General features: G+C 60.3%; 47 protein-coding genes and 1 tRNA gene (2 of these 48 running past the window's edge). 28 read left to right on the forward strand and 20 right to left on the reverse strand.

Annotated features, from left to right (window positions below; genetic code table 11):
- Positions 1-1,515, reverse strand: the 5' portion of a protein-coding gene (locus G5221_RS01540) for a glycoside hydrolase family 36 protein (RefSeq protein WP_421262662.1). Its footprint begins 195 nt before the window's first position; 1,515 of the gene's 1,710 nt are visible here — the first part of the coding sequence; its start codon is at positions 1,513-1,515; its stop codon lies beyond the left edge, outside the window.
- A 164-nt stretch (positions 1,516-1,679) separates the two neighbouring features.
- Between G5221_RS01540 and G5221_RS01545 the strand changes: the two genes are divergently transcribed.
- From G5221_RS01545 to cdd, 3 genes are all read left to right on the forward strand, one after another.
- Complete coding sequence (locus tag G5221_RS01545; protein WP_005333279.1) at positions 1,680-2,036, forward strand: CidA/LrgA family protein; 357 nt, start codon at positions 1,680-1,682, stop codon at positions 2,034-2,036.
- Entirely contained in the window at positions 2,033-2,719 is a 687-nt protein-coding gene (locus tag G5221_RS01550; RefSeq protein ID WP_108572843.1) for an LrgB family protein, read from the forward strand. Before G5221_RS01545 ends, G5221_RS01550 begins: the two co-directional genes overlap by 4 nt.
- A 197-nt stretch (positions 2,720-2,916) precedes the next feature.
- Positions 2,917-3,801, forward strand: coding sequence for a cytidine deaminase (gene cdd / locus G5221_RS01555; protein ID WP_005333283.1), 885 nt, complete (start codon positions 2,917-2,919; stop codon positions 3,799-3,801).
- 132 nt (positions 3,802-3,933) lie between these two features.
- On the opposite strand, the gene G5221_RS01560 is transcribed toward cdd, so the two are convergent.
- A complete protein-coding gene (locus G5221_RS01560; protein ID WP_421262663.1) occupies positions 3,934-5,319 on the reverse strand; it encodes a tryptophanase in 1,386 nt (461 codons plus the stop codon).
- A gap of 460 nt (positions 5,320-5,779) precedes the next feature.
- Between G5221_RS01560 and G5221_RS01565 the strand changes: the two genes are divergently transcribed.
- The 4 genes from G5221_RS01565 to asd all read left to right on the forward strand — a co-directional run bounded on the left by G5221_RS01565 (position 5,780) and on the right by asd (position 10,425).
- Entirely contained in the window at positions 5,780-5,941 is a 162-nt protein-coding gene (locus tag G5221_RS01565) for a DUF2256 domain-containing protein (protein ID WP_421262664.1), read from the forward strand.
- Positions 5,941-7,461 carry a cryptochrome/photolyase family protein gene (locus tag G5221_RS01570; RefSeq protein ID WP_106843307.1) on the forward strand — a complete coding sequence of 507 codons (1,521 nt, stop codon included), beginning with the start codon at positions 5,941-5,943 and terminating at the stop codon, positions 7,459-7,461. The genes G5221_RS01565 and G5221_RS01570 overlap by 1 nt, the downstream gene beginning before the upstream one ends.
- A 194-nt stretch (positions 7,462-7,655) precedes the next feature.
- The gene (locus tag G5221_RS01575; protein WP_265324575.1) at positions 7,656-8,951 is read left to right on the forward strand and encodes a D-amino acid dehydrogenase; all 1,296 of its coding nucleotides are present in this window, start codon (positions 7,656-7,658) and stop codon (positions 8,949-8,951) included.
- Positions 8,952-9,312: 361 nt separating this feature from the next.
- Positions 9,313-10,425: an aspartate-semialdehyde dehydrogenase gene (gene asd / locus G5221_RS01580; protein WP_421262665.1), complete on the forward strand. Its 1,113-nt coding sequence runs from the start codon at positions 9,313-9,315 to the stop codon at positions 10,423-10,425.
- Between the two features lie 105 nt (positions 10,426-10,530).
- Here asd and fdhD read toward each other — a convergent pair whose 3' ends face one another.
- The 5 genes from fdhD to G5221_RS01605 form a co-directional block, all read right to left on the reverse strand.
- Positions 10,531-11,397, reverse strand: coding sequence for a formate dehydrogenase accessory sulfurtransferase FdhD (fdhD, locus tag G5221_RS01585; RefSeq protein ID WP_421262666.1), 867 nt, complete (start codon positions 11,395-11,397; stop codon positions 10,531-10,533).
- A complete protein-coding gene (locus G5221_RS01590) occupies positions 11,394-13,526 on the reverse strand; it encodes a sigma 54-interacting transcriptional regulator (protein ID WP_421262667.1) in 2,133 nt (710 codons plus the stop codon). The genes fdhD and G5221_RS01590 overlap by 4 nt, the downstream gene beginning before the upstream one ends.
- Positions 13,527-13,942: 416 nt before the next feature.
- Positions 13,943-14,242: a hypothetical protein gene (locus G5221_RS01595; RefSeq protein ID WP_234928249.1), complete on the reverse strand. Its 300-nt coding sequence runs from the start codon at positions 14,240-14,242 to the stop codon at positions 13,943-13,945.
- A gap of 196 nt (positions 14,243-14,438) precedes the next feature.
- Positions 14,439-16,583, reverse strand: coding sequence for a formate dehydrogenase subunit alpha (gene fdhF / locus G5221_RS01600; RefSeq protein WP_421262668.1), 2,145 nt, complete (start codon positions 16,581-16,583; stop codon positions 14,439-14,441).
- Positions 16,584-16,629: 46 nt separating this feature from the next.
- Complete coding sequence (locus G5221_RS01605; RefSeq protein ID WP_421262669.1) at positions 16,630-17,229, reverse strand: 4Fe-4S binding protein; 600 nt, start codon at positions 17,227-17,229, stop codon at positions 16,630-16,632.
- 682 nt (positions 17,230-17,911) lie between these two features.
- Here G5221_RS01605 and G5221_RS01610 point away from each other — a divergent pair.
- From G5221_RS01610 to hypA, 19 genes are all read left to right on the forward strand, one after another.
- Positions 17,912-18,775, forward strand: coding sequence for a bacteriophage abortive infection AbiH family protein (locus G5221_RS01610; RefSeq protein WP_421262670.1), 864 nt, complete (start codon positions 17,912-17,914; stop codon positions 18,773-18,775).
- 121 nt (positions 18,776-18,896) lie between these two features.
- Positions 18,897-19,319 carry a GNAT family N-acetyltransferase gene (locus G5221_RS01615; protein WP_421191238.1) on the forward strand — a complete coding sequence of 141 codons (423 nt, stop codon included), beginning with the start codon at positions 18,897-18,899 and terminating at the stop codon, positions 19,317-19,319.
- Positions 19,320-19,819: 500 nt separating this feature from the next.
- Positions 19,820-21,688 carry a low affinity potassium transporter Kup gene (gene kup / locus G5221_RS01620; protein ID WP_421262671.1) on the forward strand — a complete coding sequence of 623 codons (1,869 nt, stop codon included), beginning with the start codon at positions 19,820-19,822 and terminating at the stop codon, positions 21,686-21,688.
- A 679-nt stretch (positions 21,689-22,367) separates the two neighbouring features.
- Positions 22,368-23,033, forward strand: coding sequence for a 4Fe-4S dicluster domain-containing protein (locus G5221_RS01625; protein WP_182927841.1), 666 nt, complete (start codon positions 22,368-22,370; stop codon positions 23,031-23,033).
- Entirely contained in the window at positions 23,033-24,904 is a 1,872-nt protein-coding gene (hyfB, locus tag G5221_RS01630) for a hydrogenase 4 subunit B (RefSeq protein ID WP_421262672.1), read from the forward strand. Before G5221_RS01625 ends, hyfB begins: the two co-directional genes overlap by 1 nt.
- Position 24,905: 1 nt before the next feature.
- Positions 24,906-25,859 carry a respiratory chain complex I subunit 1 family protein gene (locus G5221_RS01635; RefSeq protein WP_279461517.1) on the forward strand — a complete coding sequence of 318 codons (954 nt, stop codon included), beginning with the start codon at positions 24,906-24,908 and terminating at the stop codon, positions 25,857-25,859.
- A gap of 80 nt (positions 25,860-25,939) precedes the next feature.
- On the forward strand, positions 25,940-27,658 hold the full coding sequence (locus G5221_RS01640) for an NADH-quinone oxidoreductase subunit C (RefSeq protein WP_017784116.1): 1,719 nt from the start codon (positions 25,940-25,942) through the stop codon (positions 27,656-27,658).
- 9 nt (positions 27,659-27,667) lie between these two features.
- A complete protein-coding gene (locus G5221_RS01645) occupies positions 27,668-28,225 on the forward strand; it encodes a formate hydrogenlyase complex iron-sulfur subunit (protein WP_043168357.1) in 558 nt (185 codons plus the stop codon).
- Complete coding sequence (locus G5221_RS01650; protein ID WP_005333324.1) at positions 28,225-29,040, forward strand: NADH-quinone oxidoreductase subunit B family protein; 816 nt, start codon at positions 28,225-28,227, stop codon at positions 29,038-29,040. Before G5221_RS01645 ends, G5221_RS01650 begins: the two co-directional genes overlap by 1 nt.
- On the forward strand, positions 29,033-29,446 hold the full coding sequence (locus G5221_RS01655) for a formate hydrogenlyase maturation HycH family protein (RefSeq protein ID WP_139733117.1): 414 nt from the start codon (positions 29,033-29,035) through the stop codon (positions 29,444-29,446). The genes G5221_RS01650 and G5221_RS01655 overlap by 8 nt, the downstream gene beginning before the upstream one ends.
- Positions 29,446-29,937 carry a hydrogenase maturation peptidase HycI gene (gene hycI / locus G5221_RS01660; protein WP_421262673.1) on the forward strand — a complete coding sequence of 164 codons (492 nt, stop codon included), beginning with the start codon at positions 29,446-29,448 and terminating at the stop codon, positions 29,935-29,937. Before G5221_RS01655 ends, hycI begins: the two co-directional genes overlap by 1 nt.
- A 213-nt stretch (positions 29,938-30,150) precedes the next feature.
- A tRNA-Sec gene (locus tag G5221_RS01665) sits at positions 30,151-30,242 on the forward strand.
- A 314-nt stretch (positions 30,243-30,556) separates the two neighbouring features.
- Positions 30,557-32,035, forward strand: coding sequence for an L-seryl-tRNA(Sec) selenium transferase (selA, locus tag G5221_RS01670; protein ID WP_421262674.1), 1,479 nt, complete (start codon positions 30,557-30,559; stop codon positions 32,033-32,035).
- A gap of 4 nt (positions 32,036-32,039) precedes the next feature.
- A complete protein-coding gene (gene selB, locus G5221_RS01675) occupies positions 32,040-33,923 on the forward strand; it encodes a selenocysteine-specific translation elongation factor (protein WP_421262675.1) in 1,884 nt (627 codons plus the stop codon).
- Positions 33,920-36,358: a carbamoyltransferase HypF gene (gene hypF / locus G5221_RS01680; RefSeq protein WP_421262676.1), complete on the forward strand. Its 2,439-nt coding sequence runs from the start codon at positions 33,920-33,922 to the stop codon at positions 36,356-36,358. Before selB ends, hypF begins: the two co-directional genes overlap by 4 nt.
- A gap of 5 nt (positions 36,359-36,363) precedes the next feature.
- Positions 36,364-36,615 (forward strand): HypC/HybG/HupF family hydrogenase formation chaperone, encoded by a 252-nt coding sequence (locus G5221_RS01685; RefSeq protein ID WP_257697510.1) that lies wholly within the window; start codon positions 36,364-36,366, stop codon positions 36,613-36,615.
- The gene (gene hypD / locus G5221_RS01690) at positions 36,609-37,721 is read left to right on the forward strand and encodes a hydrogenase formation protein HypD (RefSeq protein WP_421262677.1); all 1,113 of its coding nucleotides are present in this window, start codon (positions 36,609-36,611) and stop codon (positions 37,719-37,721) included. The genes G5221_RS01685 and hypD overlap by 7 nt, the downstream gene beginning before the upstream one ends.
- Positions 37,718-38,722, forward strand: a complete 1,005-nt coding sequence (hypE, locus tag G5221_RS01695) for a hydrogenase expression/formation protein HypE (RefSeq protein WP_421262678.1) — start codon at positions 37,718-37,720, stop codon at positions 38,720-38,722. The genes hypD and hypE overlap by 4 nt, the downstream gene beginning before the upstream one ends.
- Before the next feature lie 69 nt (positions 38,723-38,791).
- On the forward strand, positions 38,792-39,133 hold the full coding sequence (gene hypA / locus G5221_RS01700; protein WP_045526958.1) for a hydrogenase maturation nickel metallochaperone HypA: 342 nt from the start codon (positions 38,792-38,794) through the stop codon (positions 39,131-39,133).
- Here hypA and G5221_RS01705 read toward each other — a convergent pair.
- On the reverse strand, positions 39,111-39,485 hold the full coding sequence (locus G5221_RS01705) for a hypothetical protein (protein ID WP_421262679.1): 375 nt from the start codon (positions 39,483-39,485) through the stop codon (positions 39,111-39,113). The two genes, hypA and G5221_RS01705, sit on opposite strands and share 23 nt — an antisense overlap.
- On the opposite strand from G5221_RS01705, the gene hypB reads away from it, so the two are divergent.
- Entirely contained in the window at positions 39,372-40,244 is an 873-nt protein-coding gene (hypB, locus tag G5221_RS01710; protein ID WP_421262810.1) for a hydrogenase nickel incorporation protein HypB, read from the forward strand. The genes G5221_RS01705 and hypB overlap by 114 nt on opposite strands.
- 366 nt (positions 40,245-40,610) lie before the next feature.
- Here hypB and G5221_RS01715 read toward each other — a convergent pair whose 3' ends face one another.
- From G5221_RS01715 to G5221_RS01770, 12 genes are all read right to left on the reverse strand, one after another.
- A complete protein-coding gene (locus tag G5221_RS01715; RefSeq protein ID WP_421262680.1) occupies positions 40,611-41,252 on the reverse strand; it encodes an ATP-binding cassette domain-containing protein in 642 nt (213 codons plus the stop codon).
- Positions 41,252-42,040 carry an ATP-binding cassette domain-containing protein gene (locus G5221_RS01720; protein ID WP_236396172.1) on the reverse strand — a complete coding sequence of 263 codons (789 nt, stop codon included), beginning with the start codon at positions 42,038-42,040 and terminating at the stop codon, positions 41,252-41,254. The genes G5221_RS01715 and G5221_RS01720 overlap by 1 nt, the downstream gene beginning before the upstream one ends.
- A complete protein-coding gene (locus tag G5221_RS01725; protein ID WP_421262681.1) occupies positions 42,034-42,849 on the reverse strand; it encodes an ABC transporter permease in 816 nt (271 codons plus the stop codon). The genes G5221_RS01720 and G5221_RS01725 overlap by 7 nt, the downstream gene beginning before the upstream one ends.
- Positions 42,839-43,849 (reverse strand): ABC transporter permease, encoded by a 1,011-nt coding sequence (locus G5221_RS01730; protein ID WP_216950705.1) that lies wholly within the window; start codon positions 43,847-43,849, stop codon positions 42,839-42,841. The genes G5221_RS01725 and G5221_RS01730 overlap by 11 nt, the downstream gene beginning before the upstream one ends.
- A complete protein-coding gene (locus tag G5221_RS01735) occupies positions 43,834-45,444 on the reverse strand; it encodes an ABC transporter substrate-binding protein (RefSeq protein WP_421262682.1) in 1,611 nt (536 codons plus the stop codon). Before G5221_RS01735 ends, G5221_RS01730 begins: the two co-directional genes overlap by 16 nt.
- Before the next feature lie 131 nt (positions 45,445-45,575).
- On the reverse strand, positions 45,576-46,091 hold the full coding sequence (gene hybE, locus G5221_RS01740) for a hydrogenase-2 assembly chaperone (protein ID WP_208736284.1): 516 nt from the start codon (positions 46,089-46,091) through the stop codon (positions 45,576-45,578).
- Entirely contained in the window at positions 46,073-46,603 is a 531-nt protein-coding gene (locus tag G5221_RS01745) for a HyaD/HybD family hydrogenase maturation endopeptidase (RefSeq protein ID WP_421262683.1), read from the reverse strand. Before G5221_RS01745 ends, hybE begins: the two co-directional genes overlap by 19 nt.
- Positions 46,603-48,306, reverse strand: coding sequence for a hydrogenase 2 large subunit (gene hybC / locus G5221_RS01750; RefSeq protein WP_421262684.1), 1,704 nt, complete (start codon positions 48,304-48,306; stop codon positions 46,603-46,605). Before hybC ends, G5221_RS01745 begins: the two co-directional genes overlap by 1 nt.
- On the reverse strand, positions 48,303-49,490 hold the full coding sequence (gene hybB / locus G5221_RS01755; protein ID WP_421208417.1) for a Ni/Fe-hydrogenase cytochrome b subunit: 1,188 nt from the start codon (positions 49,488-49,490) through the stop codon (positions 48,303-48,305). The genes hybC and hybB overlap by 4 nt, the downstream gene beginning before the upstream one ends.
- A complete protein-coding gene (hybA, locus tag G5221_RS01760) occupies positions 49,483-50,529 on the reverse strand; it encodes a hydrogenase 2 operon protein HybA (protein ID WP_115522337.1) in 1,047 nt (348 codons plus the stop codon). Before hybA ends, hybB begins: the two co-directional genes overlap by 8 nt.
- A gap of 2 nt (positions 50,530-50,531) precedes the next feature.
- Positions 50,532-51,665, reverse strand: a complete 1,134-nt coding sequence (gene hybO, locus G5221_RS01765; RefSeq protein ID WP_047435203.1) for a hydrogenase 2 small subunit — start codon at positions 51,663-51,665, stop codon at positions 50,532-50,534.
- Positions 51,666-52,621: 956 nt separating this feature from the next.
- Positions 52,622-56,650 (reverse strand): ATP-binding protein, encoded by a 4,029-nt coding sequence (locus G5221_RS01770; protein ID WP_421262685.1) that lies wholly within the window; start codon positions 56,648-56,650, stop codon positions 52,622-52,624.
- Positions 56,651-57,197: 547 nt separating this feature from the next.
- Between G5221_RS01770 and G5221_RS01775 the strand changes: the two genes are divergently transcribed.
- On the forward strand, positions 57,198-57,671 hold the start of the coding sequence (locus tag G5221_RS01775; protein WP_421262686.1) for a response regulator. Its footprint extends 1,143 nt past the window's final position; only the first 474 of its 1,617 coding nucleotides appear in the window; the start codon lies at positions 57,198-57,200; its stop codon lies off the right edge, out of view.

Raw genomic sequence — 57,671 nt, forward strand, 5'->3', positions numbered from 1 at the left:
GCGGGCAGAGGGTGCCCGGGCGGCGCAGAGCGCCAACAGCTTGCGCAGGTGCGCCGCCTGCTCCTCATCGAAATCTTGCAGCCGATCACCGGCCAGCATCATGCCGCCACTTGCCACCAGCGCTGCCAGATGGAAACTGTATTCCGCCTGGCTGGCCTGCTGGGTCGGCAGATCCCGCAGACAGATGCAGTCGGGATCGAGGGCCCAGAGCTTGTCATTTTGCCAGGCGCGGCAGAAGGCCTCGCGGGCGATTTGGCGATAGCGGTGGCCATTGCGCTCCACATCATCACTCACCCGCATGCCGTGCACCAGCCCAAGGCTTGGCCAGATGGGGGCATTGCAACCGAGCAGGAAAGCACCTTCACCTGCACCACGCAGGATGGCCGCCATGCCACGCCGATAAGCTTCAACCCGGGTGGCGGCCGGATCGTGGAAACGACCACCGTGGATAGCGCCCCAGAAGTTGGCATCGAGCTTGAAGTAGTGGATGCCCCACTGCTCACGCAAAGTACGGAACACCTGCTCAAGGTGCGCCTGCACCTCAGGGTGGGTACCATCCAGCACATACCAGGGAGTACAACGCCAACCGCCATAGGTGACCCGCTCGGAGGGGAGCGGCAGGCCGTCATCCCCCTTCACAAACCAGTCGGGGTGATCCTGAAACACCTGTGAACCGGGTTCGGCGATAAAGGGGGCGACCCAGAGAGCGGGCTCACAGCCAGCACCTTTGATCTCTGCAGCCAATGACGCCACGCCCTGCTCGAACTTGGCGGACGGAGTGAGCCAGTCGCCCATTTTGGCTTGATAGCCGTCGTCGATCTGCACATAGCGCAGCGCAGGGAAGCGCTCGGCGCGCACCTGCAGATTCTCGCGAATGTCGGCGGCACTTACCTCGGCGTAGTAGTGATACCAGGAGCACCAGCCGCTCGGGCGCTCACTCACCTGGCCGATCAGCGAGCCGTGCTCGACCTCGATCAGCCGTGCCAGTTCGGCCAGCAGATCCTCGCGCTCCGCCCCTTCAAGGCAGATCAGCGCCTCGCTCTGCCAGTGCTCGCCGGCCGCAAGCTCGCGCCCTTCGCAGTTCAGCAGGATCTGCAGCCGCCCATCCGGGTAGAGGCGAAACTCCCCGCCAAAACGGTGGCAACTGGCAAAAGCGAGCAGCAGCCAGCCCTTGCCATGCTCCACCAGCAGCAGGTTGTGAACGGTGTGATAGCCGTTGTCATCGGTGATGCGATAGACGCTGGCGTCGGGGCAGCGCCCCACCGGCTGCGGGGATTGCCAGCTGCCCATGGTCTGGGCCAGCATCTGGAATCCTTCGCCATAGATGGCACTCTCCACCGGCAGGCCAAGCTTGCCGTCAAACAGCACCCAGCGCTCAACCGGGGTGGCATCAGGGCCAGTGTTGTCGAGTCGCACCCGACACAGGGGCCCTTCCCACTCACGGGTTTGCAGCAGATGGGGTGGCAACGCATTATCGTTCGCCAGCTGGCGAACTCGGGACAAGAGGGATGTCATCACTACTCCTTGTAGTTCGAAAAGGGTTCTATCAGACGATGTTCAACAGATAATCTGCATACAAATCAGCTTCAAACGAACTGATTTCAGTTGTTATTGTTTTAATGCCGCGACCCGGCCTCTCTGGTAAACTGCGATTTTTCTTCCCAGTCGATGAGGTTCACGTGATCGCGCAACGCGCCTTGCTGTACTTTCGTGACTTTATGGTCATCGTCGCCTGCCTGCTGGCAGGCAAATCCGTGGCAGCCATCCTGCCATTTGCCTTTCCCGGCAGCATCATCGGTATGCTGCTGCTGTTTGTGCTGCTCTCTCTGCAACTGATCAAGCTGCACTGGGTCGAGCTGGGCGCAGGCTTGCTGCTGCGCCACATGGGCGTTTTGTTCGTGCCGGTTGCGGTCGGGCTGGTGGCCTGGCTTGAGCCCCTGCGCCAATCCTTCGGCGTCATCATGCTCTGCATCGTGCTCGGGATCGTGCTGATCCTCGCCACCGTCGGTCGGCTCTACCAGAGGATGAACAAATGATCTTCTGGCTAGCGATCCCTCTGACCCTGGCGCTCTATTTCGCCACCCGCGCCCTCTATCGCCGCCTGCCCTGGCCCATCATCAACCCTGTGCTGGTGCCGACCGCGGTGATCATCGGCCTGCTGCTCTGGTTTGATCTGCCCCTTGAGCAGTACGAGCGCGGCAGCAGCCCCATTACCATGCTGCTGGAACCCGCCGTAGTGGCGCTGGCGCTTCCGCTCTATCAGCAGGCGCGCCAGATCCAAGCCAAACTCAAGCCCATCCTAATCTGTACCCTCGCCTCCGTCTTGATCTCGGTGTGCACAACCCTGCTGATCGGTCATTTTATGGGCACAGATCCGGCGCTGCTCGCCTCCCTTGCCACCAAATCCATCACCACCCCGCTCGCCATGAGCGTCAGCCAGTCCATCGGCGGCATTCCCGCCATCGCGGCCGCCGTGGTGGTGGTGGTGGGGATTGTCGGTGCCCTGATCGGCTACCCGCTGCTCAAACTGCTCAAAGTGACCGATCCGGAAGCGCAAGGGCTCGCCATGGGGGCCTGTGCCCACGCCATCGGCACCGCCACCTCCGCCGAGAAGGGGATAACCCAGGGGGCCTTTGCATCGCTCGCCATGGTAGTGTGCGGGATCCTCACCGCTGCCGTCGCCCCGCTGCTGTTTGCCATCTATCACTGGCTGACCTGATCACCCCATTGACCACCTGTTGACCATTCCGGGGGGCCTGCTGGCCTCTCGGGGTGCGACCTGCCGCACAATTTGCACAAGACAAACGTTTCCATTACCATCCCCCTCCGTTTGCCCGTCAGGGCGTGAGCCTGCTCACACATTTACCCGAGCTTGCTCCCTACAATGGCCGCCCAATTGGCCTTTGAGGACACACTATGCATCCCCGTTTTGCCAAGCCATTCGATACCCTCTCTGCCCCGCTCAAAGCAGCCGTGCAGCCCATGCTGGATAGTGCCGACTTCAACGCCCGCTTCACGCCGGAGCAAGTCGCCACCCTGAAAGCCGCCACAGGTCTCGATGATCGCGCCCTGCGCCTCGCCCTGTTGCCGCTGGCCGCCGCCTGCTCGGTGGCGCCCATCTCCAAGTTTTATGTCGGTGCCATCGCCTGCGGCCTGAGCGGCACCTGGTACTTCGGTGCCAACATGGAGTTTGCGGGACAAGGTCTGTTCCACTCGGTCCACGCCGAGCAGTCCGCCATCTCCAACGCCTGGCTGGGTGGCGAGACCGGGATATCTGAAATCACCGTCAACTACACACCTTGCGGCCACTGCCGTCAGTTTATGAACGAGCTGAGCACCGCCAAGATCCTGAAAGTCTCTCTGCCCGATGACCTGAGCGCCCTGCAATCCTTCCTGCCCCACTCGTTTGGTCCGGCGGATCTCGACATCACTGATGCGCTGATGAGCCCGCAGGATCACGCAGAGCTTGAGCTTCAAAGCGAAGACCCGCTGTGGCAGGCCGCGCTGGCCGCCGCCCGTCAAAGCTACGCCCCCTACAGTCAGGGCTATGCCGCGGTGGCGCTGCAGTTTGCCGATGGCCGCATCTTCTCTGGCCGCTACGCCGAGAACGCCGCCTTCAACCCCAGCCTGCCGCCGATGCAGATGGCCTGCGCCCATGCGGTGCTTAACGGTGAAGATCTCGCCACCATCCGCCGCGCCGTGCTGCTGGAGAACAAAAACGGCCAGATCAGCCAGCGTGACTCCGCCCAGTCCACTCTCAAGGCGCTGGGCTCGGTCGAGCTGGAGTATCAGGCGGTCTGACCCGGTTTGCGTCGATAAACGAAAGCCCCCGCACCTTGGTGCGGGGGCTTTTTTACTGGGCCGTTTAACCGGGAGCGACCGGTGATCTGCACAGTTTGGCGCGGTTGATCACCCAGTCTGACCGGTTGCTGATCAGACAGGTTTCAGCCGCGCAGTGAAGTGGCGCAGCAGCGGCGGCTCGTAATCAAAGGTGAGCCCGCGAATGTCGCTGGCCCGCGCTTTCACCGCGATCAGGCAGTCGGCCACATAGTCCATGTGATCCCGGGTGTAGACCCGACGTGGGATGGTGAGACGCAGCAACTCAAAGTCCGCCGCCTCCTGCTTGCCGGTGGCGGGATCGCGCCCCAGCAGCAGGGAGCCAATCTCCACCCCGCGCACGCCCCCTTCCAGATAGAGCTCGCAGGCGAGTGCATGGGCCGGGAACTGCTCGGCCGGAATATGGGGCAGCAGCTTCTTGGCATCCACAAACACCGCATGGCCGCCAGTGGGGGTCTGGATCGGGATGCCCGCCTCGGTCAGCCGCTCGCCGAGATAGGCCACCTGACTGATGCGGTAGGTGAGATACTCCTCATCCATCCCCTCCCGCAGGCCGATGGCAAGCGCCGCCATGTCCCGCCCGGCAAGGCCCCCGTAGGTGACAAACCCCTCCATCGCCACGCAGCGCACCTGCACCGCGCGGAACAGGTCGAGATCCTCTTTAAAGCAGCAGAGCCCGCCGATATTGACCAACCCGTCCTTCTTTGCCGACATGGTGAAGATGTCCCCCAGTGCGAACATCTGGCGCACTATCTCCTTGATGCTGTGCTTGGCATAGGCCGGATCCCGCTCCTTGATAAACCAGGCGTTCTCGGCAAAGCGGGCGGCGTCGATCACCACCGGAATATGGTGGCGACGGGCCAGTTCGGCGACCGCCTCCATATTGGCCATGGAGACCGGCTGGCCACCGGCACTGTTGCAGGTGACCGTGATGATGATGCCGGCCACGTTGTCGGCCCCCAGGGTCTCGATGGTGTCGGTCAGGCGAGGGAGATCAAAATCCCCCTTCCAAGCGTAGGGGGCCGTGGTGTCGAGGGCTTTCGGGGTGAGCAGATTGATGGCCCGCGCGCCGGCCAACTCCACGTGGGCCTTGGTGGTGTCGAAGTGGTAGTTGGAGATAAAGACCGGCGCCTTGCCCTGGCAGCGCTTGACCAGCTCGGGGAAGAGGATCTGCTCCGCCCCGCGCCCCTGGTGGGTGGGCATCACATGCTGGTAGCCAAAAATCTCGCGCACCGTGCGCTCCAGCTCGACGAAGTTGCGGCTGCCCGCATAGGCCTCATCCCCCATCATGATGCCGGCCCACTGGCGGTCGGACATGGCACCGGTGCCACTGTCGGTCAGCAGATCGATATAAACATCTTCGGCCAGCAGCAGGAAGGGGTTCCAGCCAGCGGCCTCGAGGGCGGCACGGCGCTCGGCGCCAGTGGTCTGTTTGATGGGCTCGACCATCTTGATACGAAACGGCTCGGGTATACGACGCATAAAAGACTCCTCACCGGCGCAAGGCCAGTGTGTTTGAAATCGGGATTGGCAAAGAGGCCGGGGCGATCAGGGTCGTCCGGCTGACAAATTCAAACGGCGGGTGCCGCCAATCAGCGATGAGGAAAGTCGAAGGTGAGAATGGGATCCCGGGTATACCAGTGGGCGAGCAGGCAAGCTGCCCGGGGCGTAGCTGTCATGATTGGCATCACTCCCCTCCATATCGGTTGTAGACAGTCGATGGCCAATAAGATCCGTTGATGGATGCTGCCAACGGGCAGCCTCGCCACGTTAACGGCTGGTTAATTTGCAAACAAGGGGTGCACCGACGGGCTGTGCGCCCGCTCACAAAGTGCACATCTGCGCGGCAAACTGGCAGTGAGGTTGATCCGTCCACGTCCCCGGTTCGTTATTCTCTCTAGCCACACGCCACATCCCCCATCAGCCAAGGCCGGAAGCCATCATGCATCGCAAACCCCATCTGCCCGAGAAGATCTGCCACGTCTGCCAGCGCCCCTTCAGCTGGCGGCGCAAATGGGCGCGCAGTTGGGAGGTGGTTCGCTACTGCAGCGAGCGCTGTCGCCACGCTCGTCACAGCAGGCAGCAACCTGAGGAGCGAGTCTGATGGAGCTGCGTCTTGTTCTTGGCGATCAGCTGAACGCCGCTCACAGCTGGTTTCGCACCCCGGATCCGGCAATCTGCTATCTGATGGCAGAGCTCCGCCAGGAGACCGACTACTGCCGCCACCATCGCCAGAAGGTGCTGTCCTTCTTTGCCGCCATGCGCGCCTTTGCAGCGGCACTCACCCAAGCGGGCCACCGCGTCTGTTACCTGACCCTTGATGAGAGCGCCCGCTGGCCCGACTTGCCCAGCCTGCTGGCAGCCCAAATCGCGGCGCATCAGGCCGACAGCTTTGCCTGGCAGAGCCCGGACGAGTGGCGCCTCGCCAACCAGTTGAAAAGCTGGGCGGCTGGCCTTGCCATCCCTGCCTCCGAGGTGGAGAGCGAGCATTTTCTCACTCCCCGCGATGGCTGGCAGCGCTATCCCCATAGCCGGATGGAGTTCTTCTACCGCGCCCTGCGAAAGCAATACCGGGTGCTGCTCGATGAGCGCGGCCAACCCCTTGGCGGGCGCTGGAATTTTGATGACGAGAACCGCGCCAAACTGCCGGCGAGCCAGCCGATCCCTGCCCCCCTCACCTTTGCCAACGAGGTGAGCGAGATTGACGCCATGCTGACCCGCCACGGGGTCAGCACCATCGGCGAGGCGGATGCCAGCAAGCTGCCGTGGCCTATCACAAGGCACCAGAGCCGCGAGCTGCTGGCCCATTTTCTCACCCACTGCCTGCCTCACTTTGGCCGCTATCAGGATGCCCTGAGCGAGCGGGGCTGGAGCCTGTTTCACAGCCGTTTGTCATTTTCACTCAACAGCAAGATGCTTCATCCGCTTGAGGTGATCCGCGCAGCCGAAGCCCACTGGCAGGCCAATCAGGCCACCATCACGTTGGCGCAGGTGGAGGGGTTTATCCGCCAGATCCTCGGCTGGCGCGAGTTTGTCCGTGCCCTCTACTGGGAGAAGATGCCCGACTATCAGCGCACCAATTTTCTCGTGGCCAACCGGCCGCTGCCCGGTTTCTTCTGGAATGGAGAAACCAGGATGGCCTGCGTGCGCCACTCCATCAACCAATCCCTTGAGCACGGTTACGCCCACCATATCCAGCGGCTGATGGTGACCGGCAACTTTGCCCTGCTGGCGGGGATTGACCCCGATGAGGTGGATCAGTGGTATCTCGGTATCTATGTGGATGCCATCGAGTGGGTGGAGCTGCCCAACACCCGCGGTATGAGCCAGTTTGCCGATGGCGGCCTGATGGGCAGCAAGCCCTACGCCAGCAGCGGCGCCTATCTCGAGCGGATGGGCCACTACTGCAAGGGGTGCCACTATCAGGTCAAAGCCCGCCACGGCGACGGGAGCTGCCCCTTCAACAGCCTCTACTGGCACTTTCTTTGGCGCAATCGGGACAAACTGGGCGGCAATCCCCGCCTCGCCCTCCCCTATGCCAACTGGGATAGCCAAGCCGCCGAACAGCAGCAGGCCATTCTGGCGACGGCGGAGCACTATCTGATCCATCTTGAGCAGCTGTAAGCGGACCATGCCTCCTGACACATGCCCCCTGACAACAGCGCAGCGATTTACGCTGGCAATCAGGCGCGTCATCGCACCAAAAACCGCTCCGTGACTGGCAGGCAGACGGAGATCCCAATCCTGCGCAGAGCGGTTGAATATCCTGTGGCGGCTGATTATGGTGGTGGCCACATCAAGGTTTCCATCAACCAAGCATCAGAAAAACGAGTCTAAGGAAAGACGATATGGAGATAGTGGTTCTCGGTGGCGGCGTAATTGGGGTAACCAGCGCCTGGTATCTGGCCAAAGCGGGTCACAAAGTAACCCTGCTGGAGCGACAAGGGGGCGTCGCCCTTGAAACCAGCCATGCCAACGCCGGGCAGATATCCCCGGGCTATGCAGCCCCCTGGGCAGCTCCCGGCATCCCGCTCAAGGCGGCCAAATGGATGCTGCAAAAGCATGCCCCCTTCACCGTGCGCCCCACTGCAGATCCCTTCCAGCTGCGCTGGATGCTGAAGATGCTCGCCAACTGCACCCCGACCGCCTATGCCACCAACAAGGGGCGCATGGTGCGTCTGGCCGAATACAGCCGCGACTGCATGAAGCTGCTGCGCGACGAGCTGAACATTGATTACGAAGGGCGCCAACTCGGCACCCTGCAACTGTTTAGAAGCCAGTCCCAGCTCGATGCCAGTCAGCGCGATATCGAGGTGCTGGAGGAATACGGCGTCCCCTACCAGTCGCTGGATGCCAGCGGCTGCGAAGCGGCAGAGCCTGCGCTGGCGCGGGTGCGGGGCAAAATCGTCGGCGGCTTGCGTCTGCCCGGCGACGAGACCGGCGACTGCTTCCGCTTCACCAAAGCCCTTGCCCTTGAAGCCGAGAAGCTCGGGGTCAAGTTCGTCTTCAACTGCGACATCGACGAGATTGAGCAAGCGCGCGGCCGCGCCGTGGCGGTGCGGGCGGGCGAGCAGCGCTATCGCGCCGATGCCATCGTCTGCGCGCTCGGCAGTTATGCCACCGGTTTTTTGCGGCCGCTGCTGCGCCCGCTCGGACTGGAGCTGCCGGTCTATCCGGTCAAGGGCTACTCCCTCACCCTGCCGATGATCAATGCCGAGGCCGCGCCGCGCAGTACCGTGCTCGATGAGACCTACAAGGTGGCCATCACCCGCTTTGACGAGCGGATCCGGGTCGGCGGCATGGCGGAGCTGTCGGGCTACAACCTCGCTCTCAACCCCAGACGCCACGACACCCTAGCAATGGTGGTGGGGGATCTCTTCCCCGAAGGGGGCGATATCAGCAAGGCCGAGTTCTGGACCGGTCTGCGTCCCATGACGCCGGACGGCACCCCGCTGGTAGGGCCAAGCCCCATTCCCGGTCTCTGGCTCAATACCGGCCACGGCACCTTGGGCTGGACCATGGCGGCCGGTTCGGGTCAGCTGTTGTGCGATCTCATCAGCGGCAGCGAGCCCGCCATCAGCGATGAGGGGTTGACCCTCGCCCGTTACGGCTAAGCGCCCAAGCTGTCGGGCTGTTTCACTCGCCGACTGCGCCCCCAGATAACAGCAGAGGACGTTCCCAACCACTTTATTGACAGGCCACCGCCATAAACGGTGGCCTTTTCGTCTGATGTTGACCTTCTCCCTCCCCGCCTACCTGAGCGGTGCTCTGGCTGCCGGTTAATGCAGCAAACGGCACAGAATATTGCGCAATTCGACTTGCGCAAGCCGTCACAATCCGTAATGTGGATAGACGCATTTTTCGCAGCGCATATTTTTTAAATGGCCTGTAAACCGCTTGTAAACAGGCGTCGCCAGACAAGAGGTTACGGGTGTCATCGCGAGTTTCTTTAGCAGCAATCCAGGGTAGGACATTATGAAAAAAGTAGGTTTGGTCGGTTGGCGTGGCATGGTGGGATCGGTTCTGATGAGCCGGATGCAGGAAGAGCAGGATTTCGCCCATATTCAACCCACATTCTTCACCACCTCCCAGGCCGGTGAGGCCGCTCCCAACTTCGGCGTCGATGCCGGTACTCTGCAGGACGCCTTCGATATCGAGGCGCTGGCCAAGCAGGATATCATCATCACCGCGCAAGGCGGCGACTACACCAAGGATGTCTATCCGCGCCTGAAAGCCGCTGGCTGGCAGGGTTACTGGATTGACGCCGCCTCCTCCCTGCGGATGGAGAAAGACGCCGTCATCATTCTCGATCCGGTCAATGGCGACGTCATCGAGCAGGCTCTGAACGATGGCATCAAGACCTTCGTCGGCGGCAACTGCACCGTTAGCCTGATGCTGCTGGCCCTCGGCGGCCTGTTCAAGGCCGATCTGGTGGAGTGGGTGAGCGTGGCGACCTATCAGGCTGCCTCCGGTGGCGGTGCCCGCCATATGCGCGAGCTGGTTACCCAGATGGGGATGCTGCGTGACGAAGTGGCGGTCGAGCTGGCCGACCCCGCCTCCGCCATCCTCGACATCGAGCGCAAGATCACCGAGAAGACCCGCTCCGGCACCCTGCCGGTGGACAACTTCGGCGTGCCGCTGGCCGGTGGCCTTATCCCCTGGATCGACACCAAGCTCGACAACGGCCAGAGCCGTGAAGAGTGGAAGGGTCAGTCCGAGACCAACAAGATTTTGGGTATCGAGAACGCCGTCATTCCGGTGGATGGTCTGTGCGTGCGGATCGGCGCCCTGCGCTGCCACAGCCAGGCGTTCACCATCAAGCTGAAAAAGGATGTGCCGCTGGCGGAGATCGAAGCGCTGCTGGCTGCCCACAACGACTGGGTGAAAGTGATCCCCAACGATCGCGACATCACAGCCCGCGAGCTGACTCCGGCGGCTGTCACCGGCACCCTCAGCATTCCGGTGGGCCGTCTGCGCAAACTCAATATGGGCCCTGAGTATCTGGCCGCCTTTACCGTGGGTGACCAGTTGCTGTGGGGCGCCGCCGAGCCGCTGCGCCGCATGCTGCGTATCCTGCTGGCGCGCTAAGCCGCCACAGCAGCAGATACAACAAGGGCGGGGAGTCACACTCCCCGCCCTTTTTTATTGCCAGTTTTTATAAGCCCTTTAGCAGGCTCTCACTCTTGCAGTCACTTAAAGCAGAATACGCTGGCAGCCGCTGTAGATCTCGGCCCGCCCGGGGCGGCAAAAGCCCACCAAAGTGAGCCCGGTTTGCTCGGCCCGCTCGACTGCAAGCTCGGTGGCAGCCGAGATGGCGAGCAAGATCTCCACCCCGGCGCTGGCGCACTTTTGCACCATCTCGAAGCTGGCGCGGCTGGTCACCAGAATGGCACCATCGCGCCGCCCCGTGCGGCACAGATGGCCCACCAGCTTGTCCAGCGCAATATGGCGCCCCACATCCTCGCGGATGGCGAGAATATTGCCCGCACCATCCAGATGCACCGCCGCATGGGTGGCGCCGGTGCGCTGGCCCAGCAACTGAAGCGGGCGCAATGCGGTCAATACCTTGTCGATATGCCCTACCGCCAGACGCTGACTGTCGGGCAAGCTTGGCTGGGTGCGGATCACCTGCTCCAGACTCTCGCTGCCACAGATGCCGCAACCGGTGCGCCCCGCCATGGTGCGCCGCTTCTCTTTGAGGCGATGGACGCAGCGATTGGCCAAGGTGATATGCAGCTCAATCCCCTGACAGCCGTCGATCTGCTCGATATCGTGGATATCGAGCAGGCTGTCGATGATCCCCTCGGATAGCGAAAAACCAATGGCGAAATCCTCCAGATCGGAGGCCGAGCACATCATCACGCTGTGAGCGATGCCGTTGTAGACCAGCGCCACCGGCGTCTCGGAGGGGAGCGCCATTTCGCTGTCGCAGGTCAAGGTATCAGCGCGGTAGTGCACCACCTCGCGGTGGATGGCGCAGCGGGCCAGCTCGTTCTGTTCTCTCTGTTTTCTCAGCTCGCTAAGCTCATCACGCGCTTCAAGCTCAATTGCCTCTCTCATGGTGCGACCCCGTCAATGATCTCGGGATCTCTGGCCGAAATACCGAGCCGCTTCATTTTGGAGAGCAAGGTGGTGCGCTTCATGCCGAGGCGGTTGGCCGCCCCCCGCTCGCCAGCCACGATGCCGTTGCAGTCACGCAGGGCGGCGATGATCGCCTCACGCTCATCAATCGGCCCCTCCTCGGCAAAGAGCGGCGTGGCGGGCTCGTCATAGACCAGGGTCTCAATCTTGTGGTAGCCCTTGAGGGGCATCAGCTCATCGGGCGAGAGGTTGAGCACATGACCGCGGGTCATCACCACGGCACGCTCGATGACGTTCTCCAGCTCGCGGATATTGCCGTACCAGGGCAGCGACACCAGCATCTTCATGGCATCGGCGGGGATCGAGGTGATGGTGCGACGCATCCGCTTGGCGATCTTCTTGATAAAGAAATTGACCAAGAGCGGAATATCCTCGCGCCGCTCGCGCAGCGGCGGCAGCTCGATGGGAAAGACATTGAGGCGGTAGTAGAGATCGCTTCTGAAACGCTTGTTCTTGACCATGGAGAGCAAATCGCAGTTGGTGGCGGCCACCAGCCGCACATCCACTACGATGGGGTTGCTGTTGCCCACACGCTCCAGCTCGTGCTCCTGCAATACCCGCAAGAGTTTGGGCTGCAAGTCCAGCGGCATATCCCCCACTTCGTCTAGGAACAGGGTCCCCTTGTGGGCCCGCTCGAAACGGCCGATCCGCTGGGTCAGGGCGCCGGTAAAGGCCCCCTTCTCGTGGCCAAACAGATCGCTCTCGATAAGGCCGGTCGGGATGGCGGCGCAGTTCACCTTCACCATCTCGTGATCGTGGCGGGCACTCAGGGCGTGAATGGCCTGGGCGATCAGCTCCTTGCCGGTGCCGGTCTCGCCGAGGATCAGCACGGTACTGTCGCTCTCGGCCACCAGCCGCACCTTCTCCAGCACGCTCTCCATCACCGCGCTCTGGTAGATGATGTGGGGGAACTCCCCCTGCATCTGCGGCTCGTTGATGCGAATGGTCTTCTCTTTGGCCCCGTTGGTGTTGGAGATCTCCTGCTGCGCCTGCACGTTGTTCATGGCAATGGCCGTGCGCGCCGCCACCTGCTCCAGCAAGGAGATATCGATATCGGCAAAGAAGTCAGCGTTGGGGTGCGAGAGGATCAACACCCCCAGCAGGTTGCCCCGATAGCGCAGCGGCAAAATACAGGAGCTGTCGGCCTCGGGGGGCAAGATCTGGGAGGTAAAGCGGCAGCGATTGCTGCAGCCGTGGCCGTGTTCGCGATAGACAAAAAACGGCTCGCTGTGGCCAAGGGCCCCCTGCAGACACTTCTTTTCAAAACAGGAGTGATCGATGATGCCCGGCTGATCGCTCTGGTGCTGATTGACCAGATAGCTCTTGAAGCTGTCGGAGGTGGCGTTGTACTCCGCCAGACACAAGCTGCTGATGCCGAAGTGGTGATGCAGGATGGTAAACAGGCTCTTGGGCAGCTCGGCGATGCGCACCAGTTTGATTACCGCGTTGGTCACATCCACCAGAATTTTGCAGCTGTCGCGCTCAAGACGCAGGGAGTTGGCCTGCTCCAGGGTGCGCTCCTTGTCGAGCACGTTCTCCAGCGCAATGGCGATAATGGCCGCCAGCTGGGTCAGCTTGGCGAGGGTCTCCATGGTGAAGCTGTCTAGCTGGGTGTTGATAAACTCGACCCCGCCAAGGTGGCTGCGGGCGGTGGTGATGGGGAGCTGGCAGTAGGAGCGCAGCCCCCCGTAGACCCCTTCGCGATCCAGCGCCGGGCAGCGATTCTCAAAGCGGGCGGCAGCGAGAATGATGGCCTGTTCCGGGGTCTCTTTGGCAGGACGGGGGGAGAGGTGCAGCTCTGCCTTGGGGCAGACCAGATGCTTTGGGCCGGAATGTCCCATGAAGTAGAAGATGGCCTCCTCGTCTGTACCCATGTTGAGGATCAGGTTGACCCGGGTCACGCCGCCAAAGCTGGCATCTATCTTGTTGAGTTTGTGGATAAAATCATCGAGCGTCACGGCCGACAGGAGGGATTTGGAGAGCAGGAGGAAACCGTCGTCCCAGATGGGAGAGATCTCGTCCAGGGGGATGGCACTCACATTTAGCATTGCGGCCTCACGTTATATCGATTTAGTCACCAGTCAGGCTGTCCATGCCATCGCATCACGACAAGCACCAGTCACCAAAATAAATAGCCGCAGCCCGTAAAAGCGGCTGCCAATAAGAAAAGCGGTGACGAAAATTGTCGCATGTTGCAATTCCAGAGTTGTTATTAACGAACGACAACAAAAAGTAACATCGTTATCGGGGGATATATTGGAATGGCGACTCATCATAGATGAGCTCAAATTTCATTACAATCCGATTTAATATATCTGACGGCCATATTTAACCGGTTATTTCATCAGTTCTTGATCTCAATTAAGGCGCCCGAAAAGTGGGCCGCCGTCAACTGTCAGATCTGTCTCTCCTCTTCGCTGGCTGCGGGTTTCGAGATGGCGTTTGCTGCCCATCCATCGGCAATTTACGAGGTGATGATCCGGCTGTGGCAGCACTTCAGGCCACCGAAGATAAAGAGGGCCGACAGGCTCTGGAAGGCCATCAGCAGCCAGCTGGCGTTGTCGGCAAGCTCGGCGGTGACGCTCTGGTGCGTAAGGTAGATCAGCAGGGTGATCACCCCCAGCAGCAGGCCGTTGATCAAGGTGGTGGAAATAAACCCGATCAGCCAGGCACTGGAAATACTCAAGGCAGAAAATACGCTGCTCATGGCAAGCCGTGCCGCCATAAAACAGCCGAAAAAACCGAAGCCGAGCAGAAATATCATCTCGTCGCGCCAAATATAGCAACCTATTCCCAGCAATATCGCCGCCAGATAGGTGCCAATATAGAAAATTCCGAATAAGCGACCAATTTCATGTTGCATCATTTATCCCCTGTTTTTGGGTAATAAAAGGGTGCCCGACTCGATAAATCCGAGTCGGGTTCCCTTATTTGTGCAGAACGTCCTTTTTTAGGGCGGGTCAGCCTTTGGCTGCGCTGCGCAATTTCGCCTTGAGCGCGCTGTATTCAGTCTGGACGTACACTTCCGCCTCAGGCTGATTGTCGATACGCTCGATCTTCACCGCGCAGTACTTGTACTCCGGCGTGTGGGAGACGGGATCGACGTGCTCGATGGTGAGCTCGTTGCAAGCCCCGATCCACCACTGGTAGGTCATGTAGACCACCCCGGCGTTGACCCGGTCGTTGTAGTTGGCACGAGTGATCACCTTGCCACGGCGCGACGAGATCCAGACCAGCGCCTGATCCTTCACCCCGAGCTTTTTGGCATCGCTCGGGTGGATCTGCACATAGCCCGGCTCATCGGCCAGGGTCTGCAGCGCCGAGCAGTTGCCGGTCATGGAGCGGCAGGAGTAGTGACCCACCTCGCGCACGGTGGAGAGCACCAGCGGGTACTCGGCACAGGGCTGCTCCAGCGGCGGCCGCCACTCGGAGGCGATCAGCTGACCCTTGCCGCTCGGGGTGGTGAACACGTTCCCCTCGAACAGGGTGCTGGTGCCCGGGTGAGCCTCGGTCGGACAGGGCCACTGCACGCTCTTGAGATCGGCCATCTTGTCGTAGCTGACCCCGGCGTAGAGCGGGCAGAGCGCACGCATCTCGTCCCAGATCTCTTCGGTGTTGTGGTACTCCATGGGATAACCCATGGCGGTCGCCATCAACGAGAAGATGGCCCAGTCCGGCTTCACGTTCTCAGGGGGCGTCACCGCCTTGTAGAAGCGCTGGAAGCCGCGATCCGCCGAGCTGTAGACCCCTTCATGCTCGCCCCAACTGGTGGCGGGCAGAATGACGTCGGCCATCTCGGCGGTCTGGGTCATGAAGATATCCTGCACGATCACCAGCTCCATCCCCGCCAGAGTGCGGCGGAACTGACCCAAGTCAGCCTCGGTCTGGGCCGGATCTTCACCGAAGATGTAGAAGGCCTTGCACTTGCCCTCCTCTACCTTATGGCCAAGCTCCGTCAGGCGATAGCCGGGCTTTTGGGAGAGTGACTCCACGCCCCACGCCTTGGCGAACTTGGCGCTGATGGCGGGATCGGCCACCGACTGATAACCCGGGAACTGGTGGGGCAGCATCCCCATGTCACAGGTGCCCTGCACGTTGTTCTGACCGCGCACCGGCCCGCAACCGGTGCCACGGCGACCGAAGTTGCCGGTCAGCAGCGCCAGACCCGCGAGCCCCTTGACCACGTCCACCGCCTGACCGTACTGGGTCACCCCCATGCCCCACAGGATCATGGACGCAGGCGATTCGGCGTAGGTGCGAATGGCGGCGCGGATATCGGCGGCTTTGAGGCCAGTGATCCCCTCGACATATTCCGGGGTGTACTTGGCCACCGTCGCCTTGAAGGTCTCGAACCCTTCGGTGTAGTTGGCGACAAATGCCTTGTTGTAGAGCCCTTCATTGATCAACACGTTGGCGAAGGCGTTAACCAGCGCCATGTTGGAACCGTTTTTGAGCGGCAGCCACTGATCGGCGATGCGGGCGGTCTCCACCATACGGGGATCACACACAATCACCTTGGCCCCGTTTGCCTTCGCCTTGAGGATATGGCGAGCGACGATGGGGTGAGAGTCAGCAGCGTTGTAACCAAACACCAGCAGGCACTTGGTCTCTTGAATTTCGGGAATGGCGTTGCTCATGGCGCCGTTGCCTACAGTTGTCTCCAGACCGGAGACTGAGGGTGCGTGTCACACCCTCGCGCAGTGGTCGACGTTGTTCGTCCCAATCACCGCACGGGCAAATTTCTGCATCACATAGTTGGCTTCATTGCCGGGGCCACGGGCAGAGCCGGTGGTCATGATGGCGTCCGGGCCATATTTCGCCTTGATGGCAGCCAGACGGCTGCTGGCGAACTCGATCGCCTCATCCCAGGAGACGGCCTCGAACTTGCCACCGCGCTCGCGGCGGATCATCGGGCTCTTGAGACGGGGGGTCAGCAGGTTGGTGTCGTTCAAAAAATCCCAACCGTAATAGCCCTTGAGGCAGAGCTGCCCCTCGTTGGTCCGGCCGTTGGCGCCTTCGGCCCCCACCACCTTGTCGTTTTCAACCAGCAGGTTGATTTTGCAACCGGTGCCGCAATAGGGGCACACGGTAATGACTTTTTTCATGACTCACACTCTTGTTTGTTAACGAAAAACGGCTCGGCAAGCCCGCTCACACCCGCGCCGGCATCGCCAGCAGTGCCTCGGCACTGGCCAGCTGTTTCTGCCGGTTCAGGTTTTCAAGATGCTCCGGCGTGACCAGCCGCAGCGCCTGGGTCGGACACACCTCGACACAGGCCGGGCCCGCCTCGCGGTGACGGCAGAGATCGCACTTGAGCGCCTGCGCCTTGGTCTGCGGACGCTTGAAGAGCGAATCGGCAGCGGGTGCCACCTCTTTGAGCACCACCGCCATGGCGCCGTAAGGACAGGCCACCACGCAGGACTTGCAGCCGATGCAGCGCTCCTGCAACACCTTGACGCAACCATCCTCGCTGACGATGGCATTGTTCGGGCAGGCCATGGCGCACGGCTTGTCTTCACACTGGCGGCAGAGCACCGGCGTGGTCACCTTGCTGCCCACGATCACCTTCAGGCGCGGCTGAAAGTAGCTGTCCTTGGAGACCAGATGTCCATCCTCGATGGCAAGATGCAGGCCGCCCTCCCGCTCAAGGGTCCCGCTGCAAGACCCTGACTGGTGTGAAACGGCGCAGGCCACCTCACAGGTACGACACCCAATACAGAAACTGGGATCTGCAATCACGAAGCTGTTCATAGAGAGGGATCCTAAATGGTTCGTTACACCGGGCCGCCCGCCGACAGGCAAAGAGGCGGCCAGCCCCCCACAAAGCATTTATCAGACCAAAACGGGAGAATGGCGCGATAAAAAATCACAACCAACTGAAAATAAAGAAGTAATTAGAAAGAATAACGTGCTAATTGCCACCCCTTACGAGGGTGACGATGGGGTGGGAAGTGTGATCGACACGACAAAAGTGACGAGCTCGACACCGGCTGACCAACCCCTGCCCCAGTCGTGTGACGGAGACGTTCAAAGGCGTTTGCAGCCAGGAACGGGCGTCCCAAACCGGGCAAGCGGAGGAACGACATCCGGGGAGAAAAGCCATACCAAGGGCCAAAAATGGGCTGTGCAGCACGCCAAAACCGCTTGGGGCGATGGCAAGTTGTTTGGTTTTACTATCGAGCTGGCAGGTCATCATCAAGTCAAACCGAACAAAAACAGGCCACTTATTGACTGATTTATTGAGCCAGAGCCGGTTTTAGGCCCCTGCCTCTTCAGTTTTCTATCCCTCCGGTTAATATGTGCCAGTTGGCAACCAGATCCACAAAGATCGTTTTCGTACAGATTAATTTATTAAAAATGAGCAGTCCTAGGGAATTATTAATAATCAAAAATATATTTCTTAAAAGCCAAGTTAAACTGGAATACTTTCAATATGAAGACACTGTATATAATTGGTAATGGATTTGACTTATGGCATGATCTACCTACAAGGTATAACGATTTTTATGGGTTTGCAAAAGACTTCCTCGATGAAATAGAAGAATACTACTCATTTGATTTACGTGAGCACCAGCCTTGGCATGATTTTGAAAATGCGCTTGGTAAATTTGACGCAGATAACTTCTTTTCGATTCATAATGAGGTCAATGTTAATTCAGAAGATTTTAGACCAAGAGATATTTATGGTTTAGAGGATGAACTTACTGAACAAACCAAAAATCACGTTTCTACTATCGAAGAAACATTTATTGACTGGGTTGATAGTATTGATGTGACTAATGCTGTTCAAAAAATGACTTTCAATACTAATTCAGCATTTATTACCTTTAATTACACATCAACACTTCAATCCATCTACAATATTGAAGATGAACGTGTTTTCCATATTCATGGAAGTGTAAATCGACACAGTGAACTGATTTTTGGCCATGGAGAGAATATTACAGAACCATCAGAGTTTGATGAGGATGGAGAATATAGTGGTCATATATTTTCAGAAGCAGAAAGTATTGCCAGATCTCCTCTATACGCCCTACGAAAACCTGTTGAAGCTGTGCTAGATAAAAATGAGGGGTATTTTTCAAGCCTCAATGATATTAATGAGGTGGTGATTATCGGCCATTCATTAAACAATATTGATTTGCCATACTTTCATCGTATCAAGAATCAGGTTGGAGATGTAATGTGGAAAGTTTATTGCTACCAAGCGTCAGATAAAGAAAAATATATACAAAGCCTCCTTAAGTGTGGTGTTAGCCGGGATAAAATTGAAATCATCACATATGATGAACTCTGATATTCCAGTTCCGTAGGGTGCAATAAGCGCAGCGCATTGCACCTCTTGCTTCTTTCAATATTTGGTGCAATTCACTTCGTTCATTGCACCCTACGATTACATTTTAATGGAGTAAGATTTGATGAATATAAAAATCCATAATGAACATAAAGATGACATCTTCAATGTACTTGTTGATAACCTTAGACAATTTAACTTTGATAAAATGGGTGAGGAACGCTCCCAACCTTTAATTGTTGCCATTCATGATGATAATGACGAAGTTGTCGGTGGCATTGCCGGACGTACTATTTATCATCAACTGTTGATCGAAGTACTTTGGGTACACGATGACAAACGAGGTCAGGGGCTTGGCATTCAATTAATGGAGATTGCTGAACGTGAGGCAAAAAAACGGGGATGTATTGCTGCTCAAGTCGACACCCTCTCATTTCAGGCACCCAAATTTTATGAAAAAATGGGATTTAAAATAGTCGGTAAAGTGAGCGGCGTTAAAAATAGTCCTGACCGCTACTTTTTATTGAAGCACTATCATGGAGAGTAATAATTACCGTAGGGTGCAATAAGCGCAGCGCATTGCACCTCTTGCCTCTTTTAATACTACATTTCCCCCTCCCAAATAAAGACTCTATTGCTACCCACCGCCATCCCCTTTGCCACCCTGAGCGCAATTAATTAGTCACTATTTTATCGTCTGTTTTTCACTCGCCTCGGTAAAAAATAGTGGCCAAACCACTTCCCCAGATAAAACAAACGGTTGCCCGCAGAGCGGGTGAATATTTCAATCAACGGCCAATTAATAACCTTACTCAAAAGGGCGTTTTGATTATTTATACCTGAGCATGAACCCGCAGAGTGTGTGTCATTATAAGCTTAACGACAGATGAACAGACTGTGTCCCATGAAACGCATCTTTATATCCGATTAGCTCCCTTCCCATCGCAATCCTTTGATTTCCCCCGATGTTGTATCCACACATACCTGATGTGTTCGGGGCGATCTGCTGTGGCAAACGTGTAAACATCAAACTGACAAGATGAACTCATGAACTGTGATAAACAACAAGCCACTCCCGGCGTTATGCTGGCGGCGATTGGCGTAGTCTATGGCGATATCGGCACCAGCCCGCTCTATACCTTGCGCGAGTGCCTGTCAGGTCAATTCGGGTTCGGCGTCGAGCCGGGCTCCATTCTCGGCTTTCTCTCGCTGATCTTCTGGCTGCTGATCCTGGTGGTGTCGGTCAAGTACCTCTCCTTTGTGATGCGGGCCGACAACGCTGGCGAGGGTGGCATTCTCACCCTGATGTCGCTGGCGACCCGCAACGCCTCCACCCGCTGGACGCCGCTGCTGATCATCCTCGGCCTGATTGGCGGCAGCTTCTTCTATGGTGAGGTGGTGATCACCCCGGCGATGTCGGTGATGTCGGCCATCGAGGGTCTGAGCATTCTCACCCCCGCCCTCGACCCCTATATCGTCACCCTCTCGGTGCTGGTGCTGACCCTGCTGTTTGCCATCCAGAAACATGGCACCGCCATGGTGGGCAAGCTGTTTGCCCCCATCATGCTGATCTGGTTTATGACGCTGGCGGTGCTGGGGCTGCGCGGCATCATCCACAACCCCGAGGTGCTGGGTGCGCTTAACCCCATCTGGGCGGTGCGCTTCTTTATCCAGTACCAGACCACCTCCTTCTTTGCCCTCGGCGCCGTGGTGCTGGCGATCACAGGGGTGGAGGCGCTCTACGCGGATATGGGCCACTTTGGCAAGAATCCAATTCGCCTCGCCTGGTTTATCGTGGTGCTGCCCTCGCTGGTGCTTAACTACTTCGGTCAGGGTGCGCTGCTGCTAAGCAATCCGGCTGCCATTGCCAACCCCTTCTTCCTGCTCGCGCCGAAATGGGCGCTGGTGCCGCTGCTGCTGCTGGCAACCATGGCGACGGTGATCGCCTCGCAGGCGGTGATCTCCGGGGTCTTTTCGCTGACCCGGCAGGCGGTGCGGCTCGGTTATCTCTCCCCCATTCGCATCGTTCATACCTCCGAGCAGGAGTCCGGCCAGATCTATATTCCGGTCATCAACTGGATGCTCTATATCTCGGTGGTGATCGTCATCATGAGCTTCGAGCACTCCAGCAATCTGGCGGCGGCCTACGGCATCGCGGTGACCGGCACCATGGTGCTCACCTCCATCCTCTCCTGCTCGGTGGCCAAGAACAGCTGGCACTGGAACAAGTATCTGGTGGCCATCCTGTTTGCCGCACTGCTCTGTATCGACGTGCCGCTCTTTGCCGCCAACCTCGCCAAGATCTTCTCCGGCGGCTGGCTGCCGCTCACCCTGGGCGCGGTGATGTTCACCGTGATGACCAGCTGGAAGAGCGAGCGTTTCCAGCTTATTCGTCGCCTGAACGAGCACGGCAACTCCCTTGAGCCGATGATCGCCTCGCTGGAAAAATCCCCGCCGACCCGGGTGGCCGGCACTGCTGTCTATATGTCGCGGGTGGTCAATGTGATCCCCCATGCGCTGCTGCACAACCTCAAGCACAACAAGGTGCTGCACGAGCGGATCATCCTGCTCACCCTGCGGGTGGAAGATGTGCCCTACGTCCACAATGTGCGCCGGGTCTGTATCGAGCAGCTCTCCCCCACCTTCTGGCGGGTGGTGGCAAGCTATGGCTGGCGCGAGACCCCGAACGTGGAGGAGATCTTCCACCGCTGCAACGCCGAGGGGCTCAGCTGCCGGATGATGGAGACCTCGTTCTTTATGGCCCACGAGTCGCTCATCATGAAAGACCGCCCCTGGTATCTCTATCTGCGCGGCAAGCTCTTTATGCTGCTGCAGCGCAACGCCCTGCGGGCCCCGGATCAGTTCGAGATCCCGCCCAACCGGGTCATCGAACTTGGATCCCAGGTGGATATCTGATGGCGGGTTGATGGCCTCTTCATGGCATAAAAAACGTCAGCAAATAGGGAGGGAGGCATTGGCCTCCCTCTTCTTTTCCGTTAACCCCGATTACCGGCCCCTCATCCCCAGCCCTTCTCCCGCGAGGGGAGATGGGGGCAAACCACCACGACCATATGCTGCAAACGGTGCAATTCACTGCGTTCATTGCACCCTACTCCCGGTATGCTGCCGATATATTTGCGTTCTCGTGCGTCCGATTACGCTTCGCTAATCGAACCTACGGTTTCAACACAGACGGGCTCTATGCGAACAGACAGACCGCCGTAGGGTGCAACAAGCGCAGCGCCGTGCACCACGAACATATGGCTGACTTTCCCCCTCATCCCCAGCCCTTCTCCCGCAAGGGGAGAAGGGGGCAAACCACCACAACCATATGTTGCCAACGGTGCCATTCACTTCGTTCTTTGCCCCCTACTCATGCTGCGTTTTCCAAGGTGACGAACCCTCCCGATGGCTTCGTCACAAGTGACGAACGTCACAGTTCGACAGCCACACCAGCCCTTTCACCCAACCACATAAAGATTTTTATTTATTTAAAAACAGCAACTTAAGACTAATTTAGCTGCAAAAACCAATCTGGCCCATATCTTGCCAACCTGCCCCTACTTTCTCCGTTCGCGACACGACAAGGTAGGCTATGAACCGCTTCGTTATCGCTGACCCCAAGCTTTGTATCGGCTGTGGCACCTGTATGGCGGCCTGCAGCGAGGTACACAAGGCGCAAGGTTTGCAGCAAGCCCCCCGTTTAACCGTTATGCGACACGAGCAGGCGACCATGCCGGTTCAGTGCCGTCACTGTGACGATGCCCCCTGCATCAAGGTGTGCCCGGTCGAGGCCATTCGCCAAACCGGCGATTGCGTGCAACTCAACGAGTCGCTCTGCATCGGCTGCAATCTCTGCGCCGTGGCCTGCCCCTTTGGTGCCATCCAGAGCGGCGGCAGCCGTCCGGTGGCCGTGGCCACCAGTTACGACACCTATATCCCCTGCTCCATCCGCTCCAGCAACCCCTCCACCTCCGCCGGCCTGCGCTGCTTTGGCGAGGATCTGCTGAGCTGGGAGCCGGGAGTGCGCAGCATCGCCGTCAAGTGTGACCTGTGCGAGTTTCGCGCCGATGGCCCGGCCTGTGTCGGAGCCTGCCCCTCCCAGGCGCTGAAGCTGGTTAATGACGGCGACACCGAACGCGCCGCCCGTATCCGTCGCCAGCAAGCGGCCGACACCAATCCGCAAGGGGCCTCCGCATTCCCGGCGCCTGCCACGGCGATCCCTGCCTCCGATTTATCTACCACAGAGGGAGTTCGCTGATGTTGTCCCCCCTTGTAATGGCCACGCTCCTGCTCTTTTTGCTGGGCGCTGCCGCCGGTTTGCTCCTGCAAAAGCTGCCCGCACTGGCCAACCGCCTCAACAGCGGCTTTGCCCTGCTGGGCTCGCTCGCGGGTCTGGTCGCCGCCATCCAGATCTTTGCCCAAGGCGCCCCCGTCGACGACCAACTCTGGCTGCTGGGCTCGGTGCACCTCGACATGCTGGCCGCGCTGATGCTCCTGGTGATTAGCACCGTCGGCGTCGCCGTCGCCCTCTACTCATTTGCCTATATCCGCGAATATCAGGGCAAGGGGGATGTGGCCATCGGCGCGCTGATGAACCTCTTCCTCTTTGCCATGGTGGGCATGGTGCTGGCCGACAACGCGCTCGGTTTCTTGCTCTGCTACGAGCTGGTGACCCTCACCACCTACTGGCTGGTCAAGACCAATCCGGATGCTGCCAAACAGAGCCGTCTCTACTTGGTGATGAACCATATCGGCATGGTGCTGGTGCTGATCGCCTTCTGGCTGCTCTGCCGTGAAAGCGGTTCGCTGGAGTTCGCCGCGCTGCGCGAGCACCATCTGGCGGGCGGTTTGGCCTCGCTGGTGTTTCTGCTCAGCTTCTGCGGCTTTGGCCTGCGCGCCGGTTTCGTGCCGCTGCACGGCTGGTTGCCGGTGGCCGAGCCCGTTGCGCCGTCCCATATCTCGGCGCTGATGTCCGGCGTGATGGTGAAGCTGGGTCTGTTTGGCATCTTGCGGGTCAGCATCGATTTTCTCGGCGCCAGCCAGCTCTGGTGGGGCTATGTGGTACTGATCTTCGGCGCCTGCTCGGCAGTGCTCGGGGTGCTGTTTGCGCTGGCCGAGCATGACCTCAAGCGGCTGCTCGCCTACCACACGGTGGAGAACATCGGCATCATCCTGATGGGGATGGGGATCGGCATGATCGGCATCGCCAACCAACAGCCGGCGCTGGTGGTGCTGGGGCTGCTCGGCGCGCTTTATCACCTGCTCAACCACGCCATCTTCAAGAGCCTGCTCTTTATGGGCACCGGCTCGGTGATGTTCCGCCTGCACACCCGCGATATGGACAAGATGGGGGGCCTCGCCAAGCTGATGCCCTGGACCGCGCTGGCGTTCCTCATCGGTGCCATGGCCATCTCGGCGCTGCCGCCGCTCAACGGATTTGTCAGCGAGTGGTTTATCTATCAATCCCTGCTCTCCATGACCAAACTCGGCACCTCTGTCGTCGCGCCGCTCGCGGTAGTGATGCTGGCGGTAACCGGCGCCATGGCGGTGATGTGCTTCGTCAAGGTGTACGGCATCTGCTTCTGCGGCGCACCGCGCAGCGAACACGCGAGCCACGCCCGCGAAGTGCCGGGCGCCATGGTGGCTGGCACCCTGCTGCTGGGCGCCGTCTGTCTGGTGCTGGGTCTGGGCGCCCCCTGGATTGCCCCCCATATTGCCAGCTATGGCCAAGCCTTGGTTGCCAGCCAAATGAGTGTCGCCACCGGCGCCACCCTGCTGCCACTCGACAGCAGCCAGGCGATCCTCTCCCCACCCGTTATCGCCATCACCTTGCTGGGTCTGTTCCTCATCCCGTTGCTGGTACTGGCCATCTTCAAGGGCCCCAAGCTGGGTCGTCGTCACGCTGGCACCCCGTGGGCCTGTGGTTACGCCTATGAGGAGCGCATGAGCCTCACCTCTGGCGGTGTCACCCACACCTTGCGCCAACTCTGCGCGCCACTCTATCGCAAGCAGCCGCAGCTCGATCTGGCCAGCGCCCTGCACGGGGTGAGCGATACCAGCGGGACGACCGGCTGGCTGCTGCATGGTGTTGTGCTGGCGCTCTTTATCCTGATGGCTGTAGGAGTCTGATATGCCTGTTCTTGAAATGCCGAGCTGGGGCATGGTTGCCCTCGCCCTGACCCAGGCCATCGCCATGCTGGCGCTGGCGCCGCTCGCCACCGGTTTCAACCGGGTGCTGCGGGCCAAGATGCACTCCCGTCAGGGGCCGGGCCTGCTGCAGGATTACCGGGATATCGCCAAGCTCCTGCGCCGTCAGGAGGTAACTCCCGAGCCTGCCGGCATCATCTTCAACCTGATGCCTGCGCTGCTCATCGCCGCCCTCTTGCTGGTGGGGATGGCGCTGCCGACCCTGACTCACGAGTCTCCCTTCCCCATCGCCGGGGATCTCATCACCGATATCTATCTGTTCGCCATCTTCCGCTTCTTCTTTTCGCTGGCGGGGCTCGACAGCGGCAGCATGTTTGCAGGGATCGGCGCCCGCCGCGAGCTGACCCTCGGCATTCTGGTGGAGCCCATTCTGGTGCTCGCCTGCTTCATCATGGCGATGATGGTGGGCAGCTCGGATCTGGGCAATATCAGCAGCTATGTGGCGACCCAGCCGCTGGCCGCGCCGGTTGCCACCCTGCTGGCCGGCGCCGCCTGCGCCTTCGCGGTGTTTGTCGAGATGGGCAAGCTGCCCTTTGACTGCGCCGAAGCCGAGCAGGAGTTGCAGGAGGGGCCGCTCACCGAGTATTCCGGTGCGGGCCTGGCCCTGCTCAAGCTCTCCATCGGCCTCAAGCAACTGGTGGTGGTGCAGCTCTTTCTGGTCATTTTCCTCCCCTTCGGCAAGGCGGCCAACTGGAGTCTGCCTGCGCTCATCGGCGCGGCGCTGATCCTCGCCTGCAAGCTGCTGGTGGCATTTTTGCTAGCCGGCATCATCGAAAACGCCATGGCCCGTACCCAGTTCGTGCGCACCCACAAGCTCACCCGCTACGGGTTGGGGCTGGCCCTGCTGGCGCTGCTCGCCTATCTGGTCGGGGTCTGAACCATGCCCGCCAGCACAGCACCTTTTTTCGATTTCATCATTTGTGAATGCTCATTCCCGAACATTAAAGTGAGAACTGCATGACCATCGCCATTTCGGATCGCATCGGCTGCGACTACATCCAGCAGGTGCGAGCACAACTGCCCCACGCCATCGTCGACGAGGAGTGGCAAACCGCCGATCAGGCCACCATTACCGTCAAGCCCACCAGTCTGGTCGAAACCGCCAGCCTGATCTTCCATCAGCTGGGGGGCTGGCTTCCGCTCTCCTTTGCCAATGACGAGCGCAGCCTCAACGGCCACTTCGCCGTCTACCACGTCTTCTCCATGGAGGGCGACACCAAGTGCTGGATCACCGTCAAGGTGCTGGTAGATGCCGATACCCAGGAGTACCCCTCCATCACCCCGACCATTCCGGCGGCGGTGTGGGGCGAGCGGGAAATCCGCGACATGTACGGCCTGCGCGCCATCGGTCTGCCAGACGAACGTCGTCTGGTACTGCCGGATGACTGGCCGGAGGATATCCATCCCCTGCGCAAGGACGCCATGGATTATCGCCAGCGCCCGATGCCCACCACCGACACCGAGACCTACCCCTTCGTCAATGAGCTGGGCAGTGATGCCAACCGCATCGTGCCGGTCGGCCCGCTGCACATCACCTCCGACGAACCGGGGCACTTTCGTCTGTTCGTCGATGGGGAAGACATCATCGATGCCGACTACCGCCTCTTCTATGTCCATCGCGGCATGGAGAAGCTGGCGGAAACCCGCATGGGCTACAACGAAGTGGCGTTTCTGACCGACCGGGTCTGCGGCATCTGCGGCTTTACCCACAGCGTCGCCTACACCACCTCGGTGGAGAACGCCATGGGTATTCCGGTGCCGGAGCGGGCCAAGATGATCCGCGCCGTGCTGCTGGAGGTGGAGCGCCTGCACAGCCATATCCTCAACATCGGCCTGTCGAGCCACTTCACCGGTTTTGACACCGGCTTTATGCAGTTCTTCCGGGTGCGGGAGAAATCCATGACCCTGGCCGAGCTGCTGACCGGCGCGCGCAAGACCTATGGCCTCAACCTGATTGGCGGGGTGCGCCGCGACATCTTCAAGGAAGATCGCATCAAGGGTGCCCAGCTGGTGCGCGAGCTCCGTGATGAGCTCAAACCCCTGGTGGCCATGCTGCTGGATACCGCCAATATCTCCTCCCGCCTCATCGGTATCGGCAAGCTCGATCCGCAGATTGCCCGCGATTTCAGCTGCGTCGGCCCCATGGTGCGGGCGAGCGGCTTCAAGCGCGACGTGCGCCGAGTTCACGACTTTGCCGGTTACCGCGAGCTGCCGATGGAGATCCAGACCAAGGCGGGTTGCGATGTGCAATCCCGGGTGCTGGTGCGCATCCACGAGCTCTACGACTCCCTCGACATGATTGAGTTTGGTCTTGAGCACCTGCCGGAAGGGCCACTGCTCACCGAAGGCTTCACCTACCAGCCGGGCAAGTTTGCGCTGGGCTTTACCGAGGCGCCCCGCGGCGAGAACGTCCACTGGAGCATGACCGGGGACAACCAGAAGCTGTTCCGCTGGCGCTGCCGCGCCGCCACCTACGCCAACTGGCCTGCTCTGCGCTACATGCTGCGCGGCAATACCGTGGCGGATGCACCGCTCATCATCGGCAGTCTGGATCCCTGCTACTCCTGTACCGACCGGGTCACCCTGGTCGACCCCAAGAAGGGCAAATCCACCGTGGTCTCCTACAAGGAGATCGAGCGCTACGGCATCGATCGCAAAAACTCTCCGCTGAAATAAGGGGTCATCATGATCAAGCTGTTCAAGACCATCCTCAAGGCTGGCACCCCGACCGCCAAGTACCCCTTCGCCCCTATTGATGTGAACCGGGATTTTCGCGGCAAACCGAAATATCAGGCGGATCAGTGCATCGCCTGCGCCGCCTGCACCAAGGCTTGCCCGGCCAATGCGCTGGTGATGGAAGTGGATATGGAGACCGGCGAACGGCGCTGGGAGATCTCCATGGCGCGCTGCATCTTCTGCGGCCGCTGCGAGGAGGTCTGCCCGACCCGCGCCATCGCCCTCTCCCCCGAGTTCGAACTGGCGGTGACCAACAAGGCGGATCTTTATGAGGAGGCGCGCTTCGCGCTGGCCCCCTGCACCCTGTGCGGCACCTACTTTGCCCCGAGCAAGCTGGTGGCGCTGGTGGAGGACACCCTCAAGCAGGCGGGCACGCCGCTCGCGACCCCGGAAAGGCTGCACCACTGCCCCGACTGCAAACGAAAACAGAGCATGCTGAGCCAGCCTGACTCGGCCCTGATCGCACCGGTAGCCACACCGATGGCCGCACAACAGGAGTGGATGTGATGAGCAAGATCAAAGGCATAGAACCGGTTGTCGGCCATGCCCATACCCGCGCCGTGCCGCTGGCACAGGATCCCGAGATCACCAAACTCAAGAAGACCCTGCTCAAAGACATTCGCCGCTCGGCCTATGTCTACCGGGTCGATTGCGGCGGCTGCAACGCCTGCGAGATCGAGATCTTCGCCACCATCACCCCGCTGTTCGATGCCGAGCGTTTCGGCATCAAGGTGGTCGCCTCCCCCCGCCACGCCGACATCCTGCTCTTTACCGGCGCTGTGACCCGGGCGATGCGGGTACCGGCCCTGCGCGCCTACGAGGCAGCGCCCGATCCCAAGATCTGCATCGCCTACGGCGCCTGCGGCTGTGACGGTGGCATCTTCCACGACCTCTACTGCGTCTGGGGCGGCACCGACAAGATCGTGCCGGTGGATGTCTATATCCCCGGCTGCCCTCCGACACCGGCGGCTACCATCTACGGCTTTGCGGTGGCGCTCGGTCTGCTTGAGCAGAAACTCAAAGCCACCAGTCACGAGGTGCAACCGGGTGAGCGGGTCGAGCTGCGCCACACCGGCATCCCCAACGAAATTCGGGTGATGATCGAGCGCGAAGCGCGCCGCATGGCCGGTTATCGTCAGGGGCGGATCATCGCCGACGAGTTCATGGCCCTGCTCGAAGGGGCGACCCAGCAGGATGTGGATCTGCGCATCCAGAGCTACCTCGATCAGCACGACGATCCGCGCCTCTCGGAGATCGTCAACAACCTCGCAAATGCCTGCCTCAACCGGGCGGCCGGCAAGGGAGAGGCAGTGCATGGCTGACGAGGTTTTCTTCTATCGACTCTCGCGCAAGTTCGTCGACGAGCAGTTCGACGTGCCGGAAGAGGCCAAAGAGGTGATGTACTACAGCCTCGCCATCGGCCACCACCTCGGCATCGTCGATTGCCTGCGAGCAGACCTGGTCTGCTCGCTGATCGGTTATCGCGACTGGGTGGCCAAGCTGCCAGAGGGGAGCGAAGCGCGCCGCAAGATGGAGGGATTTCTCACCTTTGGCGAGATCACCATCTATCGCGAGCACTGCCATATGCTGGCCTGCGCCTTCGACCGACTGCGCAAAGCCGACAATCTGCTCGATGAGCAGGAGCTGGGCTGGACCAACACCTTTATGGATCAGCTCACCGCCCTCTATAACGACCCCCATATGTACCTGATGGTAAGGAGCCGCTGATGGGCTGCAATCTCGTGTTGACCGTGGGCAATGCCATGATGGGGGACGACGGTGCCGGCCCCTATCTTGCCGACAAACTGCAAGCCGCCCCCCTGTCCGGCTGGATCCATATTGACGGCGGCATCGCGCCGGAAAATGTGGTCTACAAGGTGCGGGAGCTGCAACCGGAGCGGGTGGTGCTGGTGGATGCCGCCGAGATCGGCGAGAAGGCGGGAACCCTGCAGGTGATCCCCCCCGAGACCATCGCCGAGATGTTTATCTTCTCGACCCACAATATGCCGCTCAATTTCCTGATCGACGAGCTAAAGGCCTTTGTCCCAGAGGTGATCTTTGTCGGGGTACAACCGGCCATCGTGGCGTTTTCCTTCCCGATGACCGAGATGGTGAACGAGGCGATGGATTATCTTTATCAGCATCTTGATGCAGCCAAAGATACCGACTTGTTAATAGAGAAACTGGAGCAGTGGAATATTGACAATTCCAAGCGGTGATTATTTAGCGAGTTGTTAACGACCGTTATTGACCGACGGTTCCGGCAATGTGATCGAGGCCCGATGTTAAATTAAAAACATCGGGCTAATTGTGCTGAACTTGATATAAAACAAGGTTCTTTGAATTTTTCAAAAAATCGCTAACTCTCGCTTTTTTATGACAAAAAAAGCGTTGCCAGTCACAGAAATTTGCCACAAAATGGCGACCGTTATGGAAGTTGATGGGGTCTGGTGGCCTCCTCGGTCTTCAAAACCGATGTGAGCCGAGAAGGCTTTGGCAGGTTCGATTCCTGCCTCTTCCGCCAAATTCATCTATTGAACAAATACTCTCTCGCTGAATTTTTCGGTCTGGATGTTATTTCCATTGTTTGTTCAATATGTTTGAAGTAATACCTTAAAAAAGGTGCTTTCCGCTTGCCAATATAATCCGAACTCAGGTTATCTCGCTGGCCAAAAATTAATTTATCAGCATCGATGCAGCATTAATTTATACCCGCTCATTGATGCATCCAGTTTGCACTCATCCGCAAATCGCCAGTAGTGCCATAACCCGTCAGCTCGGCCTCTCTATCGGCAAACCGGTGCGCATCCCGAACCCACGCACTGCACTGGTAATCCCATGCCGAACTCGTCTCACGCGCCAGCCATCCCCCATCGCCAGCCCGCATCAGGTACGGCTGCCGGCGATTCACAGCCAGATTCTCAGCAACAGCCCGGCCAGCAACCAACGCGCCGTCTGCCGCAAGTGGAACAGCTGCTGCAGCAACCCTTTCTCGCCAGTTTTATCGAAGCGCTGAGCCGCCCGCTGGTGACCCAGGCGGTGCGCGACACCCTGAGCGAACTGCGCCAGAGCGAAGATTTTCGCCAGCATGGCGTCGCCCCCGAGCAGATCGAGGCGCTGATTGCCAAACGCTGCCGACAGCAGTTGCGCCAGCGTCAAACCCGGGTGATCAACGCCACCGGCACCCTGGTGCATACCAATTTGGGGCGTTCGCCGTTAAGTGCCGATCTGTGGGACGAGGTGCGTGACCTCAACACCGGCTACAACAATCTGGAGCTGGATCTCGCCACCGGCAAGCGCGGCGGGCGCAAGGGGCTGATCGCCCCCCTGCTCCGTAGCCTCACCCAGGCCGAGGATTCGCTGGTGGTCAACAACAACGCAGCCTCGCTCTTTTTGCTGCTGCAGGAGGTGGCCAAGGGGCGCGAGGTGATCGTCTCGCGTGGCGAGCAGATCCAGATTGGCGGCGGCTTTCGCATTCCCGATATTCTGGCGCTCTCCGGCGCCAAACTGGTGGAAGTGGGCACCACCAATATCACCACCGCCAAAGATTACCTCGATGCCATCACCGATCAGACCGCGCTGGTGCTGATGGTGCACAGATCCAATTTCGCCATTCGCGGCTTTACCGAATCCCCCGATATCGGCGAGGTGGCCCGCGCCCTGCCCGAGCACGTGGTGCTGGCGGTGGATCAGGGCTCCGGCTTGACCACCGAAGAGTTTGCGCCGGACGAAACCTCGGTGCGCCAGTACATCAAGGCGGGGGCGGATCTGGTCTGCTACTCCGGTGACAAACTCTTGGGGGGCCCGCAATCGGGCATCATCAGCGGCCGTAGCGACCTTATCAAGCGGCTGGAAAAACACCCCATGATGCGCACCTTCCGCCCGAGCCGCATCGTCTACTCCCTGCTGGAACGCCTGCTCATCCACAAGCTCAACAAGTCCCCCATCGGCGAGGGCATCGCCCAGCGCACCTTGAGCAACCCGGCCGCCATGCAGAAGAGAGCCTCCCGGCTGATGGCCGCCCTGCCCGGCTGCTTTGTGCCGGTCCCCGCCCAATTGGTGGTGGGTGGTGGCACCCTGCCGGACGAGTTCTACCCGGCCCCTGCGCTGGAGTGCACCGACCCGCGTCCGGCCCAGCAGTTGCTCGACGCCCTGCGCGAACTACCGGTGCCGGTCATCGCCACCGTGCGCCAGCAGAAGGTGCTGCTCAATATGGCCACCCTGCTGCCGACCGAGATGGAACTGCTGATCGCCCAACTCAAGGAATTGCTGCTGCCCGCCCCGTTCAATACAACAAATACGACCGAGGAGCCCTGATCCCATGACCCCCTATCGCGCCGTTATCGGTCTTGCCGGCCACGTTGATCATGGCAAGACCTTGCTTATCAAGGCCCTCACCGGCATCACTACGGCCCGCGCCCATGAGCAGGCCATCGGCATGACCCAGGATCTCGGCTTTGCCCACTTCGACGACGGTCAGGGCAACACCATAGGCGTCATCGACGTCCCCGGCCACGAGCGCTATATCCGCAATATGGTGGCGGGGCTCTGGAGTCTGGATCTGGTGCTGCTGGTGATTGCCGCCGACGAGGGGTGGATGCCAATGACCGGCGATCACCTGCGCCTGCTCAAGGCGATGGGGGTGCCGCGCCTCTTGGTCTGCATCAACAAGTGCGATCTGGTCTCCCCCGACGAGCTGGAGCTCCTTGAAGAGAGTCTGCTGGAGCGGGTGATGGACGAGAGCGGCATGGTGCCCGATATCGTCAGCGTCAGCGCCAAAACCGGCGCCAATATGGCTGCCCTGCACACCGCCATCGTGCGCCAGCTAGCCGATCTGCCAGCCTCACAAGCTGCCCGCGAGCAGGGCGCCCCGCGCCTCTATGTAGACAGGGTCTTTACCGCCAACGGTACCGGCACTGTGCTGACCGGCACCTTGCAGCAGGGCAGCCTCAAGGTGGGAGACAAGCTGCGCCTCTACCCCGCCGATCGGGAGGTGCAGGTGCGCTCCCTGCAGGCCTATCACCAGAGCGTCGACGAGATCGGCGCCGTCTGCCGGGTGGCGGTGGGCCTTAAAAAAGTGCCTCACAAGGAGGTGGCACGCGGTCACTGCCTCACCAGCGCCACTGGCCAGTGCGAGGCGGCAACCCACCTTATCGTGCGACTCAACGCCGAGAGCCTGAGCGGCAAGGCGCTACGCACGCAGGAGATCGAGGTGGCCCTTGGCAGTTGGCATGGCCGGGCCCGTTTTGTCCCCATCAAGGATACCCGGCTGGCGCGACTGATCTTTACCAGCCCCATCCCCTGCTTCTTTGGCCAGCCGCTCGCCATCATTCGCCACGGCAGCAGCGAACTGCTGCACGGCGCCCGCATCGTCTGGTGCGGCGACATCCATCCCGCCAGACGCAAGGCGCTGCACACCCTGCTGGGCGAGCTGCCTGATGACTTGGAGCACTACAACCCGGCCACCCTGCAACTGGGGCTCAATGGCTATGTGCTGGCCAGCCGCTTTGACCAGCAGCCAGAGCAGATCACCCCCCTCGGTGAGTGGCTGCTGGATAACTGCTGGCTGGCCCAAAGCCGCGACCAGCTGCTCGCTACCCTGGCCAGCGAACCGCTTAGCGCCGCCGAGCTGGCAACCCGCTTTGGCATCGCCCTGCCGGTCACTCAGGCCCTGCTCCAGCAGCTCAAAAGCGAGCAGCTTGTTCGCCTGCACCATGACAAGTGGCAGCCGGGCAGCGGCGAGTCGGAAGATGATTTGGGGGAAGAGGCGCAGCTGGTGCTCAAGGTGGTGCGAGATCAAGGCAAGGAGGGGTACGAGCCCGGTAAACTGGGCCCCGGCGGCGTGGAGCTGGACCCCTTTATCACCCGCAAGCTGCCCGCGGCCCTGCAGCAGGGCCTGCTACAAAAAGGCGCGTTGCAAAAGCAGCTGCGCAATCTGGCGCGACTCAAGTATCTGGTGCAGCTCGATGGCCCCATCTACTACGACGCCGAGCTTTACAACCAGATGGTCGCCGCCGTGCTGGCGGGCCAGCAGGTGGGAGATCTGATCGACATGGCATCCCTCAAGGAGATCACCGGCTTGTCGCGCAAATACGCCATTCCGTTCTGCCTGCGCATGGAGATGGATGGCTGGGTGCGGCGCGAGGAGAACGAGCGCCGGGTGCTGCGTCTGCCGCAGACTCAAGATGAGATGGAGCCGGCATGAGCGCCACCATCGCCCCCTCTGTCTCTGCCAATCCTGTGGCCAACCGGCTGCGCCGCGAATTTCATATCGACGGCATAGTTCAGGGGGTCGGCTTTCGCCCCTTCGTCTATGGGCTAGCGCTGCGCCACGGCCTTGCCGGTTATGTGTTGAACGATGCCAACGGCGTCACTATCGGCGCCGAAGGATCGCCTGAGCAGCTCGCCAGCTTTGCCCGCCAACTGCGAGAACTGGCGCCGCCACTGAGCCGAATCGATCATTTCAGCGAGCGGGAACTGCCCCTCGCTCATGATCCCGACTTCGATGGCCAATTTCATGGCCAGTTTCGAATTAAAGCGAGCCAGCAGCAGAGCGCGGCCACGGTCGCCATTTCGCCGGATCAGGGGATGTGCGAGGCATGCGCCACGGACGTGGCCAATCCAAGCGATCGCCACCACCACTACCCCTTTACCAACTGCACCCACTGCGGCCCGCGCTACACCATCATCCGCAGCCTCCCCTACGACAGACCCCATACCGCGATGGCAGGCTTTGCCATGTGCCCGCGCTGCGCTGCGGCCTATGAAAACCCGCTGGACAGACGCTACCACGCCCAGCCGGTGAGCTGCCCCGAGTGCGGGCCCCATCTCAGCTGGCGCAGCGGCCACGGCGATGCGCTGGCCGAGCGCGAGGATGCCCTGCAAGCAGCTGCCCGCGCCCTGCAAGCGGGAGCACTGATCGCAGTCAAGGGGATGGGGGGGTATCACCTGATATGTGATGCCCGCAATGAACAGAGTGTGGCTAGATTGCGAACACTCAAGCGGCGCGCGCGCAAGCCGCTGGCGGTGATGATGGGCTCCCTTGCCGAGGCCAAATTGCATGTCACCGGCAGCGAAGACGAGTGGCAACTGCTCACCTCTCAGGCCAGACCCATCACCTTGCTGCGCAAGCGCAAAAACGATGATCGGTTCTCAGAATCCCTACTTACAACCGCACCGCTGGCCGAGGGGATCGCCCCCGGCATCCCCTACCTTGGGGTCATGCTCCCCTACACCCCGCTCCATCAGCTGCTGCTGGACGCCTGCGCCATGCCGCTGGTGGCCACCAGCGCCAATGGTCGCGGCAGCCCAATCCTTATCGAGTGCGAGGCGGTGGCCAGGGAACTCGGCCGCGAGATTGACGGCATCCTGGATCACAACCGCCCCATCCTGCACCCCTGCGACGACAGTCTGGTGCAGTGGGCAGGCGGGCGACGCCAGACGTTGCGGCTGGCCCGGGGCTATGCCCCCTGCACCCCCAGCCTGCAAGAGGCGGTCAGGGTGCCGCTCTTGGCTGTCGGGGCGCAACAGAAGAACCAGCTGGCACTGGCCTTCGGCCGCCAGCGCATCTACAGCCCCTATATCGGCGATCTGCACAGCCTGCCGATGCAGGAGCACTTCGAGCAAACCCTGGCCACCTTTCGCGATCTCTACGATCTCAAACCCCAGCTGTTGGTCTCGGATCGCCACCCGGGCTACCTCAGCCACCAGTGGGCCAAATGCTATTGCCATGATCAGGGTGCCACCCATCTCGAGGTGCAGCACCATCACGCCCACCTGCTGGGGGTGATGGCCGAGCACAACATCACGGGCTCGGTGCTGGGTGTTGCCTTCGATGGCACCGGCCTTGGGGATGACGGCACCCTCTGGGGCGGCGAGCTGCTGGTCGCAGACGTTCAGGGATTTGAGCGGGTTGCCCACCTTGCCCCCTTCAAGCTTATTGGCGGCGAAGCGGCCATCCGCGAGCCGGTACGTCAGCTGCTGGGGCTGCTGTTTGAATCGCACAGCCCTGAGCAGATCAGTGCCCTCGATATTCCGTTGATCAAGCAACTGCCCCTTAAGCGGATCAGTAACCTGCACCAGCTCTGGCATCTCGGTCGCAACGCCCCCTACACCAGTTCCATCGGTCGGCTGTTCGATGCGGTGGCGGCGCTCTTGGGGGTGATCGATACCCCGGATTACGAGGGCGAAGCGGGACTCTTGCTGGAGGCGGCTGCCTTGCAGCTGACCCCCGATGAACAGCCCTTCCCCCTCGCCTTTGATCTCAGCCAATCAGCAGAGGGGCCACTGCATATCGAGTGGGCCGAGCTCATCAATACCCTTGTCAGCGAGCGGCGCCAAGGCACCGCCACTGCCAGCCTGGCTGCCGGTTTTATCCGCGCCATCAGCAATCTGGTCATCGCCCTTGCCGAGCGCTTACCCGGCTATCCGGTGGCACTGGGGGGGGGCGTCTTTCAAAACCGGGTGCTGATGGACCAGCTGGTGCCCGCTCTCGAAGCCGCCGGCCGGCAGGTATTGACCAGCGAAACCCTGCCGCTCAATGACGGTGGCATCGCCGCCGGTCAGCTCTGGTTTGCCATCCACCATATTGCCACGCACCACCCTGCCACAGCCGGTTGTGCCACCTTGTCGGAGTCCTGAAATCCATGTGTCTATCCATCCCCTCTCAGGTGGTGCAACTGCACCCCGAAGATAACTGCGTCACCGTCGACACCTTGGGGGTGCAGCGGCGCGTCAGCTGCATGCTGCTCGAAGAGCCCCTCCAGGTGGGCGACTATGTGCTGCTCCATATCGGCTTTGTGATGAGCAAGATTGACGACGAGGAGGCGCAGGCCAGCCTCGAGAGCTTCCGCCAGATGGTGGCCCTGATGCCCAAACAGGATATCTTGCCATGCTGACCTTGAATGACCTCTTTCAGGGCTTTCGCCAGCCCGAGGTGATCCGCGCCCTCGCCGCCCAAATTACAGAACTGGCCAAGGATCTGCCCGAGCCGCTGCGGGTGATGGAGGTGTGCGGCGGCCATACCCACACCATCATGAAGTACGGCCTGCACCAGCTGCTGCCCGCCAGTATCGAGTTTGTCCACGGCCCCGGCTGCCCGGTCTGCATCATGCCCAAAGAGCGCATCGATCAGGCCATCGAGCTGGCGAGTCAACCGAATGTCATTCTGGTCACCCTGGGGGACATGATCCGGGTGCCGGGCTCCAAGGGCACGCTGGCCCAGCAGCGGGCCAAGGGGAGCGATATCCGCCCGGTCTATGACCCCCTCGATGCCCTGCGCATCGCCAAAGAGAATCCGGAGACAACCGTGGTCTTCTTCGCCATCGGTTTCGAGACCTCCACCCCCATGACCGCCGCCTTGCTGGCTGCCGCTGAAGAGCAAGAGGTCGATAACCTCCTGTTTCATATCAACCATGTGCTGGTGCCGCCAGCCATTCATGCGGTGATGGCCGACGGGGTGGCCAAGGTGAACGCCTTTATCGGCCCCTCTCACGTCAGCGTCATCACCGGCGCCGATATCTACCTGCCTATCGTCGATCGCTATCAGGTGCCTGTGGTGGTGAGTGGCTTCGAACCGGTGGATGTGATGGAGGCGCTCTTGATGATGGTGCGCCAGAAGGTGGAGGGTCGCTACGCGCTGGAGGTGCAGTACAGCCGCGCCGTCACCGCCAGTGGCAATAAAGCCGCCCAGCGACTGGTCGAGCGCTTTTTCGAGACCCGCGAGCACTTTCGCTGGCGAGGTCTGGGGGATATCAACGCCTCCGCCCTGCGCCTGCGCGATGCCTTCGCCAAGCGCGATGCGGAGCGTCACTTTGCGCTTAATCAGACTCCCATCGATGACCACAAGGCGTGCCAGTGCGCCGATATCCTGCGCGGCCTGGCCAAGCCAAACCAGTGCACAGTCTTTGGCCGGGGCTGCACCCCGACCCAGCCCATGGGCAGCTGCATGGTCAGCTCCGAAGGGGCCTGCAATGCCTACTACCGATATATGGGGATCCAATGAGAGAAATTCAGTTAAGCCACGGCGGCGGCGGCGTCGAGATGAATCAGCTGATCAACCAGCTCTTCTTTCGCCACTTTGGCAACGAGATCCTGCTGCGCGGTGAAGATGCCGCCCATCTGCCGGTGAGCGGCCCCGTTGCCTTCACCACCGACAGCTTTACCGTCTCGCCGCTCTTCTTCGAGGGGGGCGATATCGGCAAGCTGGCCATCGCCGGCACGGTCAACGATCTCGCCATGATGGGGGCCAAACCCGAGTATCTGAGCGCCAGCTTTATCATCGAGGAGGGGTTCCCCTACGCCGATCTCGCCCGCATCGTCGAGTCGATGGCAGCAGAGCTTGCCAAAAGCGGCGCCCGCATCGTCTGCGGCGACACCAAGGTGGTGCCCAAGGGGGCAGCCGACAAGATCTTTATCAACACCAGCGGGGTCGGCACCTTCCCTCTGCCTGAGCAGAGCAGGGGCATCTCGGTACGCAACCTCAAGGCCGGTGACGCCATTCTGGTGTCGCGGGATATCGGCAGCCACGGCGCCTGCATCCTGATGGCCCGTGACGCCCTGCAACTGGGATCCGATCTCAAGAGCGACTGTACCACCCTCTGGCCGCAGGTCGAAGCGCTGCTGCAGGCTGGCATTACCCCTCACGCCCTGCGCGACGCCACCCGCGGTGGCCTTGCCGCTGTGCTCAACGAATGGAGCAGCGCCTCCGGCGTTGCCATCGAGCTGGAGGAGTCCGCCATTCCAGTGTGCGATCCGGTGCGCGGCCTGTGCGAGCTCTACGGTTTCGAGCCCCATGATCTCGCCAATGAAGGAACCATGGTGCTGGCCCTGCCTGCCGAACAGGCACAGAACGCGCTGGGCATCTTGCGGCAATTCAACCCAGCAGCCAGCCAGATCGGCGTGGTGCAGGCGAGCGATCGCCACAAGGTGATCCTCAACAACCCCTGGGGCAGCCGCCGCTATCTGGAGCTACCGCAGGGGGAGCTGCTGCCGCGGATCTGTTGAGCGGCCATGCCGTTCCGTCAATTACAGGGAGGAGTCACTGCTCCTCCCCATATCGGTTAAGGAGCCACCATGCACGAAATGTCTCTGGCCATGGCCGCCATCGATCTGGCGGCTGAACAGGCCACCCAGCGGGGCTTTACCAGGGTGACCGCCCTCTGGCTCGAGGTCGGCAGCTTCTCCTGCGTCGACCCGGACACCATTGCCTTCTGTTTCGAGGCGGCCGCCAAGGGCACCGCCGTCGAAGGGGCCCAACTGCACTTTCAACACCAGGCGGCAGAGGCCTGGTGTTACGACTGCAACCAGACGGTCACCCTCACCGAGCGCGGGCAAGCCTGCCCCGAGTGTGGTGGGTACAAATTACGAGTCGCGCAGGGTGATAGCCTGCGCATCACCGACATCGAGGTAAGTTGATATGTGTAGCGTATGCGGATGCGGCCAGGCGCGGATCGCCGGCCATGAGCACGATCATGAGCATCATCACGAACATGAACATCACCATGAACATGGTCATGAACACGACCATCATCATGCTCATGACGCCCATCACCATCATGATCACGAGCAGAGCGCGCCGCGCACCCTGATCATTCACCACCACTATCACCATCAGGGGGATGTCCATCACCACTACCACGGGGTGCGGGCTCCCATAAGCTATGAGGGGCATGATCACCCCCATGAGCACCACCATGATCACCCCCACGACCATCATCATGATCATGTCCACTCTCATGACCACGGCCATTCTCACGCACATCCCCATGATCACAGCCACGACCATGACCATGACCATGACCATGACCATGACCATGACCACCAGCAGGGTGATCTGCACTACGGCAAAGGGGAAGCGGGATTGTCGGTGCCCGGCATGGGGCAGCGCCAGCTGATCGCCATCGAGATGGATGTGCTGACCAAGAACAACGCGCTGGCGGCCCACAACCGCGAGCACTTCACAGCTGCCGACCAACTGGTGCTCAATCTCGTCTCTAGCCCGGGGTCAGGCAAAACCACTTTGCTGTGCGAAACCCTGCGCCTGCTGGCCGAAAAACGCCCCTGCGCCGTGATCGAAGGGGATCAGCAGACCAGCGCCGATGCGGATCGCATTCGTGCTACTGGCGTCCCTGCCGTGCAGATCAACACCGGCAAGGGCTGCCATCTGGATGCCAAAATGGTTCACGACGCCTGCCACCAGCTGCCCGCCCATCAAGGAGGCATCCTCTTTATCGAGAACGTGGGCAATCTGGTCTGCCCCGCCAGCTTCGATCTCGGCGAGAAGTACAAGGTAGCGATCCTCTCCGTCACCGAGGGGGAAGAGAAGCCGCTGAAATACCCGGATATGTTCGCCGCTGCCCAGCTGATGGTGATCAACAAGATCGATCTGCTGCCCTACGTCAGCTTTGACGTGGCCCGCTGCATCGAGAACGCCAAACGGGTCAACCCCTATATTCAGGTGATCCAGGTCAGCGCCACTACGGGTGAAGGGATGGATGCCTGGCTTAACTGGCTGGCCAGTGCCTGAACCGGTTAATCGCCGCTGATAAGGGTAGAAAACAAGAGAGGGAGGCTGATGCCTCCCTCTCTTTTATCTGCTTTCTGCGAACCTTGTCAGCAGTTTTGTTTGTACGAATGGCCAGCGCCGCACAAGCACATCCCCTCACCCTAGCCCTCTCCCCAGGGAGAGGGAACCGGTTTGTGGATGCCGCATTCCGCTCCCTGTCTCAACAGGGAAAGGGGAACCTGGCAGTATGCTCGAAATATTCGCCCCAGAGAGCCTGCGTGCATACAACCAGCCCCTGTTTCCCAAACCCCGAGTCTGGCGAGATGGCACCGTCTGCCCCCTTCTCCCCTTGCGGGAGAAGGGCTGGGGATGAGGGGGAACTAACCCTCAAGCCGCATTTTCAGCCAATACACCAGTCACGGGCTGCATCTCACCAAAGCGCAGCACCCGATGGCAGATCTGGCGCAACAGCGCCTGCTGGTGACTGAAGATCACCATGCCAAGCCCGCGCTGTTCGCACTCAATCATCAACTCCCGCCAGAGCTGGCGCTGAATTTGCGGATCCAGCTGGGCAGTCACCTCGTCGGCAATCAGCAGTCGGGTGCGGGGATCGAGGGCGCGCAGCAACGCGATGCGGGCCAGCTCGCCACCGGAGAGCTGACCGGGTTTACGGCCAAGCCATTCGGGCTTGACCATAAAGCGGGCCAGTATGGCCTCATCGGGGCGCCATACATCCCACAACGCCTGCCCGGTGGTGCGATAGGGATTGAAGGTGAGCTCCGGGTGCTGGGGCACCAGCTGGATGGGGTTATAACCTTTTACCTGTTCAGGCACCGGCTGCCCATCCAGCAGGATCTGCCTGCCGGCCCCAACCGGTTGCCAACTCGCCAATACCCGCCCCAGCGTGGTCTTGCCATAACCGCTCGGGGCAGAGATACCGAGCCGCTCCCCCGCTTTCACCGTCAGCGATAACCCCTGCCAGAGGGGACGTTCCCCCTGGGCGATAGTGAGATTTCGTACTTCCAACATCAGGAAACCTCCGGCACAGAGAAGAGCGCATTGAACTCCGGCAGCGCCTGCCAGTGGGCACGGAGCATCTCGCTCCCCTGCCCCTGCCGCAGATGGTGGCAGCTCAAGGTATCGCTCACCTGCCCCTGATGCAGCGCCACAATGCGATCGGCAAAGCGGGCCGCCAGCGCCAGATCGTGGGTCACCCAGAGGATACCGCTACCTTGATTGGCCAATTCACGCAACTGGCCGAGCAGCAGACAAGCCAGCCCCTCGTCGAGCCAGGCGGTGATCTCGTCCGCCAGAATGTAGCGGGCGCCACCAAGGGCCGCAGTGCAGGCCAGAATGCGCTTGGCCATGCCACCGGAGAGCTGGCGCGGATAGCGGTCCAGAGTGGCAGCGGGCAGCTGGTAGCGCAGCAGCTGCTCGCCGAGCCGCTCGCGAGAACCATTCTGGCCGCAGAGACGTGCCGCACGCCCCAGCTGGCGCTCCACCGTCAGCAATGGATTGAGGGCGCTTACCCCCTGCGGCACATAGCAGAGGGTGTGGCCGCGCAGGCTGGCCCTACTGGCATCGCACAGGGGCGTGCCATCGAGGGAGATGCTGCCGCGCATTCGCAGATTGTCCGGTAGTAGGGTCAGAGCGCTTTGCAGCAGCAGGCTCTTGCCCTCGCCGCTCCCCCCCACCAGCGCCACTATCTCCCCCGGTGCCAGTTGCAGGCTGATATCGGTCAGCAATGGCTGCCAGCTGCGTCGCCCCAGCCAGGAGTAGTGGGCCGCCTCTATGGTCACCTGGTCAAAACTCAGCATGGTTCACTCCTGTGCCACAGCAGCTGTTGCAGAGCGCGGGTAGCCTGATCAAACAGCAAAACCAGCAGCAGCAACATCAGCCCCGGGAAGAGGGCCAGCCACCAACCGCCACCGGCCAGATAACGCAGGGCATCGGCCAGCAGCAGGCCCAGCGAGGCCTCGTGGGCCGCCAGCCCAAAACCGAGAAAGCTCAAGGCCGCGCTGTGCAGCACCGCATGGGGAAACATCAGCAGGGTGCCGATAAACCACTGGGGCAACAGCCCCGGCAGCAGGTGGATGCGCCAGCGACGCAGCGCCCCCATCCCCTGACAGCGGGCCAGCACCACATAGTCGCTGCAGGCGATCCGCCGCGCTTCTGCGCAAAGGATCAGCGCCAACTTGGGCCAGTGGGTGAGCGCCACCGCCAGGATCACCCCGCGCATACCGCCCCCCACGGTAAAGCAGATCAAAATCAGCAGCAGCATATGGGGCAGCGCCAGCATGGCGTCGATCACCATTCGCACCGCCGCATCACATCTGGGATGAACGAGCGACACGCTTGCCGCCACCATGGCCAGCAGGCCACTGCAGAGCGCCGTGCTGATGCCAAGCTCCAGACTGGTGAGGGTGCCCTGAAAGGCCCGCAACCAGAGATCCCGCCCCATCTGATCGGTGCCGAACCAGTGGGTCAGCGAGGGGGCTTGCTGGCGCGCCAGCAGATCCATCGGCACATCCTGATGAGAGAGGCTCCAGCCGTAAGTGGCCAGCAGCGCCAATCCGATCAGGGCAAAACCCAGCCGCAGTATCGAGGGAAACGGATTAAACAGCATGCTCACCCTCCCAGCCCCGATTGATGCGGGCCAGCAGCAAACTGGCCACCGTGTTGCCAATAAAGACCAGCAGGGTGCAAAAGAGCACGATTCCCATCAGCAGGGGAATATCGCCCCTGAGCCCCGCATCCACGGTGGCCTGGCCGAGCCCCGGGTAGGAGAAGACCTTCTCGGCCAAGAGCGATCCGCCAATCAGTTCGCCAAGGGAGGCAAACTGCAGGCAGAGCGCCGGGGTCAGGGCATGGCGCAGCACATGAAAACGCAGCATGGGCCAGCCGCCATCGCCCTGAGCGCGGGCGTAGCGGATAAAGTCGCTATCCAGCACCTCGGCCACCCGCGCCCGGGTATGCAGGGCAATGTTGCCCACCCCGAGCAGCGCCAGGGTCGTCACCGGCAGCAACAGATGGCGCGCTCGCATAGCCCAATCTGCCTCATCGGCGGAGAGACCCGGCGTCCAGGCGCAGCAGACCGGCAGTAGTGGCCAATGCACCGCAAACAGGGCGAGCAGCAACAGGCCGACCCAGAAGGTGGGCAGGGAGGCGAGCAGGTAGGCAAAACGGCAAATCAGTCGATCGGGCCAGCGATTGAGATAGCGACCGGCGCAGAGGCCCAGCACAATGCCGAAAAAACCGGAGAGCAGCCAGGCGCCCGCCAGCAGTAGGAAGGAGGCAGCAAAGCGCTGGCCAATGACCTCACCCACCGGTGCGTTGTAGAGCATGGAGTAGCCGAGATCCCCCCGCAGCACCTGGGTAAACCAGTGCCAGTAGCGCAGCCAGAGCGGCTGATCCAGCCCCCAACGGGCGGCGATGCGGGCGTACTGCTCCGGCGGCACATGGAGCAGGTCGTTGCCGATATAGGCCTTGATGGGGTCGATGGGGGAGTAACTCAGCAGCACAAAGGTGGCGACCGAGACCAGACATAACAGCCCTGCCAGACGCAGCAGGGCTTTTAGCAACAGATAACCTGAATGACTCAAGGGCGAACTTACCGGCACGTCCACCGCCAATCCTGCAGGTTGTTGAGGAGTGACCAGCTACCGTGGATTTCCGGCGCCCCCTTGCCAAGGTCGATGCAACGGTTGGCGAGATAGGTGTGCTGCACATTGAGCAGCCAAGCCCAGGCAGCATCTCCCTGCACTCCGGCGCCCGTTTTGCCATCCCACTCCACCTGCTGCCAGAACGGCACGGCCGCCTGCCAGTTCGGGGCATCCAGCGCCTGCTTGAGGTGGCCATCCACCACAGGGTTGCTGTAGTAGCCCGGATTGTAGAACTCCACGCCACCGGAGCCGCTCTGGTAGTGGTGATAGAGCTCCATGGGATCCAGACTCCCCCACCCCATCAGCACCGGATTGGCGTGCATCTCCCGCTCCACCTGCTCCCAGCTGCCGGACTTGAGGCTCACCTCAAGGCCAATGGGTTTGAGCATGGCGCGCACCGCTTCCGCCAGATCCCGGCGGGTACTGTCGCCACTGGTGTACCAGAGGGTAAAGGCGGCTCTCAGGTCACCCTTGCGGCGAATACCGTCACTGCCCATCTTCCAGCCAGCCTCATCGAGCAGGGCGTTGGCATGGGCGGCATCACCATCCTTGAAGGCGGTGGCTTTATTCAGCCAGGGCAAGCCTTCTACCGCGCTGTAGGCGGGGATGGCGTGCCCCTCCAGCAGCTGGTCGGCCAGCAACTTGCGGTCGATGGCGTAGTTGATGGCACGGCGCACCGCCACATCGGCAGTCACGTCGTTGCCGATGGGATAACCCTTGGCATCCTTGCCACCCGCAGGCGGAATAGGGAAAACGATGCCACGGTTCTCGACACTCGGTCGCACCCACAGCTTGAGGGAAGCTGGCACGGTGGGCGCCAGCGACGGGGCGATGCGCACCACATCAAGCTGGCTGCTCTGGGCCGCGGCATAGGCGCTCTCTTCGTCGATAAAGACAAACACCAGCCGTTTGAAGTCATTGTTGCCACCGGCGTAATAGGGGTTCGCCTCTACCACCAGCTGTTGACCGGGTAGGAAGCTCACCAGCCGGTAAGGGCCGGCACCGACCGGCTTTTGGGCATATGCTTTTGCGTCGTAATCCCGCTTCGACACTATCCCCAAAGATCCCAGCACGTTGACGAAGGTGCTCTGGGGAGCACTCAGGGTAATGGCAACTTCGGTAGGCGAGAGCACCTTGGCCGAGACAAAGTTGCCCATGTCGATCTTGCCGCCACCCTTGGCTGCGCTGTTGTAGGTGAAGGCCACATCCTCGGCGGTGAGCGGCGCGCCATTGGAGAATTTCAAATCCGGCTTGAGGCGGATATGCCACCCCTTGCCATCCTGGCTCGGAGTCACCGTTTGGGTGAGCACGTTCTGCCAGCTGAGGTCGGCGTTTTGCTTGAGCAGCGGGCTGTGCAGCAGCAGATAGCTGCCGTGACTCCAGCCAAGCAGAGGGTCAAACCCTTCGGTGGGTTCAGCTCCGATGGCGAGCTTGAGCTCGGCAGGCACAGGTTGGGCTGCGGCCAGCGCCGCGTGAGAGGCAGTGCCCAGCAGCAGAGTCAACAGGGCGGCAGCACTGGTGCCACAGTAATGGCGAAGGGAATTGCGTGGAACAGTCATGGGGATCCTTCTTGTTTTGTACCACTCACGGATCATCACTCAAAAAAGAGGTGGAATGCGTGTCTGAACATGGGAGTGAGGGGCCAAAATGGCCCCCTATTCTAAACTTGATTTCGCGTGAAACCTAGCGACTATGCCGGTTGAGCACGCCGGGCACCGAATAGCCGTCTGCGACCCAGATCCACACCGCCAGCCCCTTGCTGCACCGGCAAGGAGAGCAGCATCTTGAGGGTGCTGCTCACCAGCGCTCGCCCCTCCCCGGCCCCGAGATGGGGATCGAGCGGCGACATCAGGGAGCAGGACAACAGCTGACCACTTTCGGGCAATTCACCCACCATAAAGGTCATGTTGCCGCAGGGGAGCTGCAGGGCGAGCCGATCGCTGTTGCTGCGCACCGGCCAAAGCTGATCCGGCCCCGGCAACACCACCACGCTCAGCATCCAGGGGGTGAGCACACAGCCGAGCCACTGACCTTCAAACAACGTGCACTCCGCCACAATGGGCATGGTGGCGTGATAGAAAGGCAACGCCTGCATCTCTTCACGAGCGATCCGCTCGAACTGGGCTACCAGCAGAGGCGCGGGATTGCTGGCAAAACCGGCAAACTCCTGCGCAGCATCAAGCTCGCTTAAATGAGACTGCGCCATAGGCCCTCCTGCTCTTGTTCAGCTTTCTCCTGCTCAGAGAGCGGAATGGCGGGCGCACCAACGGCAGCCAGCAGGGTCAAAATCCGATCCGTCGCCTCCCCCATGGCAGCCGCCACCACGGGGGTGAGGCCGATGCGGGGTTCGAGGGATTCAGGCTCGACCCCGATCAGGGTGAGCCGCTTGGGCGACTCCCCCGTCATGTGCAGCGCCGAGAGCACATCCGCCAGCCCCAGCTGATGGGGGGATATCTTGCGACCAAACAGGGTCGGGATCTCCTCATCCTTCAGGGTCACGACGGTGCCCGGCGGATTACCGCTGCGCACCGCATCCACCAGAATGATGTGATCGCGACTGGCCATCGTTTCGAGCAGCTCCATGCCGGCGGTACCGCCGTCGAGCAGCTCGATGCCGGGGGCGAAACGGTATTCGCGCCCCAGCCCCTCAACGATGCGCACGCCGACGGCCTCGTCACTCAAGAGCAGGTTGCCCACGCCCAGGATCAAGGTGTTCATCACAGCACCTTCACCTGAGTCGTTTCACCATTTTGGGTATCCACCACATGCACAGCGCAGGACATGCAGGGGTCGAACGAGTGGACGGTGCGCACCACTTCCAGCGGCTTGGCCGGATCGGCTACCGGGGTGCCCACCAGCGATTGCTCGTAGGGGCCGGGTTCATCGTTGAAGTTGCGCGGGCCCGAGTTCCAGGTCGATGGCACCACCGCCTGATAGTTCTCGATCTTGCCGCCCTTGATGACGATCCAGTGGGAGAGCATGCCACGCGGCGCCTCTTCAAAGCCCACCCCGCGAAACTCTTTATCCGCCGGGATCTCGGCCTTGATGTAGGCGGTGGTGTCCCCCTTGCCGATGTTGTCCACCAGCGCCTTCCATTGATGGGACAGGGTATCTTTGAGCACGCAGCAGCGCACCGCGCGACCGATGATGCGACCCATGGTGGAGTGCAGCTGTTCAGTCTTGATGGCAGAGCCGGTGAGCGCCTTGTAGATGCCGTTCAGCTGATCGAAATGCGCCACCGTCTCCGGGTGTTTGGCGGCCAGCTTCACCAAGAGGTCTGCGAGCGGCCCCACCTCCACCACCTTGCCGTAGAAGGTGGGGGATTTGACCCAGGAGTATTTGCCGTCATCCTGCCAGCCGGTGTAGTTCGGCTCGGTCTTGCCCTCCCACGGCTTGAGAGGCTCGTCATCCTTGTACCAGGCGTGCTTGTTGCTCTCGGCGATGCCATCCATCAGCCAGCCATCCTGATGGCTCTCGATGGGGCGATATCCCGCCAGATTGCCATTCTCGATGTAGCCGCCCGGCATCAGGAAGCTGCCGCCGTTGGCGTCGGTGGGGAGCTCCGGCACGCTCAGGTAGTGCTTGGCCCCCTGCCCCAGATTCAGCCACTCGGGGTAGTGCGCGGCTATGATGGCGGCATCCACCTTGTAGACCTGCTCGATAAACTCGCCGAGCCGGTCGATAAAGCTCTTCACATAGAGCAGCCGCTCCAGGTTGAGCACGCTAGGCGCATCCAGATTGATGGGGTTAGCCACGCCGCCCACCGCCAGATTCTGGATGTGCGGGCTCTTGCCCCCCAGAATGGCGACAATGCGGTTGGCATCGCGCTGGCACTCCAGCGCCTGCAGGTAGTGGGCCACGGCGATGAGGTTTACCTCCGGGCTCAGCTTCATCTCCTTGTGACCCCAGTAGCCGTTGGCAAAGATGCCGAGCTGGCCGCTGGCCACCAGTGCGCGGATTTTATCCTGCACCTTGGTCAACTCGTCGGCACTGTTGAGGGACCAGGTTGATACCCCCTTGAGCATGTCCGCCGCTTTTTGCGGATTGGCCTCAAGGGCCGCGGTGATGTCCACCCAGTCCAGCGCGGAGAGCTGATAGAAGTGGACGATGTGATCGTGGATGTTGTGGGCCGCGATGATGAGGTTGCGAATGAATTGGGCGTTGACCGGCACCTTGGCGCCGATGGCGTTCTCCACCGCCCGCACCGAGGCGATGGCGTGGATGGAGGTACATACCCCGCAGATGCGCTGCACTATCATCCAGGCATCGCGCGGGTCGTTGCCCTTGACGATCTCCTCCATCCCGCGCCACATGGTGCCGGACGACCAGGCTTTGGTCACTTTTCCGCCTTCGATTTCGCAGTCGATACGCAGGTGCCCCTCAATGCGGGTGATGGGGTCTATGGTGATACGTTGGCTCATACGTTGGCTTTCCCTCGGGCCTGATAATCTTGGTGAACACGTTCAAGTGATGGCAGTACCGGCAAGAGCCGGATCAACAGCAAATAGGCACACACCTCGATGGCAACAAAGCCCAGAGAGATCAGCACCTCCTCCGCAGAGGGGAAGTAGTGGTAGCCATTGCCGGGGTTGAAGGCGAGCAGGGAGTAATCCAGTCGCCAGAGGGCGGCGCCCAGCAGCATGCTGAGGGCCCCCAGGAACAACATGCGCGAATCCCGGCGGCTCTTGTCCCAGTGGAACACCAGCAGCGGGAATATCATCAGCGCGATCTCGCTCCAGAACATGATGGAGTAGCGATTGAACTCGGAGAGGTAGGCCGACTTGTCGTGGATGACGATCTCGGCAAAGCGCAGCGCCACAAACAGGATCAGGAAGATGTCGATCACCTGGGTCAGCTTGTAGAAGAGCGACTTCTCGTTGGGGCCACGCCCCGCCAGTCCCGCCTGCACCAAGGAGCCCTCAAATACCACGATGGAGAAGCCCATGATAAATGCGGTCAGCAGCGAAAAGACCGGCAGCAACTCGTAGCTTTGCCAGAGCGGATGGATCTTCTCCCCCGCCACTATCATCAACGAGCCCATGGAGGATTGGTGCATGGTGGGCAGCAGAGCCCCCAGCGCCAGCACGAAGAACATGATCTTGTTGAGGCGAATGAGTGACGCCTTCCAACCGAACTTCTCCAGCAGCACGGGAGCGAACTCCAGCGCCATAACCCCGATATAGATGGTCATGCAGACCGCCGTCTCGAACAGCACCGAGGAGGTGTTGAAGTGACCGGGCAGGTAGAAGTACGGCAGGTTCCAGTAACGCCCCACGTCGATGGTGATGGAGAGGCCGCCCAGCGAGTAGCCGAACAGGCTCGCCAACAGGGCCGGTCGCACCAGCGGGTGATACTCGCCCCGGTTGAACACATAGACCGCCCAGGCCAGTGCCCAGCCGCCGCAGGCGAAACCGGTACCGATCAATAGATCGAACGAGATCCAGAGTCCCCAGGGATAACCGCCATTCAGATCGGTGACCGAACCCAGACCGAAGACGAGGCGTTTTAAAATCAACATGCCGCACAGCACGGCAAAGGGGGCCAGCACCAGCACAGGCCAGCTGACCAGCTTGCCGCCGAGGGGATACGCCTTGTGGTTACTCATGATCCTTGCCTCCCTTTGTGGTGCCCTGATCCTTGATCTGCGCACTCCCCTGATCATGGCCATCATCGTGATGGTGATCGTGACCATTCTTGGTGTTGCGGCGAATGAGCACCGAAAGGCCGGTCAGCACCACCATGGGCAGCACCATCCCCTTGTAGAGGGTGTGCTGGATATGCTCGGAGCGGGCACCGGATGAGAGCTCCGGCAAGTCGGGCATGTCGAGCTTGGTATAGGGCACCCCGGCCAGCACCAGCACCTGGGTGCCGCCCCCCTCTTTCTCGCCATAGACGTAAGGCTGGTAGTTGGGCACCTCGTGCAGGTAAGGGTCGTTGGCAGAGAGGGTCTGGCGCGGATAGGCGTACTCACTGCCCGGAGTCGCCAGCAGACGACGCTTGGCCTCGGCCATCAGCTCCTCGCGGGTGCCAAAGATGACGGCGCCGGTGGGGCACACCTCGACGCAGCCGGGCAACTTGCCCTGATCGATCCGCTCAAGCCCCTTCTGGTTGCAGAGCTCGCACTTGTGGATCGCCCCCAGCGGGTTGTCATAGTCATATTTGGGCACATCGAACGGGCAACCCACCATGCAGTAGCGACAGCCGGTGCAGACGCTCGGGTCGTAGTGAACGATGCCTGTCTTGGGATCTTTTTTAAGAGCCTGCACCGGACAGACAGAGACGCAGTTGGGATCGACACAGTGCATGCACTGCTTCTTGATGTAGGCATAGCCATCCACCAGCTGATCCTTGTGCTCGCCAGTGCCGCTCTTCCACACCTGAATGATGTTGTTGGTGTAGGGGGTCAGCTTGTCGTTGTTGGACCAGGTTTGCGCCCCGGCTGGATTGGCCGGATTGCCGTTAAGGCGCTGACACTCCGCCACACAGGCCTGACAGCCGACGCAAAGGGTGGAGTCATACAACATACCGAGCGCGCCGGGAATGGGCGGCTTGTTCTTGGCCGCCGCCAGTGCGGTGCCGGGTACGGCTGTGCCCGCCGCCAGCGCACCGACGGAGGCAAATTTGAGGAAGTTGCGTCTGTTCACGGTTACTCCTCCCGTGATGGGTGCTGCCCGGCTTCGTGGCGCTTCTGCTGGCGACCGAGTTCACGCACCGTCATCAGACTCACCCCCACCAGCACCCCGAGGGCGCCACCGATCAGGCCAGTCGCGGTGGGCGAGGTATAGCCCCCCTCCTGAATTTTCACATCGGGTTTATCCACCCGCGGGGTCGGGTTCTCGACCTTGGCGAGCTGGAAGATCCCCTTGCTAAAACCGACCCCCTGCTCGTTGCAGCCATAACAGGGGTGACCGATGCCGACCGGCCAGATGCCGCCGCCCACATCGCAGAACTCCAGGGTCGAGCAGTTGCCGTAGGTCTCCGGCCCCTTGCAGCCCAGATGGTAGAGACACCAGCCCTGCCGGTGGCCCTCATCGCCAAACTCCTTGGCAAAACGCCCTGCATCGAAGTGCGGACGGCGCTCGCAGTTCTCGTGGATCAGCCGCTCATAGGCAAACAGCGGACGCTTCTTGCTATCCAGCGCCGGCAGCTTGCCGTAGGTGATGTAGTAGGCAACCGTGGTGAGGAAGTTGTGGGGATTGGGCGGGCAGCCCGGGATATTGATGATTGGGGTGCCGATATTGCCGAGGGCTTCTTCGAGACTGACGGCACCGGTCGGGTTGCCGCCGCTAGCAGGCACACCGCCCCAGGCGGCGCAGGAGCCGATGGCGATGACGGCAGCGGCATCACTGGCGGCACGGCGAATATGGTCGACGATAGGCTCACCGGCCACCATGCAGTAGACACCACCATCTTTGAGCGGAATGGAGCCATCCACCACCAGCACATACTTGCCTTTATAGCGCTTGATGGCGTTGTGCTTGTTCTCTTCCGCCTGATGACCAAAGGCCGCCGAGAGCACCTCGTGGTACTCCAACGAAATGGTGTTGAGGATCAGGTTCTCGATGGTGGGGTGAGTGGCGCGCAGCAGCGATTCGGTACAACCGGTGCACTCCTGCGCCCCAATCCAGATCACCGGCGGCCGCTCGGGGCTGGTGAGCGCGGTGGCCATCTTGGCGACGGCATGCTGACTTAATCCCAAGGTTGCGGCCATCCCGGCACACAATTTCATAAAATCACGGCGATTAATCCCATGAGCCGATAAAAAATTATCCTCGACCATTCTAGTTATTCCCGTAGTGAGCACTTGTTTGGTAAATGCTTAATAGGAGAAATGCTAAGGACTCACCCACATCACAGTATTGATCTCTATCAACTTCGACCGGCTTCCCCCTATTTACATAGCGAGCCACATCACAAACAGAATTAATTACCCCCAAAGAGATATTTAGCAACTCCGTAAATTTTATGAACTTAATTGGATATTAAATAATTAATCGCCGCATATCCTCTCTTTCACTGTGAGCCAAATTAACATGATTGAAATCTTGGCTATACCGCTCATTTCACAATACTGATGCCCACCAATAAATGATCCATTGAATATATCTTTACTCATCTCATTGCATATTCCATACAGTCATCCACGGAACAACCTCCTGACTTGCCTCCCCATACCAGAACTGTCTCACGGCCAGCTACCACCGGTAGCAAGCACGGCCTGCACGGCACGGTTTACCTGCATGTCGCTTGGTTTCAGTTTGCATTTTACCTGCGCTTCAGTGCGACACGTTCTACTGCAAGCCCACACAGCACAACCCCGCTTGGCCTCCCTGCCCGTTTAACACAGCTTAATGAAAAGATGCCGCCGAGGTATGCATATCAATACGCTCCCCCCACTCTTTATTGTCTTGGATGCTGGTGAGTAAAATATCGCACTCACGGATATGTTTACGCATCATCGTGAATCTGCATTCAAATTAATGGTAAGAGAAAAGGCAAGGTGGAAGGCTGCCTGCAACATAGTGATCATATTTAACTCGTGATGCATTCGCTCATCCGGTTACAGATGTTACCGCCCACCTTCACACTATTTACCTTCACGTCACCCAGCGTAATTAACCAGAGCGTAAATATCCATATCTATCGATATAGATGATAATTGTTCTTGTTCAATGGCAACCCTAAAAAATGAGTTGGGATGACAATGAACATGACAAGCGATAAGGGTGTTAACCATCACCCAAGCAGTGGTGCCAGCAACTGCAGCGCCTTATCGAACTCGAACTCGTTGACCGCCCGGCTCACCTCTTGAAATGCAGCACGCAGCGGCAATGCACTGCCAGCCAGATCAGCCTCAATCTGCTGACAAAGCGCCAACGCCTGGGCATCGCTCTGTGCCAGCAAGGCCCCCAACTGCTGGAGTTGCGCCGCCAGCATCCCGGCATCGATGCCTCGGGAAGCGCCCATCGTCACAGGGGACACTGCCAGCGCGGCTTCCAGCCCAGACAGCAGGGGCTTCAGCTCGGCCATCAGGGATGGCAAGCGGGTTGCGACCCCTGCATCATCCCCCTCTTCACCGGCTTGCTCGAGCAGCGCCGCCTGCTCCGCCACACCGGTCGCCCCTATGGTGCTGGCACTGCCCTTGAGAGTGTGAACCAGACGCCGGGCCGTGACTTTGTCATCCGAGGCCCACGCCGAGTGGAAACTGGCTTCAAACCCCTGCTGCCCGTTACAAAAGCGCTGCAACATATTGCGGTAGAGCACACTGTCGCCCCCCATCACGGCCATGCCCCGCTGCGCGTCAAGGCCGGGCACGCCTTGCCAAGGGGTCGCATCGTCAGTCACCTGCAACTTGCTGGCGGCAGCCAGAGGTCTGGCAGGTGTGATCCAGTGCGAGAGGGTCGCCAGCAACAGCGGCATATTCAAGGGTTTGGCGATATGGTCATTCATGCCTGCCGCCAGCGCCTTCTCTTTATCCCCGACCATGGTGCTGGCTGTCATGGCGATAATGGGGATCCGGGCCAGCGTCGGATCGGCGCGGATCAACCGGGTCGCGGTGTACCCGTCCATCACCGGCATCTGGCAATCCATCAGGATACCGTCAAACCCGCGATCTTGCGCCAGCAGGGCGAGCGCCTGTGCCCCATCGCAAGCACAGACCAGGGAGATCTGCTCCTTGCCCAGCAGGGCCAGCGCCACCTCCCGGTTCATGTCGTTATCATCCACCAACAGCAGACGAGCCCCCGCCAGCCCATGAGCGGGCAGCGCAACCTGATGATAGGGGCTTGCATCCGATAACGCCTCTCGTCCCACGGCATCGCCCCCCTGCGCCTTACACAATGCCTGACACAGTGCCTGCGGGGTAAACGGATGGGCCAGCACATCACACGGCGCCAACCCCAGCGCAACAACATAGCTGGCAAGCGGTGCGGGATCGCCCGAGGTGATCAGCAAGATCGCGGGCGGCGCTGCCAGCGTGTCAACCTCCTGCAGCACCTCTGACAACCAGCTCTCCCCCTCCAGCCAGCCCAGCACAACTCGATCACAGGGTTTGCCCGCCGCGATGCCTTGATGCAGCAGTGCCAGCACTGCGGCGGGCTCGTCCGCGCAGACAAGCTCAACAGGCAGCGCCGCCAGCTGGTGGAGAATGGCCGCTCGCGAAGCAGGACACGACTCCAGCAACAGCAGACGCTGCGGCGCCAGCGGCATGGCCACACGTTGCTCTTTCTCCTTACCCTGATCCGCCAGGGTGGCGAGACAGATACGGAAGTGGAACTCGCTGCCCTGCCCCGGGGCGCTCTCCACCCGGATCTCACCGTCCATCAGTTGCACCAGATTGTTCGTGATGGCCAAACCAAGACCGGTGCCACCATATTTGCGGGTGGTCGAGCTGTCCGCCTGTTCAAAGGAGTGGAAGAGACGCTGGCACTGCTCGGCTGTCATGCCGATACCGCTATCCTGCACACTGCCCTGCAGCCAGATCTTGCCATCTCGCTCGTTACTGCGTGCCAGCCGGACAATCACCTCTCCCTGCTCGGTGAACTTGATGGCATTGCTGGTCAGGTTGAGCAGGATCTGGCCAAGCCGCAGGGGATCGCCGCACAAACGGTCAGGCAGATCAGCGGCCAGATCGAACAGCAGCGCCAGCCCCTTTTCCCGCGCCCGAAACGCCGTAAGATCCGCCAGCCACTCGAACACCTCGTTGAGCTGGAAATCCACCTTCTCCAGTTGCAACTTGCCCGCCTCCATCTTGGAAAAGTCAAGGATGTCGTTGAGGATCCCGAGCAGGTTGTTCGCCGCTCTGTCTATCTTGCTCACATAGTTGTGCTGCTCGGGGGAGAGGTTGGTTTGCAGCACCAGATGGGCCATACCGATGATGGCATTCATTGGCGTGCGGATCTCATGGCTCATGTTGGCCAAAAATTCGCTCTTGGTTCGGGTGGCATCTTCGGCGATCTGCCTAGCTTCTAGCATGGCGGCCTCAGCCTGCTTGCGGTCGCTGAAATCGAAGATGATCCCGTCCAGATAGACGGCCTTACCCTCGGCATCATAGGTGGCGAGTCCGATGGAGTAGACCCAGCGGAGCTGACCCCAGCGATCGAAGATGCGGTACTCGTTGATGTATTGCCGGTGTTCGGCAATGGCCTCGATGGTGTTGCGGTTGCTCAGTTCGAGGTCATCGGGATGGATCAAGTCACCAAAATCGCGGCTGTTATCGACAAAATCGCTGGCGGGATAGCCGGTTAATTTTTCCGCCTCGTCGCTGACGAACAACATGGTCCAGGGATGATGAGGCAAGCAGCGATAGACCATACCCGGTACGTTGCGCACCATGGACTGGATCCGCTGCTCGCTCTCGTGCAGCCGCTGGCGATCTGCCGCTATCCGGTCATGAGCCTCCCGCATGGCCTGCTCGGCGGCACGGATCGGGGTGATGTCGACCAAGCTGCCGACCGCACCGCTTCGCTCGCTCTCGGCAAGCTCGATCCCCGAGAGAAAATAGAGCATGTCCAGAGGACGGCCATCCGGCGAAAACAGGCGCACCTCATGCTGCGTTCTGGCCTGACTGCCCGCCACCCTTTGCAAGGTGTTACCCTCATCCACCGCATCCAGTCCGGCCAGTTGCGGCAACTCCGCCAGCCGCTTGCCTTCGACCGGCCGGGCGCCACCAAATGCGCTGGTAAAGGCGCGATTCACCCCCAGCAGGCGCCCCTGATTGTCGGTATAGAAGAGAGGATGTGGCAGGGTATCGATCAACGCCTGCTGGAAGGCAAACTGCTCGTTGCGCTCGCGAATGCTGCGGCGACGCAACATCCGCCCCTGCCAGAGCAGGGCCGAGCTCAGACATATCAACAGGGCGGTGCCGAACAAGGCCACTCGCCGCCATCCTGACACGGCCTGTTCCACATTGCCCAACAGCAGCAGCGTCCACTGCCCTTTGGCATCGTGCCACTCGATAGGCATGCGGCTCACCAGATAGCTATCTTTCCCTATCCGAACTTCACTGCCATCGAGTGCAGGCAGGATCACCGGTTTGCGATCCGGGGCAAAGTAGTGTCCATATAGGCGAGAGGCAAAGAGCTGCTGTTGCCTGGCGGCAGAGTTCGGTCCCACCACCGCCATTTGCCAATCGCTCTTGTTGCTGGCCATCACCACTCCATCTGGCGAGACCAGCAAACCGATGGTATCGCCCCACCCGGCCAGAAAGGTATCGAGCAGCGCCATCTCGTAACGCGCCACCACCACCCCAGTAATGTCGCTTCCTTGCGCCCGATCGTGAGAGACTGGCGCCGCCACATAGATCATCCGCTTGCCGGTATTGAGGCTAACCCCGGCATCTACTGTTTCCAGCCCCTTGAGCCCTTGCCTGAAGTAGGAGCGAAACGACACATCCTGCCCGACGACATGGCGGCCAAGCGCATCCCAATCACGGACAATCACCCCTGCTTTATTGGTAACAAAGGCATGATTGGCCTTCACCCCCTGCGCCAACACCTGCAGAGCTTCGCTCGGGCTCAGCTCCCCCCGCTCGAGCAGTGACGATTGCTGGATCTCGCGGTTGAGGCGGCCAGCCAGTTGCACCGCCCCCATCCCCTTGCTTGAGAGGGTCAGTTGCTGCAGATTGTCGCCCTCGCGCTGAATGCGGGTATCCAGCGACTGGCGATACTCCTGCCGCTCCAGCTCCAGATAGAAGGCATCGACCAGCGTGGCCAACATCAGGGAGAGCAACAGCACGGCAGTAATGTGCCAGAGACGCGATTTCATGGTTGACAGCATGCTCCATCGTTCTGCCTGACCATCATCAGCACCGCCTCACAGGAGAAGACGTGCAATAAAAGGCACTCACCGAGCAGCGTATTCATCAAATTGTGGCAGCCACTCTTATCATCAACCAGCAGCACCATAGGATGAGCCGCGCTCGGGGCAAGATGTTCCATATCTCGTGATTCTCCCTGCCAAGATGGAGGATGGCGACCCCTGCCAACCTTTCTCACACCATAACGGATCCCCCGACAGGCAGCCATGACAACCCGGTTGAAATGTGCGCACAACCCGACAGGAGCCAGCAACTCACAAGGGATAAATCGGATACAAGAAAAAAGTGGATATGGGGTAATGGCGGTTGTACACCATCAGAAGATGGGTCAGCACCAACGGTATGATGATATCGGATTGCTCTCTTTATCACGTTGGGTGATGAGCCCGCTTGCAGATTTATATTTCCAGCGCAAGGTAGCAGAGGTATCGGTTGACCAGGGTCATGCACCCTATATTATCATGCTCAAAATGAGCTGGCAGGATACAGCGACAGATGGGCACATCAGATAGCCATATGGACATAGCAAAAATAATTTCCGGGCCCACGCTGGTACTGGAAAAAGATAATGTGCACAGCGATGCGCTATGCAATCAGTTACGAGCCATTGGCATAAGCCAGATTACGGTGGTGGAGAGTGTCGAGGCGCTGGAACGTTGCGTGGCTGATGGCCCTGCCGCCATGATCATCTGCAATATCGATCTCGATTCGGCAAACTTGCTCACGCTGCTGAAAAATATTCGCAGTAGGGCACCTCATCACACACTGCCATTTTTGACCCTGACCTCAGGGACTGATCGCCCATTGATCGAACAATTTGTCCAGGCGAAAGTCTCTGACATTATCTTGACCCCGCTCAAGCCCGATACCCTTAAAACCAGGATCACTCGGCTGCTGTTGGCAACCAGCCAGTCGCGGCCCCCACTTTCACAATTTGAGTTCGGTCGTTTGCACCGTTTTTCCAACAGC

Source organism: Aeromonas sp. 602200 (genome assembly GCF_049173895.1).
Taxonomy (GTDB): domain Bacteria; phylum Pseudomonadota; class Gammaproteobacteria; order Enterobacterales; family Aeromonadaceae; genus Aeromonas; species Aeromonas veronii_A.

Coding starts and splice junctions, on each gene's coding strand:
- G5221_RS01550 (WP_108572843.1), top strand. CDS start 2,033: ATGATCTTCTGGCTAGCGATCCCTCTGACCCTGGCGCTCTATTTCGCC.
- cdd (WP_005333283.1), top strand. CDS start 2,917: ATGCATCCCCGTTTTGCCAAGCCATTCGATACCCTCTCTGCCCCGCTC.
- G5221_RS01560 (WP_421262663.1), bottom strand. CDS start 5,319: ATGCGTCGTATACCCGAGCCGTTTCGTATCAAGATGGTCGAGCCCATC.
- G5221_RS01565 (WP_421262664.1), top strand. CDS start 5,780: ATGCATCGCAAACCCCATCTGCCCGAGAAGATCTGCCACGTCTGCCAG.
- G5221_RS01570 (WP_106843307.1), top strand. CDS start 5,941: ATGGAGCTGCGTCTTGTTCTTGGCGATCAGCTGAACGCCGCTCACAGC.
- asd (WP_421262665.1), top strand. CDS start 9,313: ATGAAAAAAGTAGGTTTGGTCGGTTGGCGTGGCATGGTGGGATCGGTT.
- fdhD (WP_421262666.1), bottom strand. CDS start 11,397: ATGAGAGAGGCAATTGAGCTTGAAGCGCGTGATGAGCTTAGCGAGCTG.
- G5221_RS01590 (WP_421262667.1), bottom strand. CDS start 13,526: ATGCTAAATGTGAGTGCCATCCCCCTGGACGAGATCTCTCCCATCTGG.
- G5221_RS01595 (WP_234928249.1), bottom strand. CDS start 14,242: ATGATATTTCTGCTCGGCTTCGGTTTTTTCGGCTGTTTTATGGCGGCA.
- G5221_RS01605 (WP_421262669.1), bottom strand. CDS start 17,229: ATGAACAGCTTCGTGATTGCAGATCCCAGTTTCTGTATTGGGTGTCGT.
- G5221_RS01610 (WP_421262670.1), top strand. CDS start 17,912: ATGAAGACACTGTATATAATTGGTAATGGATTTGACTTATGGCATGAT.
- G5221_RS01615 (WP_421191238.1), top strand. CDS start 18,897: ATGAATATAAAAATCCATAATGAACATAAAGATGACATCTTCAATGTA.
- kup (WP_421262671.1), top strand. CDS start 19,820: ATGAACTGTGATAAACAACAAGCCACTCCCGGCGTTATGCTGGCGGCG.
- G5221_RS01625 (WP_182927841.1), top strand. CDS start 22,368: ATGAACCGCTTCGTTATCGCTGACCCCAAGCTTTGTATCGGCTGTGGC.
- hyfB (WP_421262672.1), top strand. CDS start 23,033: ATGTTGTCCCCCCTTGTAATGGCCACGCTCCTGCTCTTTTTGCTGGGC.
- G5221_RS01635 (WP_279461517.1), top strand. CDS start 24,906: ATGCCTGTTCTTGAAATGCCGAGCTGGGGCATGGTTGCCCTCGCCCTG.
- G5221_RS01640 (WP_017784116.1), top strand. CDS start 25,940: ATGACCATCGCCATTTCGGATCGCATCGGCTGCGACTACATCCAGCAG.
- G5221_RS01645 (WP_043168357.1), top strand. CDS start 27,668: ATGATCAAGCTGTTCAAGACCATCCTCAAGGCTGGCACCCCGACCGCC.
- G5221_RS01650 (WP_005333324.1), top strand. CDS start 28,225: ATGAGCAAGATCAAAGGCATAGAACCGGTTGTCGGCCATGCCCATACC.
- G5221_RS01655 (WP_139733117.1), top strand. CDS start 29,033: ATGGCTGACGAGGTTTTCTTCTATCGACTCTCGCGCAAGTTCGTCGAC.
- hycI (WP_421262673.1), top strand. CDS start 29,446: ATGGGCTGCAATCTCGTGTTGACCGTGGGCAATGCCATGATGGGGGAC.
- selA (WP_421262674.1), top strand. CDS start 30,557: ATGCCGAACTCGTCTCACGCGCCAGCCATCCCCCATCGCCAGCCCGCA.
- selB (WP_421262675.1), top strand. CDS start 32,040: ATGACCCCCTATCGCGCCGTTATCGGTCTTGCCGGCCACGTTGATCAT.
- hypF (WP_421262676.1), top strand. CDS start 33,920: ATGAGCGCCACCATCGCCCCCTCTGTCTCTGCCAATCCTGTGGCCAAC.
- G5221_RS01685 (WP_257697510.1), top strand. CDS start 36,364: ATGTGTCTATCCATCCCCTCTCAGGTGGTGCAACTGCACCCCGAAGAT.
- hypD (WP_421262677.1), top strand. CDS start 36,609: ATGCTGACCTTGAATGACCTCTTTCAGGGCTTTCGCCAGCCCGAGGTG.
- hypE (WP_421262678.1), top strand. CDS start 37,718: ATGAGAGAAATTCAGTTAAGCCACGGCGGCGGCGGCGTCGAGATGAAT.
- hypA (WP_045526958.1), top strand. CDS start 38,792: ATGCACGAAATGTCTCTGGCCATGGCCGCCATCGATCTGGCGGCTGAA.
- G5221_RS01705 (WP_421262679.1), bottom strand. CDS start 39,485: ATGGGGATGTGCGTGAGAATGGCCGTGGTCATGAGAGTGGACATGATC.
- G5221_RS01715 (WP_421262680.1), bottom strand. CDS start 41,252: ATGTTGGAAGTACGAAATCTCACTATCGCCCAGGGGGAACGTCCCCTC.
- G5221_RS01720 (WP_236396172.1), bottom strand. CDS start 42,040: ATGCTGAGTTTTGACCAGGTGACCATAGAGGCGGCCCACTACTCCTGG.
- G5221_RS01725 (WP_421262681.1), bottom strand. CDS start 42,849: ATGCTGTTTAATCCGTTTCCCTCGATACTGCGGCTGGGTTTTGCCCTG.
- G5221_RS01735 (WP_421262682.1), bottom strand. CDS start 45,444: ATGACTGTTCCACGCAATTCCCTTCGCCATTACTGTGGCACCAGTGCT.
- hybE (WP_208736284.1), bottom strand. CDS start 46,091: ATGGCGCAGTCTCATTTAAGCGAGCTTGATGCTGCGCAGGAGTTTGCC.
- G5221_RS01745 (WP_421262683.1), bottom strand. CDS start 46,603: ATGAACACCTTGATCCTGGGCGTGGGCAACCTGCTCTTGAGTGACGAG.
- hybC (WP_421262684.1), bottom strand. CDS start 48,306: ATGAGCCAACGTATCACCATAGACCCCATCACCCGCATTGAGGGGCAC.
- hybB (WP_421208417.1), bottom strand. CDS start 49,490: ATGAGTAACCACAAGGCGTATCCCCTCGGCGGCAAGCTGGTCAGCTGG.
- hybO (WP_047435203.1), bottom strand. CDS start 51,665: ATGGTCGAGGATAATTTTTTATCGGCTCATGGGATTAATCGCCGTGAT.
- G5221_RS01770 (WP_421262685.1), bottom strand. CDS start 56,650: ATGAAATCGCGTCTCTGGCACATTACTGCCGTGCTGTTGCTCTCCCTG.